The sequence below is a fragment of the Acinetobacter sp. 22512 genome, from assembly GCF_052044755.1.
Lineage (GTDB): Bacteria > Pseudomonadota > Gammaproteobacteria > Pseudomonadales > Moraxellaceae > Acinetobacter > Acinetobacter pittii.
In genome coordinates this window covers 1-50764 of record NZ_JBQENP010000022.1, presented here as the reverse complement: position 1 = coordinate 50764, position 50764 = coordinate 1, and the positions used below count along the sequence as shown (strand labels likewise).

Sequence of the window (50764 nt, the reverse complement as noted above, 5' to 3'; positions counted from 1 at the left end):
GAAAATTATTTCGATTAATCAATCAGTAAAAATCCACACAAGTTGTTCTTCAATTCTCTTAATGATTTTTCTGCTCTTCGTCAGAGACAGAATTCAACGCAATACTAAGCTTTCATCTCAACCCTGTAAGCTAAGATATTCTCGTGTATCGCGTCGGGATGAGTGCATTATAGGGAAAAAAAACTGGTACGCAAGCACTTTTATAAATATGCACATTCGACCGGTTCTTTTTCAGCCAAAAAAAATCTCAAAAACAAACAAGCATATGATTTATATAGTTAATTTATTTTTGAAGAGTTTTAAACTTTATATCTACTATCTTTATAGACTGTTTTGGTACGTTTTGATGCATGCCATAGTTTGATGTAGGGACCTGAACAATACGGTCAACCACATCCATTCCTTTAATTACTTTTCCAAAAACTGCGTAACCCGCATTACCCGCAGAACGATTTAAAAAATTATTATCTGCAACGTTTATGAAAAACTGACTAGTAGCTGAGTTAGGATTTGCAGTACGAGCCATAGCCAACGTTCCGCGTGTGTTAGCAATTCCATTTCCAGCTTCATTTTTGATAGGTGCTCGCGTAGTCTTTTCCTGCATATTTGCAGTAAGTCCACCGCCCTGCACCATAAAACCAGGAATTACGCGGTGAAATATCGTATCTTTATAAAAGCCTGACTTTATATAGTCTTTAAAATTCTTCACACTGTTTGGTGCTTTATCATCATAAAGTTGTATTTCAATATTGCCTAAATTTGTTTGCATTTCAACTAAAGTGTCAGCCCAGACTGAATGGCTGCTTATACCCAAACAACATAACATTAATAATTTTTTCATATCTTCCTACAATAAAATGCAAAACTTAATGAAGGATAAATTTAATCATCTATATAAAAGAATTCTAGTGAGTATTTATTATCTTTTATTTAGTACTTTATATTTTAGATTTGAGTATTAGTCCACGTTCCACGTGAAACATGGACTAAACTTTTATTTAACTATTTTTATCCCAGAACTTTCTGAAGTTCTTACTGATCTCGATAGTATATCTTTTTGCCTTTTTCGAAATAGGTGTCAAGTTTATAAAACCGTGGGTTTGATCTGGATATTCTTCATAATGCATTTTGACGCCATTTTGTCTTAGCTTATAGCTATAAATTTTCGCTTCGTCATGCAGTACGTCATGACCAGCCGTAATCACGAAAGCTGGTGGGTTCTTTTTCAAATTACCATAGGTTGGGGAAATAATCGGATCGTCTAATTCTACATTATGCTGAGTTGCATAATATTGGGTAACATAATTGATATCATTATCTGTTAAAACCAATCCTTCGTTATAGGCATAGAAAGAAGGATGTCGACTTTTAAAATCAACTGTAGGATAAATGAGAAGCTGTGCTTGTGGAGCATAAGGTTTGTTTACTGATCGTTGAGCCACAACCGTACTGATATTGCCGCCTGCACTATCCCCTGCTACAGCAATACGATTTTTTAATATTTTTAGTTGTCTGCGATTTTGATATACCCAAGCTAATGCATCTTCACATGATTGGATTAAATGTTGAGGTGAGACCTCAGGTGCAAGTGGATAATCAATACTGAGTACTTGTACTTTTGCATATTTTGCCAATATACGACAAACCTCATCATGAGTATCTAAACCACCTACAACGAACCCTCCCCCGTGATAGAAAACAATCAGAGGTAATTTTTTATTCGGTGAAGGATGATAGTGTCTTGCGAAAACAGTTCCACTTTGAAGCGGCAAACGAATGTCTTCTACTGAATCAATTTCAGTTGATTTCTGGCGTATAGCCAACATTTGTGTATCAAACTGCCGTCTAGACTCAATAGGATCTGAACCAATGAAACCAATACGTCCCTGTTTAATTTGTACGGCCATCATACATTTAGTAAACGAGTCGAGCTCTGGGTATTGGTAGGCATATCCAAGGATTTTGGCAAGTGACTCTTGAGCTAATCGAGGTAACTTATCAAGAGCTCGAGCAGCAGGCCCTTGGCCCTTATCTAGCAATGTTTGAATTTTTTGATTAAATGCTGTCATGCCTATCTCCATGAATTCCTCTTATCCTTCATATTTTCTACAGAATTCTTTGTTGTTTGACTATATTCGCATACAACTCATGTAATCAAGATACAAAGGTAAAAACCAATCTACGCTAATCTGATTTATAGCAAATGTCATTAACAAATCTGTCGTTTAAAACAGGACTTTTTTGCCAATTATTGTTAACAGACAAAAGGAGATTGTGCTATGTCAGCAAAACTAGTTGTTACTTTATTAGCAACCAGTCTTTTAACTGTAGGTTGTGTTGCTTATACAGATGATCCTTATTATCGCGGTGGTTATGGTTACCATGATCATGATGATGATCGCTATGACCGCAATGATGGACGTCGCTATAGTGACTGGGAACGAAAACGTTGGGAAGAGCGTAAGAGAATATACGAACAACAACGTAAAGATGCTCGCGAACAGGATAGAAATCGTCGTGAGTGGGAAAAAAGACACCGTGAATGGGAGAAGAAAAGATTAGAAGATCGTGATCACAATCATAGAGATTATCATGATGATGACTAAAATCTATGGGAATATGGAAGCCCCAAAGAAAAAATCTCTTGGGGCTTTTTTGTTGAGAAATCCACATTCTCTTGACTATAGAATAATGAGTAGCAGCTCATTTCATATATAAATCGGCATCTTGAATATATGTACTCTATAATCTTTTAACTGTTCTTATCGCTAAGAATTACTGAGCAGTTGCAGAACCTGAAACAGAACCAGAAGCACCAGCATCAACTTGACCTGGTTGTGCTTGACCAGAAACACCTGCATCTACACCAACACCAGCTTGTACGCCAGATGGGCTAGCGCTAGTTTGAGCTGAACCTGATGCATTTAAGCCAGCTTCAGATGCACAACCAACAGCTGTAAAAGCAACACCAGCAAGTACTACAGAGATAAGACCTAATTTTTTCATAATCACTTTCCTTTCATTACGACAAACATTTAAATGCAAAGTTCATCTTCGCGCTGCCTATAATTCACAATTTTTTTTTCTGGCGTGCGTATCATTGGTTGTCTTTTGTAGTAATAGAAGTACAAATTGTGCAATTTTTTATTAAAACCTCTTCCTTAGCCTCACCTCTACCTTTTATATAGAAGCTATAACTTAAGCTTTTGTTTATTTTTATCAATTTCTAATTTTTATCTTAGCCTTTTACTCTCGTTAAAAATTTTCTCTTCATAGAAACGCTATATAAGGTGCGTAGAATGTTACACAGACTTTTTACTTGAAAATGCCTTATTTCATAAAAAAGCCGAGGATAGACCACGGCTTTTTTAAAAATTTATAGTGTTTCGATTCAAATTATGGCCATTGCATCTCGCCTTTTACAACTTTTGCACCTAGCTCTAAGCTATCTACACTCTTTAATGTTGGATATTGTTTCTGCATGAGCTGACTTAGCTCACTCGCGTTTTTACTTACTTTGACCGCTTTCTCATAGCTCTTGAGATAGTCGATAGAGAAGTTAACCGCATCCAAACCTTGTGGAGCTCCCTCAACCATATGAGCTGGAACAACTGTTTGAGGTTGGAGTGATCTAATACTTTCTAAAGCTTGAATCACTTCATTGCGATCTTTAACTTTTGGCGTATCTGCCATCCATAAATGAATACCTGAAGAGACAGGAATACCGCCTACAACAGCTTTCGAAGAAGGAATCCATAAATAAGTAAGTTCTTTCTTACCTTTAATCTCGATTGACTCATTCTCTAGTTTTAAAGTTTTAGCAGCATAAGCTTGAGGCACAATAATTTGGCTAGGCGCATTTGCACCCATTTGTGGGCCCCAGTATTTTACTTTAAGCGCTTGAGTATCTTGGATATGTTTAACAGTTTCTGGTGTTGCAATGATTTGTACATTTGGGAAGTATTGTTTAAATACATCTAAGCCAAAGTAATAGTCCGGATCGCCATAACTTACGAAAATTGTCTTTAGTGTTTTACCGCTATCGAGAATATCGGCAGCAATACGTAATGCTTCAGATTTTGAGAATTGTGCATTCACCAACAGAACTTCTTTATCGCCTTCAATTAAAGTAGAAGTCACGCCGAAATGTTCGGGTTTAGCCAGAAAACTTTGGATCTTCAAATCTTGCGCAAAGGCTGAGGAAGCTACCGTTAAAGCAGTAGCAGTTGCTAGGGCTGAAGCAGTTAATTTAAAAAATTTCATTATGTATCTCCAATTTCATGAGAAATACTTTAAATTGCAATTCTTGTAAGATAAATGCACTAAATTAAGATAAACTGTTGCATATATTGTAATAATGATAAAGCATATGGACACATTAAAAGCCATACACGTCTTTGTTTCTATTGCTCAACATGGCAATTTAACCAAAGCCGCCGAACATCTAAATTATTCCCGTGCGATGGTTTCTCGCTATCTTGAGCACCTAGAGCACACCTTCTCAACTCGACTATTTCAAAGAAATACCCGAAAAATATCTCTCACTCCAGCGGGTGAAAAAGCCCTACTCTACTGCGAGAATATTTTACAACAACAGCAACTTTTACAAGAGTTAGCCGCACCCGAACAACATAACGGTACGATTCGCTTTACTTGTGGTTTATTTTTATTTCAATTAGGGGTTGGGGAATGTATTCGCCAATTTAAACAGCAACATCCACATATTCAATTTGATGTATATCTAACTGAAAATACGATGGACTTAATTGATGCTCAGGTCGATTTAGCCTTACGTATAACGCAAAAAGTTGCCGATGGTTTAATTGCACGACCTGTGTGTCAAATCGAGTCTGTATTCTGTGCTCATCCTGATTATTTAAAGCAACACAGTCCCCTCTCCCATCCAAGGCAACTTATTCAACATGAATGTTTAGCCCACCATAGCCAACATCAATTTTGGACACTTTTTGATACTGAACAGCAACCTCAGAACTATCCTTTAAACGTCACCTTTAAAAGTAATGATGTAAATGCGGTTTATGACATGTGTGTACATGCTCAAGGTGTGGCAATGTTACCGACTTTATTAGTTAAAAAAGATTTAAAAGAAAAACGATTGGTTCCTTTATTTAAAAACTATTCGGCTCCTGAATTAAGTTTGTCGGTGGTATATGCTTCAAGACAACATTTACCCAAAATAACTCAGGAATTTATTGCTTTTATGATCGAAAATTTAGATTTTTACTTAAAACCGCAAAATTAAAAGTTTTAAATTGCCGTGTACGCTTGAATTTTTAGGCAATGCCCATACTTCATCCCTATTAATGAATTACAGCATATGCATGGCAGTTCAGGTTTTACCCAGTAAATGCTGATGCCAAAAGGACTGTACATGTTTAAAAACCCATTTAAACGGAGATCATCAATGGCTAATGAGCAAAATGAGCAAGCTCAAGACATTCAACACGAGCAAGCAGAGCAATCTAATGAGCAAACTCAGGCTGAAGGTGTAGAGCAAGCAAACGACGTTACCGTTGAATCTTTACAAGCGCAAATCACCAAATTAGAAGAAAGCCTAAAACTTGAAAAAGCACGTACTGCAAATGCAGTTTACGAAGCACAAAAAAGTGTAGAGCGTATTCAACGTGAGTCTGACAAGCATAAAGAGACTGTGCTTGAAAAATTTGCAAAAGAATTACTAGATTCTGTTGATAATTTAGAGCGTGCAATTCAAGCAGCTGGCGATGAAGAAACACCAGTACTTGAAGGTATTAAACTAACCTTGAAGTCGCTGTTAACCACACTTGAAAAATTTGGTGTTGTAGAAGCTGATACAAAAAATGGCTTCAATGCGGATTTACATCAAGCTGTAGGTATTGACCCAAATGCTAAAGCGAATGAAATCGGTAGCGTTTTACAAAAGGGCTATACATTAAACGGTCGCTTATTGCGCCCTGCTATGGTTATGGTTGGTCAATAAATAATTTTTTGAGAGTTTTTAGATTTTTTTTTCGCTAAAACGCTTGAAAAAAATAGATTCACTCTCATATCGGATAACAAGCAAAAACATTGCAAAAGAATTTTTGAGGAAAACGTCACATGGCAAAAATTATTGGTATTGACTTAGGTACTACCAACTCATGCGTTGCTGTACTTGAAGGCGATAAAGTAAAAGTAATCGAAAACGCTGAAGGCGCACGTACAACTCCATCGATCATTGCTTATAAAGATGGCGAGATCTTAGTAGGTCAAAGTGCTAAGCGTCAGGCAGTAACTAACCCGAAAAATACATTATTCGCTATCAAGCGTTTAATCGGTCGTCGTTATGAAGATCAAGCGGTACAAAAAGATATCGGTCTTGTACCTTATAAAATCATCAAAGCAGACAATGGCGATGCTTGGGTTGAAGTAAACGATAAAAAATTAGCGCCTCAACAGGTTTCTGCTGAAATCTTGAAAAAGATGAAGAAAACTGCAGAAGACTATTTAGGTGAAACAGTTACTGAAGCAGTTATTACTGTTCCTGCTTACTTTAACGATGCTCAACGTCAAGCAACTAAAGATGCGGGTAAAATCGCTGGTTTAGACGTTAAACGTATTATTAACGAACCAACTGCTGCTGCACTTGCGTTCGGTATGGACAAAAAAGAAGGCGACCGTAAAGTTGCAGTTTACGACTTAGGTGGTGGTACTTTTGACGTATCAATCATTGAAATCGCAGACCTTGATGGCGACCAACAAATCGAAGTGTTATCAACAAACGGTGATACTTTCCTTGGTGGTGAAGACTTTGATAACGCATTAATTGAATTCTTAGTTGAAGAATTTAAGAAAGAACAAAGTGTGAACTTGAAAAATGATCCACTTGCGTTACAACGTTTGAAAGAAGCTGCTGAAAAAGCAAAAATCGAGCTTTCTTCATCTAACGCAACTGAAATCAACCTTCCATACATCACAGCTGATGCAACTGGTCCTAAACACTTAGTGATCAATGTAACACGTGCAAAACTTGAAGGTTTAGTTGCTGATTTGGTTGCTCGTACAATTGAGCCTTGTAAAATCGCACTTAAAGATGCTGGTCTTTCGACTTCAGACATCTCTGATGTGATCTTGGTTGGTGGTCAGTCTCGTATGCCACTTGTACAACAAAAAGTACAAGAATTCTTTGGTAAAGAGCCACGTAAGGACGTGAACCCTGACGAAGCTGTTGCAATCGGTGCTGCGATTCAAGGTGCGGTATTGTCTGGTGACAAAACTGACGTTCTTTTATTAGACGTAACACCATTAACTTTAGGTATTGAAACAATGGGTGGTGTATTAACACCAATCATTGAGAAAAACACGACGATTCCTGCGAAGAAATCACAAGTGTTCTCTACTGCTGCTGACAACCAGCCTGCTGTAGACATTTCAGTTTACCAAGGTGAACGTAAGATGGCTCAACAAAACAAATTGTTGGGTAACTTCCAATTAGGCGATATTCCACCTGCTCCACGTGGTGTGCCACAAATTGAAGTATCTTTCGACATCAATGCTGATGGTATCTTGAAAGTATCTGCTAAAGATAAGAGCACTGGTAAAGAGCAATCGATCCAGATTAAAGCGAACTCAGGTTTGTCTGATGCTGAAATCGAAGCAATGATTAAAGATGCTGAAGCGAATGCTGAAGAAGATCGTAAGTTTGAAGAACTTGCAAAAGCGCGTAACGAAGCTGATGCATTAATTTCAAGCTCGAACAAAGCTGTTAAAGATCTTGGTGATAAAGTTACTGAAGATGAAAAAACAGCTGTAAGCACTGCCGTTTCTGAACTTGAAGCAGCAACAAAAGAAAATGATGTAGAAGATATCAAAGCAAAAACTGAAGCTTTACAAAACATCTTGATGCCTATCACTCAACGTGCTTATGAACAAGCGCAACAAGCTGGTGGTGCTGAAGGCTTTGATCCAAATGCATTCCAAGGTGGTGATGCGGGTCAACAAAAAGCAGATGATGGCGTTGTAGATGCTGAATTCACAGAAGTAAAAGATGACAAAAAATAATTTGTTTCTTTAATAAAAAACCGCGCTTAGGCGCGGTTTTTTATTATTTACAAAAAGTAACAATAAGTTTTTTAATAATATTATTCAAAAATTTCTGTCAGAAAGATCAATGATAAAAACTAAATATTTAATTTTAAATAATATTTTTTTGTTAAAAAACCACTGTTATTTACTACATTAATTATTTGATTATTGCCAAGTCTGAGAACATCTTTTTTAATTTTTCGACCAATATCACAAACCTCACCTAATCTATTGAGATTTTTATCGTTTTGACGAATTAAATTAAGTAGCTAACAATAAGATTTATTTATATTTTTTATTTTGCCATGAAAAAATTTCTATGGTGGGGATTGAGCTTATGCTTATGCATGGGCTTACAAACAACACTTTTTGCTCAAAGCAATCTGCCAATTCATTCATCTCATCAGCCTTTAAAATACCGAATTGCTTTTATTGATCCGCGGTTTCAACTTACTAAAGAACAACTAGTTGAGGTAAGTCGGCAAGCTGCTGAAATCTGGCAAAAAGAAACTGGAAAGACCTATTTTATTTATGATTCACAGGCTCAATTGTCAATTAACTTAATCTATGATGATCATCAAATGCTTAAGGATGAACAACAAAACAATTTGGATGCACTTTTGCAAAAGCAGGAAGCTTGGCGCATTAAAAATGAAGAAATTGTTCTAAACAAACAGCAAGTTACTCAACTATCAAGTGATTTAAACAAGAAAAAGGTCAGTCTAAAAGTTGAGTTTGAACAATATCAACAAGATGTAACGCGCTTTAATCAAGGAGAACATCAATACTCTAATGCCAATAATTTAAAAGAATGGCAAAAACAACTAGAGCAAAAATCGGAAGAGTTACAAAATGAATCCAATAGTCTAAATTTTAAAATTCAATCACTTAACTTAAAAATTAAAGAGCTAAATCGAGAGCAAAGTGATTTAAGCGCTTTAAAAACACAATTCAAACTAAAGCAGAAAACGAGTATTCAACCCTTCCATAAAGGTTTATTCAGTCAAAACCAAATTCAGATTTACGGTTATGCTTCTTTAAATGACTTACGCTTGACCCTTGCTCATGAACTTGGGCATGCTTTAGGGCTAAAACATACGACTGATCCTAAATCTTTAATGTATCCCTATTTAAAAGAGCAAGATATTCATAACTTTAAATTGACAGATTCAGATTTAGATTTATTAGGTTCAATTTATAGACCAAATTAAGGAAAAATCGTTAAAGTTAACTGATTAAAAAAAACTAAATAAAACCCAATATATTAAATTTTTCCTAAAAAATAATTTGGCATTTGGTAAAAAATAATGAGACTAAAGTCTCATTTATTTTCCTATTTTGTACGTTTTTTGATTGATTTTTCATTTTATATTCTTATAATACGTTTTTTTTAAAATCTCCCCCCTTCGATTATGCGTTTAACATCTTTGTTATTAGGCGTAGCCTTTGCTTTTTCTAATTTTCAGGCTAATGCTAATCTTGCCACTCCAACTCATACTCAAATTCAGCAAAAAGCAGGTCAACATTTGACTTACAAAATTGCTGATATTGATCCACGTTTTGGTTTAAGCCAAGACCAATTAATTCAAATTAGTCAACAAGCTGCGGACATTTGGAAGCAAGGTACTGGACAGGATTATTTTACTTATGATCCAAATGCAAAGTTAGAAATTCGTTTAGTTTACGATAATAGTCAAAGCCGTTCTGAACAGCGTCAAAAAATTGCAGCTCAGTTCCAACAAGAACAGCAACGTGTAATTGATGAACAGCAACAAATTAAGCAATTGAAGCAAACCCTTGGTCAAACTCAAGCCGACCTTGAAAATAAGAAGCAGATTTTGAATGGAAAATTGAAAAATCTTGACCAACTAATGATGCAACTTAACCAAGGCAAATTAGCACCTGAATACAGCGCTAAATCTTTGGCTAAAACTCAGAAAGATTTGCAAAAACAAACTGTTGCTTTAAAGAAAGAAATTGCTGCATATAATGAGCAAGCTAAAGATTTAAATGTCAAAGTGACTCATTTTAATCAGATTAACAATGAGTTTAATAATTCATTGAACCAATTTAAGCAAAATGCTCAAGCGGATGTCTTTAAAAAAGGTATCTACAACGGCAAACAAATTGTGATTTATGAGTTTAAGTCTATTGATGATTTACGCTTAACAATTGCTCATGAGTTAGGACATGCACTTGGTTTAAAACATAGTGATCAACCAAATGCATTGATGTACTCAGTACGTAAAGATGGTGACAAAAAAATCACTGGACTTACGGATGCTGACCGCGATCTATTGAGTGCTTTACCTCAATAATTAAAAGCTTGATATAAAATGATGTATCTATTTCTATGTAGATACATCGAAATTGATATCAAAGTCATGTTATTGTGGTCATAAGAGCTAACGAAAATAGAATGGAGATCAAGATGAGTTATTATCATATCCTGATTGAAGTAAATGATCATATCAGCACAATTGAACAGACACGAGATATTGAACTGTTTGATATTATTGAAATTAAACCATACCTCCATTCTATTTTAATCCCCTTTTTCAATGAGCATGAAATCGAGCTTGAGGATGAAAATATCGAATATAAAGATATTCTCCATCTTGAAGTAAAACAGACTCTGTTACCGATTGAACATTTAATTGAAGAAGAGCAAAAGCAATTACCAAGTGATACTGATGTCACGATCACTGCGTATGAAATCTTTAATGATCGTGATTTAAGCCAAGATGTTACGTCAGTTATTTTTGATATTTTGGAAGCAGTTAAATTAGAGTAATCATCTTATATAAGTACCTATAAAAAAGGTCTGCATGAGCAGACCTTTTTTATTATTTCTAGTTTATTGCATCATTTTCTGAGCTTGTTCTTGACGGAATGCACGTAAAATTTGCTGCCCTGCCCGTCCTGTTGGATTTAAACCTAAACGAGTCTGCTCCTGACGAATAGCTACGCGGGTTTTATCTCCAATAAGACCGTCAACTGCACCAATATCATAGCCACGATTAATCAAAAACTGTTGGATTTCACGACGTTCTGCACGTGAAGTTCCCGGATCATCAGTTGGCCAAGACGCAACAAATGGGCCAGCACCTTTTAAACGATCAGATAAATGTGCAATCGCAAGTCCATAGCTTTCCGCAGCGTTATAACTATAGATAGCATCAAAATTCTTAAATACTAAAAATACTGGACCATTTACACCTGCAGGTGCCATTAAACCCGCTGAAGTATTGCCAGATAAAGCCCCTTGAACAAGTGGAGAACCATCAATTCGGGTTACCCCTCGTGCACTCCAGCTACTTAAAGCTTTCTTTGAACGTCGCCCTTCTCCATCAATTGACATACCTTGGGGAACTTTGACTTCAAAACCCCACGGCATTCCTGTTTGCCAACCTGCTTTATTTAAGAAATTAGCTGTTGAAGCCAGCGCATCAGCTGTACTCGACACTAAATCTCGACGACCATCTCCATCAAAATCAACAGCTAATCGTTCATAAGTAGATGGCATAAATTGAGTATGACCAAATGCCCCAGCCCATGAACCTTTCAGTTGGTCTTCGGTTAAATCACCACGTTGTAAAATACGCATAGTGGCAAAAAACTCAGTGCGGAAATAACTTTGTCGACGTCCTTCACAACTTAAAGTCCCGAGTGCTTGTAATAAAGGATATTTTCCAGAAATATCACCAAAATTACTTTCAACACCCCACACTGCTACAATTGTTTCCGGCGGCACACCGTAGGTTTGAGAAGCACGGTTTAAAACATCTCGATGTTGCGCCAGTTTTTGTTTACCAAGCTCAACGCGCTCTTCATCAACTAGACCAGAAAGATAATCCCAAATTGGTGTCGAAAATTCTGGTTGATAGTTTAATTTATCAATAACTGAATAATCTGGGGTCAAGTTTTGGGTATAACGATCATAAGTTGTACCAGATACTCCAGCAGCAATTGCTTGAGAACGTAAATTTGCCAAACAGCTTTGGAAATTATTATTAGGCGTATAATCTTCGCTCGTCACTACTGGAACAATAGCACTGCTAGATATTGTAGAACCATTAATTACGAGCTCTGCTTGAGCCTGAGACATCGCTAAAAATACAGAGCCAACAATACAAGAAAAACGTCGCATATTATCCTAGTTCGATTTTTAAATTTAAATTTGTAAGTACCATACCATTATGAGTCCAAAATTTCAGAGAGAAAACGTAAATTTGAATTCATAATCTCTACTTTAAATTCATTTCCCATGTTTTAAATTCAAATTTTCTACTTTATTTTTGAATTTAAAATTCTCTAGATCCAAATCATTACTTTTGAATTCAAAACCAATACCCAAGTTTAAATTCAAAAGTACCTCTTTAAATTTAAACTACAAACCTCTCTTTATTGTGGATAACTTTATCTACAACAGAGCAAAAAGCACTTCTATTTCTTAATCCTATTCTATATCTCCTTATTATTTATTACAGGCTGTAGCCAATCACCACAAAACCGTATTTTTTAAATTTAAAGATCAGCCAAAATTTTTAAATTCAAAACCTCATACTAATAGACTTCTATTTTTGAATTTAAAAAGGTATACCCAACTCTCTCATTTAAATTTAAAAACACTTTTGTGGATAACTAATTTTAAATTCAAAAACAACCGAGGCTGCCTTTTGTGGTTTTAAATTCAAATTACAGTAGCTTTTTTAAATTCAAAAGTTCCAATTAAAGTTATCCACAACCCTAAAATATGCATGTTCTATTATTTTTTAAATTTAAAAGATAAAAAAAGCGATCCGAAGATCGCTTTTTAGAGAATTAAAAATACTTTTAGAGGGTCATATCTGCTGTTAAAGCGAGTGGTTCTGGCAAAATTTCCGCCAATTGACGGCATAAATTCGTCAATTCATTACTATCCACAGGCATTAAAGTGATATGACCTAATTTGCGGCCAGCACGTTCTGACTTGTTATAAAGATGCAGATGAGCACCATTTAAGGCAAGTACATCCTCAGTTTTAGGATGTTGACCAATAATATTGATCATAACCGTTGGGCGAACAACTTCTGTTGAGCCTAGTGGTAATCCTGCAACAGCTCGAATATGGTTTTCAAACTGAGAACAAACTGCGCCTTCAATTGACCAGTGGCCTGAGTTATGCACACGCGGTGCCATCTCATTTGCACACAAACCTTGTTCTGTTACAAATAGCTCGAGAGTCAACACACCAACATAGTTAAGGTGATTCAACAAACGAGTAATGTAGTCTTGAGCAACGGGTTGCAAAGCTTCACTATTCGGTGCAGGAACAATTGAATGCGATAAAATACCATTATGATGATGGTTTTCAGCCAATGGCCAAGTTTTTACTTCACCATTTTGGCCACGCACCGCAATGATTGAAACTTCGCGAGAGAATTTAACAAAGCTTTCGGCAACTAGACTTTTTGCAGGACCAAGTTCAGCCCAAGCAGTATCAATCTGGTCTTCTGAACGAAGTACAAACTGACCTTTGCCATCATATCCGCCAGTTGCAGTCTTAAGCACGATCGGTAAACCAAGCTCAGCCACAGCCTTTTTCAAGCTTTCTAAGCTATCTACAGCACGATACGGCGCAACAGGAATAGTAAGCTCATCAAACAATGCTTTTTCTGACAAACGATTTTGCGCAGTCGCTAAAGCAACACGGGGAGGATGCAATGTTTTGGTTTGTGTCAAAACATCAACATCTTCAACTGGCGTATTTTCAAACTCAAGACTGAAAACATCAGCACTTTCAATAAACTGCTTTAAACCTTGCTCATCTTGGCTAGAAAAAACCTGGCCTAAAACACCTGCTGGACAATCTGTATTTGCTTCAAAAAAAGTACATTGAATATTTAATGGTAACGCTGCTTGAGCCATCATACGGCCCAGTTGCCCACCACCAAAAATACCGATAGTTTTATCCATCTCAGCCTCTTACACCTGACCCGGAATATTTTTGCTTGCAACTTTATCAGTTTGCGCAGCACGGAAATCAGCAACATTTTTTGCGATTTCAGGACGAGTTAAACCTAAGATTTGTGCAGCCATAATTGCCGCATTCGTTGCACCAGCTGGACCAATCGCTAAAGTACCAACTGCAATACCTGCTGGCATTTGTACAATTGAAAGCAAAGAGTCTACACCATTTAAAATTGATGATTTAACTGGCACACCTAAAACAGGTAAATCAGTTTTTGCGGCACACATTCCAGGTAAATGCGCTGCACCGCCTGCACCGGCAATAATCACTTGAATACCGCGATCACGTGCAGTTTCTGCATATTCAAATAAACGATCTGGAGTACGATGAGCAGATACCACTTCCGCTTCAAATGGGACACCAAGCTGTTTAAGCATATTGGCTGTGTTTTCGAGAGTTGCCCAATCAGATTGAGAACCCATAATAATTCCAACGAGAGGTTGAGCGTCTTGTGCTGCGGCCGCATTCATTGCTAATGTTCCAGAGACAAAAGTAAAAAAAGATAAATCTCGACGAGAGCCAAGTTTTAAATGGTTCGGAAGCCCATTATTATAGACTGATTTTTCATCTCACGAAAATTTAACTGACCAGCTCTGTGAATATTTTTAATTTGATAGAAAAATGTCATGGTTTAACAGTGACACATTCTCAATTTTTATTAATATTAATTAATTAGATATCTGAAAGATAAGCAGGTATTTGAAAAATCAATAGCTTGTATAGAACCAATTATTCAATACAAGCTATCATAGATTATTGGCTTCTAAATACGAAATAAACACAACCAAATAGGCATAACATCGCCCATAAGTAATCGAGTTTAAAGGGTTGCTTAAACAAGAAAATCATAAAAGGTACAAACACGACCAATGTAACCACTTCCTGAGTGATCTTCATTTCACCGAGTAACCAGCCTTGTGCACTTAGCATACGAGTGGCTGGAATCATAAAACTATATTCAAGTAAGGCAATAATCCAACCGAATAGAATCGCTTGCCAAAGTGGAGCATGGTGCAAAAATTTAAGATGCCCATACCATGCAAGTGTCATAAAGCAGTTAGAAATAATTAATAGCGTAAAAGCTAAAACCGTTGGGCTCAAAGGCACATCCTTCATCATCACGATGATTTAAGTATTTTAACGATACAAAACATTATAAAAGATAAAACTGTAATTCAGCTTAAATCTAAAAAATAAAGCTGTAGTTTTATCAGGGCCTCAAACACATAGAACAACAACGATTTTTGACTATCTTTTCGAGTTTAGCCTTGCTATCGTTGCTGGCAAATTTATCAATAATGCACACACAGCAATTCATTTTAATGTTGTGTACAAAAGCAGTGGAGAAGGCGAGCAATGCATCTGCATATCTTGGGTATTTGTGGCACTTTTATGGGCTCTTTAGCACTTTTAGCTCGTGATTTAGGACATAAGGTAACCGGTTCCGATTTAAACGTTTACCCACCGATGTCTACCCAGTTAGAAAATGCAGGCATTACACTCATGCAAGGCTATGACCGTAGCCATTTACAGCCTCATCCGGACTTGGTTATTGTCGGCAATGCCATGAAACGTGGTATTGATGCTGTTGAATATATGCTAAACGAAGGCCTACCATATATTTCTGGTCCACAGTTCCTTGCCGATCATGTTTTACAAGGTAAACATGTACTTGGTGTAGCAGGTACTCACGGGAAAACAACAACTACGACCATGTTGGCTTGGGTACTTGATCAAGCTGGTTTAAATCCGGGCTTTTTAATTGGTGGTGTTCCACTTGGTTTTAGTGAAAGTGCTCGTTTAGGCGGTGGTAAATACTTCTGTGTTGAAGCCGATGAATATGACTCTGCTTTCTTTGATAAACGTTCTAAGTTTGTTCACTATCACCCAAAGACGGCGATTTTAAATAACCTTGAATTTGACCATGCCGATATTTTTGATGACCTAGCAGCGATTCAAAAACAGTTCCATCATCTTGTGCGTACCATTCCAAGTGAAGGCCGTATTATTGCGCCAATTACTGAAACGCATATTGATGAAGTGCTTGAAATGGGTTGCTGGACACCAGTGATTCGTACAAGTTTAGAAGCGAATGAAAAAGCAGCTTTATCTGCCGAACTAATTTCAATTGATGGCAGCCATTTTAAAGTACTCGAAAATGGCAATGTCGTTGGCGAAGTGAAATGGAACATGACAGGGCAACATAGTGTAGCGAATGCTTTGGCAACAATTGCAGCCGCTCAGCATGTGGGTGTGGCTCTTGAACAAGCTTGTGAAGCTTTGTCTAACTTTGGCGGCGTAAAACGCCGTATGGAGTTACTCGGCACAGTTAATGGTATTGAGGTTTATGATGACTTCGCTCACCATCCAACAGCAATTGACACGACTTTAGATGGCGCATGCAAACGCTTAGGTGAACGCCGTTTATGGGCCATTATTGAACCACGTTCAAACACCATGCGCATGGGCAGTCATAAAGATGGCTTAGCACATTCAGCACGCTTAGCAGACGAAGTGATCTGGTATCAGCCAGAAGGCTTAGATTGGGATTTACAACCTGTAATTGAAGCTGCTTCTAACCACGCTCAAGTAAGCCGTTCACTTGATGAAATTATTGAGCGTATTGTCAATGAAGCAGGTGAGGGCGATGCCGTTGTGATTATGTCTAATGGTGGTTTCGGTGGCTTACATCAAAAATTAATGAGCGCATTAAAAGCAAAAGCTGCTTAAATTTCGCTTTAGATGATTCAATAAAAAATGGGTTTCAAATTGAAACCCATTTTTTTATCAGTGACTTTTAAAGCTTTTCTGGCTCTATATTGGCCATAAATTTATTAGAAACCATTAAACGTAAACTATAGACAATGCCCATCGCAAAAACGCTATATCCCACGTTATTACAAATAAACGGAATACATAAAATAATGAGCGCTGTGATTGGATAAAACCATTTCGTGATTCCAGATAAGCATTGAAACTCATAAAGTATCCAAATACAGGTGGTATAAAGCACCACACTCACCGCAACAACTATTCCCATATATAAATCAGAAATATGCGCATGATGGGTTGTAACATCCACGGCAGCAGCAAGCGCAGCACCTACCGCAGCAATACTGACAAAAACAAAATAATGACCGTATCCCCAAACAAATGGGCGCACACCTTTAATATGATGATGTTGTTCACTACGGTCAAAATAAGCCCACCACATTGCGAACATCAACATCAATCCACCGACCATTAAGAAAATAGCAGGGATATTCATTGATTGAGCGGCTAAAGCATCACGTATGGCATTAAAACTACCGACAATCGACTCACCCAACACAATAATTGTGAGTAGGGCATAACGTTCTACAATATGATGAGGATGCCACGGCGTTGGTGAATATTTTTCTGCATAGATTGGAACAAATAATTCCACGACAACCAGAAATAAAAATAGAGGTATTGAAAGTACATGAGCAAAGTTAGCGACAAGCCAGCCAATTTGTACTAAGACTATACCTATTGCATAGCGATAAGCCGTAACTCGCCGTTCAGGATCATGTTTTGCTGCTCTGAGCCACTGAGTCACTAAGGCCATGCGCATGATCACATAACCGATAATGATTACATCAAAATCCTGACTACGAAATACATCAGGGATACCCGCTGCCATCACCAATGACCCTACAATCTGTACAAAGGTAAGGCATCGATACAATGCATCATCGTTATCGTAAGCAGAAGCAAACCATGAAAAATTCATCCATGCCCACCACAGCGCAAAAAATACCATCAAGTAGCTTGGTAATGCATGCCAGAGGTGATTTTCAATAATTGCATGATGTAACTGCTGACCCGCTGTTGCAATCGCGACCACAAAAATTAAATCGAACAATAATTCGAGTGGAGTCGCTGCTCTATGCTGCTGATCAGGATCTCTTGGGGATAGGGGCCTCAAGCTTAATTTTTTCTGTTTTTCTTGAGTAGTCATAAAATAACGTTCTCGAATAAAGTGCCAACACGTTAACACTTTAATATTAACGCCCAGAACACGCATTAAAAAATATCTAGACCTGCTGTTTAATCTTTACTCACAAACAAACTATATTTCATTTTTGTGACAATTCTTTATCAAGATAACAGGCTTAATTCTTTATCATAGCCCACGTTTTTTGTTCTTGTTTGGAATATGAATGTCTTTAGAAACACTCAACCTTAGCTTATTCCATGTGATTAATGGGGCTCAGGATGCGAGTCAATTTATCATTCGTCTTGCTATCTTTTTTGCTAATGATCTCCTCTATATTCTCTTATTCATCCTTACATTTTTATGGTTTTATGGCGATCAAGATTTAAAAAATAGGGTCATTAAATCTGTCTTTTTAACCTGCGTATCGCTTTTAGTCGGTTACGTTATTTCTCTGTTTTACCATCACGCAAGACCGTTTGTCATGGGTGTGGGTACGACTTTTATTGAACATGCACCAACGGCATCTTTTCCAAGTAATCATATGCTGATTTTTAGCACCATTGCTTTATCTTATTTGTTTGCTCAGCGCAAAATAATTGGAATTATCCTTATATTTTTATCATTTGTAGTGGCGTGGTCACGTATTTATTTAGGTGTGCATTTCCCTTTAGACATGTTAGGGGCTTTTATTGTCGCACTACTAGTCAATACAGCAGGTTATTACTTCTGGAATGCTTACGGTACAAGTTTGACCGCATTCTGTATTCACCTTTATCAAATTATATGCAAACCACTTTTAGACCGCGGTTTGATTAAATAACCCATAGATCTTTTTGGCATTCAAACCACGACATTAAGTTCAGTTGCGTAATACAAAAAAATCTGCCATTCTATGTGGACTTGGATATGTTTTATCCAAAAAAGAATTTAGTTTGACAAGGGGAGTAGCCTCCTCCAAACATAACAGCAATGTTATGTGTCAGATATCGTCAATACGCTTTTATTAAAAAGTCGGTATCTGAGCATCGTGAAATTCATGGTGTAGGCAAGACCTTGATCATGTTGATACAGATGTTTAATTCATCTGGCAACTGGTCGAGGTTTTTTTATGCCCAATTGCCGGATGTATGGAGGATTTATGGAATCGATCGGCAATTTATGGCTGTACATAGCATTCTTTGGCATAGTCATTGTGATGCTCCTGATTGACTTTTTAGGCTTTAAGCAAAAGCAAGGTCAGGATGTCTCAATTAAGCAAGCTGCTTACTGGAGTGTGGCGTGGGTAAGCGTCGCAGCCCTATTTGGCGGTGGTTTATGGCTTTACCTACAACAAACAGTTGGGGTGACCTTAGCAAACCAAAAAACTATGGAATACTTTGCGGGTTACTTACTCGAAAAGTCCCTCGCAATTGACAACGTTTTCGTCTGGTTAATGATTTTCGCAGCGTTTGCTATTCCAGCTGCACTACAACGTAAAATTTTGCTCTACGGCGTATTAGGTGCCATCGTACTGCGTACCCTCTTTATTTTTATTGGTGCATGGTTCGTTCAAGAGTTTTCTTGGGTACTTTATATCTTCGGTGCGTTTTTGGTATATACAGGCTTTAAGTTCTTAAAAGGCCAAGATGAAGAAACCAATATTGAAGATATCAAGCTCTTAAAATGGTTACGTAACCATATGCGTATTACACCACAGCTTGAAGGTGACAAATTCTTTGTACGTCAAAACGGTTTATTGTGGGCAACGCCGTTATTTCTAGTTTTGATTTTGGTTGAAGCTTCGGACGTGATTTTCGCAGTAGATTCTATTCCTGCTATTTTCGCGGTAACTAGCGACCCGTTTATTGTTTTAACGGCGAACTTAATGGCAATTTTAGGTTTACGCGCAATGTTCTTTTTACTTGCTGGCGCTGCGACTAAATTGCATTACTTGCCATACGGCTTAGGCATCATTTTATTGTTCATTGGTGCGAAAATGTTGTTGCTTGATGTATTCCACATGCCAATCTGGATCTCGTTAAGCTTTATCGTAATAGTATTAGCAATCACTGCTTACCTTTCTTTACGACACAACAAAAAGCAATTGCAGTCTTAATTCATCACAACAAGGCATCTACACGTGAGATGCCTTGTTATCTAAATTTTAAAAATAGACTGTACTTTAAAAAAACAGATTAATATTATATGCCAACTTAAAATTTATCTTTCCTAATCAGAAACATAATAGATAACAGCTATTCGGTATTTTATGCCGAACATACTTATTAAAATGTGTGGAGTCTCATGCGTTCTAAAAAAATTAATCTTGTCGTTGTCCCTCTATTACTCACGGCATGTAGCCATAATGATGGTCCTTTAGTACAAGACGTATATAACAACCAATATGACTGTGCTCGCGACTGGAATACCCAAACCTGTGAAGAAGAAAATAGCTCCAGTGGACATGGTTCTAGCTATGTTAGTAGTCGCTATTTAGGGCCTGCGTATTATCAAAATAATCGGGAAGTTTCTTACCACGGCAATACCTTACATCCTTACAGCAATTTGAGTGTAGGCCGACCAATTATTTCAAGTACAGCGAAAAGTTCGTCTTTTTCATCCCCAATTCGTGGTGGTTTTGGCCGTAGCGGTTTTTCTTTCGGCGGCTAAGTCTTTAGGCATTCACTGAATATGAAAAGAAAAATATTTACTCCACGACCAGACTGGCAAGTGGAGCATCAAAATATTGGTTTTGATTATTTTAATTTACCTTCTCTTGATGGCTCAATTTACTGGTCTGAAGGAGTTGCTTATGAGTTTACCCTTAAGCAGATTGAACAACTTGAAGATGCAGCAAATGAACTGCATCAGATGTGTTTAGCAGTAGTAGGAGACCTCATTCAACGGGGAAACTATCCTGCTTATTTTCAAATTCCTGAAGTTGCCATAAACCATATTGAACATTCATGGAAACAAAATGCCCCTATGCTGTATGGCCGTTTTGATTTCGCTTACGATGGGCGAAATATCAAAATGCTGGAATATAACGCCGACACGCCGACTGGCTTACTCGAAGCCTCTGTGGCGCAGTGGCTGTGGATAGAACAAGTCTCAGGCATTGCAAACCGAGATCAATTCAATAGCATTCATGAAGACCTGATTAAACGCTGGAAGACAATTTTACCGCGTGGTAGCCATGTGCATTTTGCTGCTTGTCAGGAAGCTGGAAGGGAAGACTGGGGAAATCTCGAGTACTTGATGGATACCGCTTATCAAGCTCATCTACAGGTTTCCGAGCTTTCTATGGAAAACATAGGTTGGAACGGGCAAGACTTTGTCGATCTTCATAATCAGCCCATTCAAAACATATTTAAGCTCTACCCATGGGAATGGATCTGGGAAGAAGCCTTTTCTCAATATATCCATCCACAAACACAGTGGATTGAACCTTGCTGGAAAATGTTACTTTCAAATAAAGCGATTTTGGTTGAGCTTTGGAAGCGTTATCCAAACCATCCAATGTTGGTCGAAACCCATACCTATGACCCGCAACAAGCGTTGTCTGGCAAATGGGTGAAAAAGCCGATTTTGGCAAGGGAAGGGGCCAATATTCGAATTTTACAAGATGGTCATGACCAAGGCTCAGCTTCTGGTAGCTTTCATTTTGATGACTATGACAAATATGGTTATGTCGTACAGAAATGGGTAGATACCCCATTATTTTCAGGGCAACTACCTACACTCGGTTTATGGATGGTTGGACATCAATGTTCAGGCATGTCTATTCGTGAAGATTGCTATGACATTATTGGTAATGATGCTCACTTTGCAGCACATTATTTTGTCGAGTAATAAATGCCTAGAGGTATTTTAAAAAGCACTGTTTAGGTGCCTTTTTATTGTGCCTTCCACGCGGTCAATCAGTGCATTTTACGTATATAGCGAATAATGAACTTTAGTTTCTAAAGCTAAATTAGAACAAAAATTCAAAAACACAATAATATAAATTTATGTATTTTAATAATTTTTCCTTATTTTCTTTGTTAAAAATCAATATTGGCAAGCTCTTTGCATCTCCTAAAAAGAAAAAAGCCTAGATTTTAAGGGCTCGCGAGAGCCCTAATTTTTTTAAGGAGTGATGCCATGAATGCGATTCCAACTTTAACGCCCCTTGCCATGCCGTGTAACAGCAGTTTTGAAGCAAAAGATTGGGAAATTTTATCGAACCACTGGTATCCCGTCGCACGTACACAAGATGTCTCTACTGCACCTCAACGAGTCATGCTACTAGACGTCAATATGGCGTTATATAAAACAGAAAGTGGGGAAATTCATCTGGTTCGAGATATTTGCCCACATCGTGGGGTGCCATTAACCAAAGGTTGGGTGGATGGTGAGGAGATTGTCTGCCCTTATCATGGGCTACGCTATAACAGCGAAGGGAAATGTACTCAAATACCAGCTCAGCCCGAACTAACTAAAATTTCTGATCGTTTTTCTCTGACCAAATTTCCAGTTGTACAAAGATATGGTCTCATTTGGACCAGTATTCATGGTCGTGATATTGTTAAAGCTAATATTCCTATATTAGATACTTGGGACCACGCAGAGCATCAATCAATTTTACCGCCTTTCGTCGATATTGGTGGTTCTAGCGGACGTCAACTTGAAGGGTTTATCGATGTCGCTCATTTTGCGTGGGTACATCACAATGCCTTTGCAAATCGCGATAATCCCATCGTCCCTAAATATCACACTGAACGTACCGACTATGGTTTAAAAACGGTCTATATCAGCAATGTCAGTAATTATCCGCATGAACTAAAACATCTCGAACCAGAAGGTTTTTTATGGAAGCGTACTTTTGAGGTTTATCCACCTTTTTCAGCCGTGCTCACGGTCGATTTTCCAGAAGGCGGGGTCTTAAAAATCTTGAATGCCTGTTGCCCTATTTCAAGCAATAAAACCCGTTTATTTGTTCCACTCACCCGTAACTTTGACCAAACAGGCGATTTAGAAAAAGTATATGCATTTAATGCGCAAATTTTTGCCGAAGACCAAGAGATGGTCGAATCACAAAAACCAGAAGAACTGCCGCTTGATTTAATGATGGAAGCACATTTTGAAGCAGACCGTTCATCAACAACTTATCGACGGATTTTGGCTGAATGGGGACTAAGTAAACGTTATACCGTTTAAATATTGGCTAACTGGGGTACAATCAATCGAAAAAAGTGAAAATATAAAGGCTTTCCATGTCATTGATCGCAAATACCACCGTTGTGCGTGGTCGTTTTTTAGATATCCAGCAAACCGTCTCTGAGCCAACTGATATTCCAAATCAAGTGCGTTATTTAGAAGATGGCGTATTGGTTAGTGAACATGGAAAAATCAAATGGTTTGGTGCATGGGAAGACGCTCAGGCGCATCTACCTGCTGGGGTTGAGATTCAACATTATCCAGAACAATTGATTGTACCTGGCTTTATTGATACCCATATTCATTTCCCGCAAACAGAAATGGTTGGAGCATACGGCGAACAACTTTTAAGCTGGCTCAATACCTATACTTTTCCCACTGAAATCCAGTTTCAGGACAAAGCATATGCAAGTGAAATTGCCCAGTTCTTTGTTCAAGAGCTACTGAAACACGGTACAACCACAGCACTGGTTTTCTGTACAGTTCACCCCGAGTCTGTTGATGCCTTATTTGAAGCCGCAGAACACGTTCAGATGCGTTTAATTGCTGGTAAGGTACTCATGGACCGCCATGCACCTGAAGCGCTTTGTGATACGCCAGAAACGGCTTACAGCGACACCAAAGCACTGATTGAGAAATGGCATGGTAAGGGCCGTGCTCTCTATGCGATTACTCCACGTTTTGCACCAACGTCTACACCTGAACAGTTAGAAAGAGCAGGGCAGTTAAAACAAGAATTTCCAGATGTTTATGTACATACCCATTTAAGTGAAAACAAAGATGAAATCGCTTGGGTGAAATCTTTATTTCCTGAACAAGCTGGCTATTTAGATGTTTATCAACATTATGGCTTGACTGGTAAACGTTCTGTATTTGCGCATTGCGTTCACTTAGAAGATCAAGAATGGCAATGTATGCATGATACGCAATCGGCTATCGCATTTTGTCCAACATCAAACCTGTTCTTAGGCAGTGGTTTATTCCCATTGAAAAAAACATGGGAAAAACAAGTGAAAGTGGGCTTGGGTACAGATATCGGTGCTGGTACATCATTTAGTTTACTGCAAACCGTTAACGAGGCTTATAAGGTTCAGCAGTTACAAGGTGATAAACTTTCAGCTTATGAAGCGCTTTATCATGCAACCCTAGGCGGAGCAAAAGCGCTTGATTTGCAAGATCAGTTAGGCAACTTCAACGTCGGTAAAGAAGCAGACTTTGTGGTACTAAATCTTAAGCCAACAGCATTACAGGAACTTCGCCAGTCTAAATCCAAATCTGTTGAAGATTCACTGTTTGCATTATTCACTTTAGGTGATGACCGTAATATTGAGGCGACTTATATTTATGGAAACCGTGCTTATCAAAAAGAAACAGCCAAATAAAAAAGGCATTGTTAAGTTTTTGTTATTATTTGGAATATGCGCTCTTGCATTAAAGCGTGATCGACATAATCCGCAAAATGATAAAATTTCACAGCCATCAAAGGGTGCATGAAACGTCATTTTGCTTTAAAATTTTACCATTAACTCAGATTTTCGAGGTGTTGCAGGTCAACACCTTTTTTATTTTTTCTTTTATATCTTGTAGGAATCTGCCATGACTGTTGCAATGAGCATCATGATTTCAACCGAAGAAATTCAAGCAAAAGTCAAAGAGCTCGGCGAGCAAATTAACGCTCACTATGCAAATAGTGATAAAGAATTAGTTCTTATTGGACTACTTCGTGGTTCTGTTATTTTCATGGCAGACTTGTGCCGTACAATTACCAAACCGCATGAACTCGACTTCATGACAGTGTCTAGCTACGGCGGCGGTACGACTTCAAGTCGAGATGTTAAAATCTTAAAAGATCTTGACGGTGAAATTCGCGGTAAAGATGTATTGGTGGTTGAAGACATTATCGACTCAGGCAATACCTTAAGCAAAGTCGTTGAAATGTTGCAAACTCGCGAGCCAAATTCAATCCAACTCTGCACATTAGTGAGTAAACCGTCTCGCCGTGAAATTGATCTTGAAGTTAAATTTTTAGGTTTTGAAGTAGAAGACAGATTCATTGTGGGTTACGGCTTAGACTACGACCAAAAATATCGCCACTTACCTTTTATTGGTGAAATTGGTTTATAAATTTCAGAGAAATAGCACCGCAAGGTGCTATTTTTTTATATAAAACCTTAGCTTTGAACAAAAAAGACACAAAAAGTCGCAATCTGCTACAGACAAAATAGACAGCTCTACCGCACGATAGAATATGAAGCAAAATCATTAACTTCATCAAAAAAACAACTGGAGAACAAATATGTGGTCACTTATTATCGCTATTGTAGTTGGTTTCTTTGCTGGCTTAATCGCTCGTGCTTTGCATCCTGGGGATGATAAAGCAGGTTTCATCGTAACTACCTTGATTGGTATTGCAGGTTCACTTCTAGCTACTTATGGTGGTCGTTTACTTGGACTTTACGGCGAAAACTCAGCTGCAGGCTTTATCGCATCCGTGATTGGTGCCATCGTTATTCTTTTTATCTACAACTTGATTGCACGAAAAAGCTAAACCTTAATTCATTTATAAAAAAAGCACCTTATGGTGCTTTTTTTAATTTATTTTAAAGACCTAACTCTTTCCATACGGCCTGAATTTCTTCAGCAGAGCGTGCGCCAACCAGTTTGAAACCATTCGCAAAAATTAGGGTAGGGGTGCCGTTAAAGCCGAGTTTTTTTCCTAATTCTAAATTACGGTCAATTGGGTTTGCACAGCTCGTAACTGTTGGTTTAACACCTTGCTGAATCAGTTTTTTCCATGAGTAAGATTGATTTGGTGCACACCAAACTTGTCTAGAAACCACAATAGACTGAGGTTTTAAAGGATAGATGAACGTATAAATAGTTACATCTTTAAGCTTATCGAGTTCAGGTTCAAGCTGCTTACAATAAGGACAATTTGGATCAGAAAATACTGCTAAAACATGTTGGCCATTACCTTTGACTGTTTTAATCGCATCTTTTAAAGGCAGTTGTTTCCAATCAATTGAGTTCTGTCCTAAAACTAGATCTTTAGTTAAGTTCTTCTGGTCTTTTAACCGAATCATAGAGCCTACAAACATATGTTGCCCATCTTCACCAACATAAATGATTTGCTGATCAAGATTAGCGCTATATAGCCCAGGCATTTCAGTTTTCTGAATATTGCTAATTTTCAAATTAGGATATTGTTTTTTAATATTTTGCCTAACAGTATCTACATTAGCGAAACTCACACTTGTAGTTAGGCTAAATAACGCCAATATTCCTAATTTTTTAAGCATAAAACTGACTCATAGGTAGGAGAGGAGATCATTTTAATCAGTTCAGCTTTTTAAAACAGAACTGATTACCGAGTTATAACCAAACTTCCACTCATTTATGCCAATGTTTCACGTGGAACATAAATACGTTTTAGAGTATTAATTTCTACAGATATATGCACGATTTCATCATGAATGGACAAAGCATGACGAATCTGATCTGCGGTTAAAGAAATATCATCAGTTTCGAGTGCCAAAATACAAGAAAACTTACCTTTCGCGACTTTCCAGACATGAATATCCGTAATTTCAATATATTTAGGAAACTCAGCAATGACTTCACGGATCTCTTCAACTACCGGATGATCCATTTCTGCGTCTAAAAGGGTTTTTCCTGTCTCTTTCATTAATCCCAGAGACCATTTTGCAACCAAAATAGCACCTAAAATTCCTAAAAGTGCATCTAAAAAATCCCATCCGAAATACTTACCTGCGAAAAGCGCAATAATTGCAAAAACAGAAGTTACTGCATCTGCAACCACATGTAAAAATGCAGCTTTTTGGTTTAAATCATGATGATGCCCATGATCATGTTCGTGATGGTGATGGTGATGGTGATGGTGATGGTGATGGTGATGGTGATGGTGCCCATCATCGTGAAGTAACCATGCACAAATCAAGTTAATGACCAAACCTAAAATTGCAATCGGAATCGCTTCATTATAAAAAATTTCAACTGGATTAAATAAACGTTGTATCGACTGAAACGCCATAAAAATGGCGACAACCATCAACAAAATTGCACTGCTATAACCCGCTAAAATCTCGATTTTCCAAGTTCCGAAACTAAACCGACGATCTTTAGAATAATGACGAGCCGCGCGATAGGCAAAATAGGCTAAACCGAGAGCCAACATATGGGAACTCATATGCCAACCATCAGCCAGAAGCGCCATTGAATTGAAAAACCATCCACCGAATATTTCTAAAACCATCATGGATGCCGTTAAAATCGTTGCAATCAAAATACGTTTTTGTGCAAGTGGATTTCCTTCATCAAACTGATGTTGATGATGACGTGATACACTATGATCCTGCATAATATTTAAACCCAATATACTCCCTACCAGTATATTGAATTATACAAGAGAACACAGATGAGTCACATTGGTCAGGATAAAAAAATAGTTAATCGTGTAAAACGACTAAAAGGACAAATCAACAGCATTGAGCATGCTGTTGAACAGCCAGATATTTCATGCATAGAAATACTACAACAAGTTGCTGCAATTAAAGGGGCAATAAACGGTTTGATGAGTGAATTAATGGAACAGCATTTACATCACCACGTGCTCAAAGACGCACAAGTTGATCAAAATGAGCTAGATGAGTTTTTAAAGGTTTTAAAAAGATACGGTTAACAAAATGACTGAATGACACAGCCATGTGCATCATTCAGAATTTTGTAATTATTTTCCAATACAGAATGAACCAAAAATCTTGCCTAATAAGTCATCGGCACTAAAGTCACCAGTAATTTCACCTAAAGCATTTTGGGCAAGACGTAGTGACTCAGCAACCAGTTCACCTGCGTTAAATACAACAAGTTGCTCGCGTGCTTCTGAAAGATAGAGCTGCGTGCGCTTCATTGCGTCTAAATGACGTGTTCTTGCAATAAAGGTGTCTTCCTCAGGGTGGAAGCCTGCATGCGCTGTAATCGCGTCTACGAGGACTTGTACGCCCATCTCTTGTTTTGCAGAAACAGTTATATGACGGAACCCTTGAAAATCGCTTATTTCAGCTAATTGTCCAGTTAAATCGCATTTATTACCAATTAACATTAAACGACGCGGTTCAATATGTTCAGCAAAATACTCTTGAGCGAGTTTTAATGGGTCATCACCTTGATTTAAATCATAAACCAGCAATAACAAATCAGCTTGTTCAATTTCTTTGATTGCACGACGAATCCCTTCTTTTTCAACGATGTCACCTGTTTCACGAAGACCCGCTGTATCTGTTAAGGTGATTGGTAGACCATTTAAGCTAATTTTTTCATGTAAAACATCACGAGTAGTACCTGCAATATCGGTCACAATTGCACGCTCAACACCAGCAAGTGCATTTAACAAGCTCGACTTACCCGCATTTGGTTTACCCGCAATAACGACTTGCAAACCTTCACGTAATAATTGACCTTGTCGTGCAGAGGTTTGAACAGCATGTACCGACTGCTGAACATCTTCAAGTAAAGCTAAAATTTTACCATCTGCCAAGAAATCGATTTCTTCTTCAGGAAAATCAATTGCTGCTTCAACATGCAAGCGTAAATGAATCAGTTTTTCTAAAACAGTATTAATTTTTGTTGAAAAAGCGCCTTGTAAAGAGCGAACCGCAGAGCGTGCCGCAGCTTGCGAAGTCGCATCAATCAAGTCGGCAATCGCTTCCGCTTGTACCAAGTCCATCTTGCCATTTTCAAAAGCACGCATGGAAAATTCGCCGGCTTTTGCAGCAATTGCACCAAGCTCAAATAGACGTCCAAGCAAGGTATTTTGGATGACTGGACCGCCGTGACCTTGTAGCTCTACAACATCTTCACCTGTAAACGAGTGAGGATTGGGAAAGCATAGAACAATCCCTTCATCCATAATACTGCCATCAGCATCATAAAATTTACGGAAACCCGCCATACGCGCTTCTGGCAAGTTTTTTTGTGTCAGGTTTTGAGCAATTTCATAAGCCTTAGGTCCAGATAGGCGAATCACGCCCACACCACCACGCCCAGGTGGCGTTGCAATTGCGGCAATCGTGGTTTGACTTTGCATATTATTCACCTAAAAACCTAAAATCCAGCCAAAGAAAAATCCGCCTAAGATTACCATCTTAAGCGGATTTATTCAGCAAAAGTTCAACGATTAAGAAGCTGATTCAGTCTTATTGATACGACTTTTCTCAACGCTCTTATTAATAAACGACTGCTGTAAAATAGTAATACTGTTGTTCACAATCCAGTACAGTACGAGACCGGCAGGGAAGAACAACATAAATACCGTGAACATAATCGGCATAATGCGGAACACTTTTGCCTGCATTGGATCAGCGGGTTGCGGGTTCAACATTTGCTGTGCAAACATGGTAGCACCCATGATTAACGGCAAGATGAACCAAGGATCCATTGCTGACAAGTCTTGAATCCAACCTAACCATGGTGCGTGACGTAATTCCACACTTTCCATGAGTACCCAGTACAAAGCAAGGAAAATTGGCATTTGTAGCAACAATGGTAAACAACCTGAAAGTGGATTTACTTGTTCACGCTTGTATAAAGCCATCATTTCTTGCGAGAAGCGCATACGGTCTTCACCGAACTCTTCTTTCATGCGTTGCATTTCTGGTGCAATCACACGCATTTTCGCCATAGAACGATAACTTTTTGAAGATAAAGGCCACAAGATCATCTTCACCATAATGGTAAGCAAGATGATTGACCATCCCCAGTTGCCCACAATGCTATGGAAGAATTGAAGACCTAAGAACAAGAGTTTAGCAATCGGCCATAACCAACCATAATCAACAGTCTGATTTAAACCAACAGCTAAATCTTTTAATTCAGATTGTACTTTCGGACCTGAATAAAGTTTTGCATCCACTTCCATTGAAGTGCCTGCCGGAACATTAATCACTGGTGAGGTAAAACCAATGATATTCATGTGATCAGCAGATTGACGAGATTCAAGCTTAGCTACATAAGGCTGACCATTAGCTTGAGTCAGCTTAAGGTTTCCAGGAATCCAAGCACTTACAAAATAATGCTGAACAATCGCAACCCATCCACCTTTAGCTTCAGTATTTACTTTTTCTTCTGAGAAATTAGCAAATTTAAGCTTGTTGTAATGTGCATCAGGCGTTCCCCAAGCTCCACCTAAGAAAGTTCCTAGAGTGAAAATACCTTGAGAAGATTTACCTGGATCTTCAGAATTATCGCGCTTTAATTGTCCAAACATCTGACCTTGCCAGCTTTGTTGGCTACGGTTAATGACTTGATGTTTTACAACAATTGGATATTGACCTTGAGTAAAGGTAAAAGTTTTAATAATTTCAACGCCTTCAGGTGTTTTAAATACCATTGGAACGTTTAAAACTTTTTCAGATTGACCCTTTTGGTCCTGTACACCTTTAGCATCAGCCAAAGTATATGATGTCTTTTCAACAGCATATAATGGACGACCACCACGACTACTATCTGGTCCATTCAAACCAATTAAGCCAGATTGAGCAACATATGTACGCTTGGCATCATTTTCAAGCATAACAAAAGGTTGATCGCTGTCTTTGCTTTTGTCGTGTGAGAGTAATTCAATACGAACAATATCACCACCTTTTGGATTAATCCAAATATGGTAAAGGTCAGTTTGTACTGAAATAAGCTGTTGATTCACAGGTGCAGTTGCATCTGTGGTTTGTGACTGCGCAATATTTGCTTGTGGCACATCGGAAGCCACTGTTGCATTTTTAGCATTTGGCAAATCAGCAGATACTTCATGCGAACTTACAGCTGCCGCTTGTTGTTGCGGAGCAGTTGCAGCATTTCCATAATCTTTTTGCCAAGCCAAAATGAGCAAATATGCGGTGACAAACATGGCCCCGAGAATTGCAAACCTGGCCCATTGTTGCATATCTATTACCCCAAATGGTTAGAGAGATTTTGCTTCAGTAAACGATCACGAAAGGGTACAGCAACATGATGCGTTTGAGAATCTATTTGATGAAACGAAATAAAACGAATTGCTTTTGGCGGTACCGGATCATATCCAGATCCTCCCCACGGATGACAACGACATATCCGTTTAGAAGATAACCAAACGCCTTTTATCGCACCATGAGTTTGCAATGCTTCTATCGCATATTGGGAACAAGTCGGGATATAACGACAACGGGGTCCAAGAAGCGGACTAATCGCAATTTGATACAGTCGAATCAACCAACGTAGAAAACGGACCATTGGCTATCTCTTAATTCTGCGAGGTTGTGCCAACTTTAGAATGTTTTTTTGCTAAGCGCTGTAATTTTTGCCAAGCAAAGTCTAATTGTTGATATAGCTCAGCATTCGTAATCGTTTCTATACCAACTTTCGGCATCACCACAACATCTATGTCTGATCCAAAATTCGGCTGATGTAGACGAAAGCTCTCACGAGCAAGACGTTTTATTCGATTTCTTTCATGCGCTCGGCGCACTTTTTTCTTAGCAACAACAATACCCAAACGGCTTTTAGGCTGTTCGGTTAATTTTGCAAGAAATAAAAAATGGGGTTGATGCACTTTAAAAAGCGCACCATCAAATACACTTTTATAATCTGCAGCACAGCGTATTCGCACGTCTGTGCTAAAACTGTAAAGTGTCATCACACCCAAGTCTGGTCAGCGTAACAGTATTAAACAGTTAAGCTATGACGACCTTTTGCACGACGACGAGCTAATACTTGACGACCAGCTTTAGTTGCCATACGAGCACGGAAACCATGAACGCGTTTACGCTTTAATTCAGATGGTTGGAAAGTACGTTTCATATTGAAACTCCCAAAAATGATCTTTCTATAAAGGTCCGCGATTTTATTGTGCAATGTTTACGCTGTCAATGAAAAACCAAGAAAGTTTTGTATTTAACCCAAATTTTTAATCTCTTCTCTTCTTTTTTATCACGGTCATAATTCAGTGCAATATATAGCTTTAAAAGTTATACACAAAGTAATTGTCTATTTTTATTAGAACTTTTAATATATACACACCTTATATACATATTTATCAACAAAACAAGATACCATCTTGGTTTGGATTTGCTGCATTTGAATTTAAATTCATATTTTGCAGTTATCCACAAAAGATCACCGCCCTATTAAATAAATTCAAATTTAGAAATTTAAATTTATTCTTATTAGGGATAACTTTTTCTGTGGATTTCGCACTTTTAAATTTAAAAAACACATATTTGGGTTGTTGATAACTCTGTTTTTACTATATTTATGGATTGTGGATAAGTTTATGTGTTAATTTATCCACAGGTTGTGCAAAAAGTTATACACAAGCCATTTTGAATTTAAATTTATTCACAAGAGATTTCTTTTTAGACAAAATCAACTGAAATCGTCATGACAGATGTGGATAACTTGGTTAGAATGGCGACCCCTTCTCATCAGGAAGGGTTAATCTTTAGATTATTTGAATTTAAAAACGCAGAAATAGGGGATACACATGCTTTGGACAGACTGCTTAACTCGCTTGCGACAAGAGCTCTCTGATAACGTCTTTGCGATGTGGATTCGCCCATTAGTTGCTGAAGAAGTAGAAGGGACACTGCGTCTTTATGCACCTAATCCTTATTGGACGCGTTACATTCAAGAGAACCATCTAGAATTAATTTCTATATTGGCCGAACAGTTATCAGAAGGGCGAGTACGTCAGGTTGAGATTTTAGTTGATTCTCGTCCTGGTAGTATTTTGTCATCAGGTGAGCAGCCAGCAACTACAACTGCTGCTTTGCAAACTGCGCCCCAACAAAGTATTAAAGTAAAAAAAGAACCAGATTCTATTTCCAGTTCACCTACTACTAATAGTGTAGTGAACCCAAAAACACCGAAAAAGAAACTATTAAACCCCCAATTTACTTTTTCTTTATTTGTTGAAGGCCGTTCGAACCAGATGGCTGCTGAAACATGTAGAAAGGTATTAACACAATTAGGTGCTTCACAGCATAACCCTTTATTCTTATATGGTCCGACAGGATTGGGTAAGACTCACTTGATGCAGGCAGTTGGTAATGCTTTATTGCAAGCCAAGCCTAATGCACGGGTGATGTATATGACCTCTGAGAGCTTCGTTCAGGATTTTGTAAGTTCTTTGCAAAAAGGCAAAGTTGAAGAATTTAAGAAAAATTGCCGTTCTTTAGATTTATTGTTGGTCGATGATATTCATCTTTTAGCAGGTAAAGAAGCAAGTTTGGTTGAATTCTTCTATACATTCAATGCATTACTTGATGAATCTAAACAAATTATTTTAACTTCAGATCGTTATCCAAAAGAATTGACCGAGTTAGACCCGCGTTTGGTTTCTCGCTTTTCTTGGGGTCTTTCAGTAGGCGTTGAACCGCCAGATATTGAAACTCGTATCGAAATTCTATTGAAAAAAGCCGAAAATAGCGGCGTTGATTTACCTCGAAATTGTGCATTATTTATTGCCCAACAAGTAGTTGCCAACGTACGTGAACTTGAAGGCGCACTCAATAAAGTCGTCGCAATTTCTCGTTTTAAAGGTGCACCAATTGATCTTGATGTTGTCCGCGAGTCTTTAAAAGATGTGTTGGCAATCCGTGCACGTACAATTAGTGTAGAAAATATCCAACGTGTGGTTAGTGAATATTTCCGTATTCCTTTAAAAGAATTGGTAGGACCAAAGCGGACTCGAATCTATGCGCGACCACGTCAGTTAGCAATGGGACTTGCTCGTGAGTTGACTGGTGATAGTTTTCCCGAAATTGGAATGGCTTTTGGTGGACGTGACCACAGTACAGTCATGCATGCTTGTGAAAAAGTAGTAAGTCTACGTGAAGAAGATCCGATTTTTGACGAAGATTATAAAAATCTATTACGTCTACTCCAGAGTTAATGAAATGATAAGACGTTGTTGCAAAGTCTACGTAAGTGCAGCATAGTACACAGCTAAAAAATGAAATATTTGCTCCAAGTTGCTAGAGGAATGAATCGTGCGTTTGAAAATCGCTAAAGAAAGCTTACTCAATGTTTTATCGCATGTTGTCGGTGCGGTAGAACGTCGTCATACATTGAATATTCTTTCAAACGTCAAAATTCAGACTAATGCTCAGGCACTCACCATTACCGGTTCTGATTTAGAAGTCGAGCTGGTTGCCAGTACTGTTTTAACAGAAGGGGCATGCATTGAAGCAGGTGAAACAACTGTTCCTGCTCGTAAGTTGATGGAAATTTGTAAATCATTGCCTACAGCTGCATTGATTGACTTACAAATTACAGAAGATCAAAGATGTATTTTAAAATCTGGTAATAGCCGTTTTGTATTAGGTACTTTACCGGCAGAAGATTATCCATTATTGACCACTGAAAATAGTCAAGGTACACAAGTACAGGTCACTCAACGTGAGTTAAAGCGTTTATTTGAAAAAACGGCTTTTGCTATGGCCGTACAAGATGTACGTTTCTATTTAACGGGTACTTTATTAGAAATTGATGAAAATCAATTACGTGCAGTAACAACAGATGGTCACCGTTTAGCACTTTGTGAAATTACTGCTTCTTCTACATCATCTCAATTGGTCCAAGCAATTGTGCCTCGTAAAGCTGTTGGTGAATTACAGCGTTTACTTAGCATTGAAGATGAACAATTAACGTTGCTGATTGGTCGTGAATTGTTAAATGTCACAATTAATACGCCAAGCCGTGACAAAGAGCAGGGCGATATCACTGTTCGCTTTACTACAAAGTTGATTGATGGAAAATTCCCTGATTATCGTCGTGTAATTCCACGTGGTGGCGATAAACATGTATTAATTAGCCATGATGTGTTTAAACAATCATTACAACGCGTCGCAATTTTGAGTAATGAGAAGTTACGTGGTGTTTTCTTGAATTTTAATCAAGATTCTTTACAGCTACGTGCAAATAACCCTGAACAAGACGAAGCGATTGAAGATTTAGCGATTCAGTATCAAAACATACCGCTTGAAATGTCATTTAATGCGCAATATTTGCTGGATGTTTTAGGTGTGCTTGATGGTGATGATGTAAATATGAGCATGACTGAGGCAAACCAATCTGTATTGGTTCAAGATCCGGCACATCCTGATCAAACCTATGTCGTTATGCCGATGCGTGTATAATCTGGCTATCTAATATGCATCTTACGCGTTTAAATATTGAACGTGTGCGTAATTTAAAAACGGTTGCACTCCAAGGGTTGCAACCGTTTAACGTATTTTATGGCGCTAACGGTTCAGGAAAAACTTCAATACTGGAAGCAATCCATTTGCTTGCAACAGGGCGGTCGTTCCGTACCCATATACCTAAAAATTATATTCAATACTCTGCTGAAGATGCGATTGTTTTCGCGCAATCTGCAACTGAAAAAATTGGCATGCAAAAGTTGGCCTCTGGTGAGCAGTTGATGAAGGTCAATGGCGATACAGTGGCTACACAAGGACAACTCGCTAAACTGCTTCCTTTGCAGCATATTGATCCACAAAGTACAGATATTATTGACCATGGGGCGAAACCTCGGCGCCAGCTTTTAGATTGGCTGATGTTCCACGTGGAACCTGAGTTTTATTTTGCTTGGCAATATTATTCTCGTGCATTAAAGCAGCGTAATACTTTACTTAAAACCAGACGGAATATTTCTCTAGCGGATTTAGAGCCGTGGAATAAAATGTTGAGTGATTATGGTGAAATTTTACACTCTCAGCGTTTAAGTATTGTGGAACAATGGAATGTCTTTTTTCAAAATGATTTAAGTCAATTGCTACCTGATCTAGAGATTGAACTGGAATATAGTCCCGGTTTTCATACAGAGCAGGGACTCATGCAAGACTTGCTGAATCAACACCAAAAAGACATCGAACGACGCTATACCGAATATGGTCCACATCGTGCAGATTTGCGCTTAAAAACCCCGTTTGGACATGCTGATGTAGTTTTATCAAGAGGTCAGAAAAAACTCTTGATTATTGCTTTAAAACTGTCACAAATTGCAATGTTACATGCGAGTAATAAGGAAACTGTGGTATTATTAGATGATCTGACAGCAGAATTAGACTTAACCGCACAACAACGTTTAATTGAACGATTAAGCCAACTTGGTAGCCAGGTTTTTATGACAACTTTAGATCATGCATCGGTAAAAAAACACTTACATGATCTGTCTATTTCATATCAATTATTCAATGTTGAATCCGGTCAAGTTAATCTTGCTTCACCATAATTTTTTGATGTTACCCATCTTTGAATAAACCTATATTTGCTAGGGAGAAACCATGAGTTCAGAGTCTCAATCAGCCTCTCAAACAGAACAAACCAATGAAAAGGCTTATGATTCCTCTAGTATTAAAGTATTACGTGGATTAGATGCAGTTCGTAAACGTCCGGGTATGTATATTGGGGATACAGACGACGGTACCGGTTTACACCATATGGTATTCGAGGTTGTCGATAACGCAATCGATGAAGCTTTAGCTGGGCATTGTGACGAAATTATTGTCACAATTCACGAAGATGAATCAGTGAGTGTTTCTGATAATGGCCGTGGTATTCCAACAGATATCCACCCTGAAGAAGGGGTGTCTGCAGCGGAAGTAATTCTTACGATCCTGCACGCAGGCGGTAAGTTTGACGACAACAGCTATAAAGTTTCAGGTGGTTTGCACGGCGTAGGCGTTTCAGTTGTAAATGCGCTTTCAAGTAAATTGCATTTAATTATTAATCGCGCTGGCCAAGTGCACGAACAAGAGTATCACCACGGTGATCCGCAATATCCATTACGTGTGATTGGTGAAACGGATAGCAGTGGTACAACTGTACGTTTTTGGCCAAGTGAACTAACTTTTAGTCAAACTATTTTTAACGTTGAAATTTTAGCGCGTCGTTTAAGAGAGCTTTCATTTTTAAACGCGGGCGTGCGTATTGTTTTACGTGATGAACGTATTAACCTTGAGCACGTATATGACTACGAAGGTGGTTTATCTGAGTTTGTAAAATACATTAACGAAGGTAAAACTCATCTAAACGAGATTTTCCATTTCACTGCTGATACAGAAAACGGTATTGGTGTAGAAGTTGCATTGCAGTGGAATGAAAGTTATCAAGAAAACGTGCGTTGTTTTACCAACAATATTCCTCAAAAGGATGGCGGTACTCATTTAGCAGGTTTCCGTGCGGCTTTAACACGTGGTCTTAACCAATATCTTGAAAATGAAAACATTCTCAAGAAAGAAAAAGTCAATGTGACAGGTGATGATGCCCGTGAAGGTTTAACCGCGATTATTTCGGTCAAAGTACCTGATCCGAAGTTCTCTTCTCAAACTAAAGAAAAACTAGTATCGAGTGAAGTAAAACCAGCGGTTGAGCAAGCAATGAACAAAGAGTTCTCTGCTTACTTACTTGAAAATCCGCAAGCTGCAAAATCGATTGCTGGTAAAATTATTGATGCTGCGCGTGCACGTGATGCTGCACGTAAGGCGCGTGAAATGACACGTCGTAAGAGTGCACTTGATATTGCAGGTTTACCAGGTAAATTGGCAGATTGTCAGGAAAAAGACCCGGCACTTTCTGAATTATATCTAGTCGAGGGTGACTCTGCTGGTGGTAGTGCTAAGCAAGGTCGTAATCGTAAAATGCAGGCTATTTTACCGTTGAAAGGTAAAATCCTGAACGTTGAACGTGCACGCTTTGACAAAATGATTTCTAGTCAGGAAGTCGGTACTTTAATCACTGCACTTGGCTGTGGTATTGGTCGTGAAGAATATAACCCTGATAAGCTCCGCTATCATAAAATCATTATCATGACCGATGCCGACGTCGATGGTTCGCACATCCGTACCTTGTTGTTAACGTTCTTCTTCCGTCAAATGCCAGAATTGGTTGAGCGTGGGCATATTTATATTGCTCAGCCACCTTTGTATAAATTGAAGAAAGGTAAGCAAGAACAATACATCAAAGATAATGATGCGTTAGAAACTTATCTCATCTCAAATGCGATTGATGAGCTATCTTTGCATACCAATGCTGAAGCACCTGCAATTACAGGTGAAGCACTTGCGAAAGTGATTCAGGACTATCAGGTTTCACAAAAGAGCTTACAGCGCTTAACTTTACGTTATCCAGCTAGCTTACTTGATGCTTTACTTGAAGTAGAAGCATTCAAGAGTGATCAAAACCATGATGAAGCTTATGTACAACAATGGGCAGATCAGGTACGCGATATCATTACCAGATTACAGCCAAGTTTACGTCCAGAAATCTCTTTAGAGGCATTTGAGCGTGAAAATGCTCAAGGTGAAAAATCTGCGCATTATTGGCCGCGTATTACTGTCTATGTTCATAATCTGCCGCATGCGTATTTGCTTGATGCAGCTTTACTGAATTCTGCTGAATATGCACGTTTATTGAAAAACTCGAAGAGTTGGTTCACTTTACTTGAAGACGGTGCTTTTTTACAAAAAGGTGATCGCCGTATTCAAGTGGCTAACTTCCATCAAGTTTGGCAACATATTTTACAAGATTCACGCCGTGGTATGATGATCCAACGCTATAAAGGTCTTGGAGAGATGAATGCTGAACAGTTGTGGGAAACAACAATGGACCCTGAAAACCGTAATATGTTGCAGGTGACAATTGATGATGCGATTGAAGCAGATCGTATGTTCTCTTGCTTAATGGGTGATGATGTCGAACCACGTCGTGCATTCATTGAAGAGAATGCTTTAAATGCGGATATTGATGCTTAATTCATAACATGATTCTAAATCAGTCTAGGGAGAGAATGATGAGTCAGAAATTATTAGCTAGTCTTTTAATTTCATGTGCGGTTTTAGGAAGTTCTGCTGTTTGGGCGGTAGACCTAGAAACGAATATGAAAACTTTAGCTAAGAGTACTAAAGCATTTGCCGAAGCGAAAGATACTGATAACGCGAAACAACAGCTTGTTGTAATGCGTGAAGCAGCAGTTTCTTCTAAGCAATATTTGCCGCATAAACTCGAAGGTTTGCCATCAGAAAATGTAAAGGTAAAAGAGTACCAAGCTGGTTTAGATCAGCTTGTTGCCGAAATTGATAAAGTAACTGTTTTAGTTGAGCAAGGACAATTAGATCAAGCCAAAACTGAAGCAATTAATTTAGTCAAAATACGTAATGAAAATCATAAAAAATTTAGATAATTGATTTTTTATGGTAAAGGGCTAATCATCATTAGCCCTTTTTTGTATCCGAAAAAAGTATTTTGTTTAACAAGTAAACTATTCGAAGTTATATTCTCTATGCGGTACTTACTAATAACAATAGGAAATATAATTATGAAAAAAATACAAAAACTCTTATGCATTGGAATCATATTTTTTAATTGTTTATTTCAACTGCATGCTGCGATAGCCCCCACCTTTTATGGAAAATTAGTATTTCATCGTTATAGTAATTATGAGGCATGGGACAGTAAGCTTTATCTTTATAACTTCACAACACAGCAGACCACATTACTCGGCGCAAATTGGAAAATTGACCATATGATGAATGGCCATTTCTCTCCAGATGGAAAATGGTTAACGTTTATGGGAGTGAATTCTGGACAGCATTATGGTGATGCATGGGATGTATATGTGTGGAAGGTCGGAAGCACTGAGTTACCTATTAACTTAACTCAAGGCAATAATAAGCGCGATGAAGACCCTAAATTTATAGATAACCAGCGTATTATTTTTAAACAAAATGGCGATCTAAAAATCATTAAAATGACGGATCGGACGATGACTTCTGTGACTCAAAATGGTTGGGATATAGAAGAATCGATGCCTTATCCGATGGTGAATACCACTCAAATTTTGTATGCAAAAGGTGCTGGAAATAATTCTAGAATTTTTAGTATTGATCAGTCGGGTGCTTATGATACACAGCTGACCAATATCGCTTCATATTATCCAGTATGGTGGCAAGGAAGTCGGTTCTTATATGTGCGCTGGTATAGCCCAACAAATCCTCATGACCAGATCTATATTTATGATATGGCTAATAAACAAACTACACGTTTGCCATTTAACAATATTAATTATGATACTTCCGATCCAGCTCCTTTAGATCAGCGTTACATGGTGGTGTCTCTTGCAGGACAAACAGGAAGTCGAGGCGGATACGATTTATATATCGCTGACAGCTTATCAAGCAATGTGTGGCCTTTACCGATAAATACCAATTTAAATGAATTAGGGGCTTTTTATACGCCTTATTAACAAATAAAAAAGCCGATTAAGAAATCGGCTTTTTTATTTTAGAAAATGGATTAATCAAAAGAAGCTTCCATTTCTTCTAATTCCATCATGAGTTCCAAAAGCTGCTCTTCGTGTTGCTCAAGTTTAGCCTTCAGCTCAGTCTGTTCATTCATAAGTTTGAGTAAATCGTCTTTACGTGCAGCCTCATATAAAGATGTGTCTGCTAAGGATTCTTCAATTTTGGCAAGCTGCGGTTGTAGCTTTTCAATTTGAGACTCAACTTTTTCAATATTTTTACGAATAGGTCGAGTCTGTTCACGACGACGAGCTGCTTCTTTACGCTGTGCTTCTTTATCAACTTTAGCAGGCGCTGGAGCGGCAGAGGACGAATTGTTCTGTGCCACAGCAGTCTGAGCATTGATTTGTTGCTGACGTGCTTCACGTAGCCATTTAGCATAGTCCTGTAAATCACCCTCGAACTCAGTACATTTACCGCCGTGTACTAAAAGAAGCTCATCACATACACTTGCAATAAGTTGACGTTCGTGGGAAACCAGAACAACGGCACCTTCAAAATCTTGTAATGCCATGCTCAGTGCATGACGCATATCAAGATCTAAATGGTTTGTTGGTTCATCGAGAATTAAAACATTTGGACGCTGCCATACAATGAGTGCTAGGGCTAAACGAGCGCGTTCTCCACCAGAAAAGCTTTCACATGGTGTATCCATGCGTTCACCACTAAAGCCAAAACTCCCTAAGAACGAACGTAGAGTGGCTTCACTAATTTGTTTATCTGCTATACGTGCAAGCTGTAGCATTGGGCTAGCATTGCCATCTAAAGCATCCATCTGGTGCTGCGCAAAGTAACCAATATTAAGCAGCTCGGAAGCTTTACGTTCACCTGCCAAGAGTGGTAAATCACCTACCAAGCTCTTAATCAATGTTGACTTACCTGCGCCGTTCATACCCAGTAAACCAATACGTGAGTTTGGCGTAATTTGTAATCTGATTTTTTCGGCTATTTGCTTATCACCATAACCAATGCTGGCGTTGTCTAAAGTCAGCAAAGGTGAACTCATTTTAGTTGGTTCACGGAAACTAAAAGTAAACGGCGTATCTATATGGGCTGGTGCAAGTTGCTGCATGCGCTCAAGTTGTTTAATACGACTTTGTGCCTGACGAGCTTTAGTCGCTTTTGCTTTAAAACGGTCAATAAACTTTTGTAGATGAGCACGTGTTTCTTGCTGCTTCTCAAAAGCTTGCTGTTGCTGGGCAAGACGTTCACTACGTGTGGTTTCAAACGTAGAGTAGTTTCCGGTGTAAAGCGTGAGTTCTTGATTTTCAATGTGAAGAATATGATCTGTAATCGCATCTAAAAAGTCGCGGTCATGCGAAATTAGAATGAGTGTACCTTCATAGGCTTTAAGCCAATCTTCTAACCACAGAATTGCATCCAAATCTAAGTGGTTTGTTGGTTCATCCAGTAAGAGTAGATCAGAACGACTCATCAATGTACGCGCCAAATTTAAACGCATACGCCATCCACCTGAGAAGCTCTCAACGTTCAAACGTAATTGATTTTCTAGAAAGCCAAGACCTGCCATGAGCTGCGCAGCTTTAGAGGGCGCTGAATAACCATGAATTTCATCAAAGCGGCCATGCAATTTAGCCAGTTCAAAATCAGTCAGTTGATCTGGTTGAGCAAGCTTATTTTGAATATCCCAAAACTCTTCATCACCTGAAAGAACAAAATCAATTGCAGGCATATCTAGGGCTTTCACTTCTTGGGCCATATGCGCCACGGTCCAGCCTGTCGGACGAGTAAGTGAACCTTCATCTGCACCTAAACTTCCAAGTAGTGCAGCAAATAAGGTCGATTTACCCGCGCCATTTACACCAGTTAGACCAATCTTCCAACCTGGGTGTAATTGCATAGACGCTTTTTGAAATAAAACACGTCCACCGCGGCGTAAAGAAACTTGGTCAAATTGAATCATCTTATTGTATCGAGGTGAGTTAGGGATGCTGTATTTTAAAGAGAACTGCCGATGAAAACAAAACTTTCCGGATTTTAGTGAGCAGGTATTAATAATTAGATATATCAAGACATCCTAAATTTCGCTATTCATCCGAAATTTTCAAAATATTGAATAAGATAGAATACTTTTAAAAAAATATGGCTAAAATAAAAACAGTTTGAAATTTGGTTGATTAATGAGCTACTAATAAAACTAGACTAAGGAAAGTCAAATGAAAAAAAGATTGGGGATAATTGGTGCAGTATTTTGCTGTGCTGTGGGGACAGTACATGCTGGGCAAAGTGTCTGTGTGTTTGATTTATTAGGAAAGTCAGGTGAGTCCTATAAAATGATGGAAGAGTGGGCGCTTGCAGCGAAAGAATGGCAAGCAGATATCACTTTAATTCCATTTCAAGATGAAGGCTTAGTTGACCGGAGACTGCGTGAAGGAAAATGTGACGCCGCTTATATGACCTCCATGCGGGCGCGAAATTATAATAAATTTGCAGGTTCAATTGATGCGATTGGAGGGGTAACCAGTAATGCAATTGCTCAAAAAGCTATTAGTTATGTTTTAGATAAGCGTAATAAACATCGCATGGTGACTGCACAAAATGGAACCAATTACGAGGTCGTTGGTATTGTCCAGATTGGATTGGCTTATTTATTTGTGAGAGATAAAAATCTTAATTCAATTGAAAAAGTACGTGGAACTAAGTTTGCTATTTTGCAATATGACGCAGCACAAAAAATTATGGTGGAAAGCGTTGGCGCTCAGCCCATTCCTTCAGAAATTACCGATTTTGTGAAAAAGTTTAATAGTGGCCAAGTCGATGCAATTGCGGCACCAGCCTATGCTTATAAACCTTTAGAGATTGGTAAAGGGGTTGGCGTGAAAGGGGCAATGTTTACTTTCCCCGTAGTTAACGTTACGGGTGATTTAATTGCCCGAAGTGATAAGTTCCCCACAGATTTCGGTATAAAGTCACGTACTTGGTTTATACAAAAATTACCTCAGAATTTTGCCATGATAAAACGGCTAGAAATGGGCGTACCCTCAAAAATTAAAATTAATTTTTCAGCAGAAGACAAAACTAAATATCAAAAAATTTTACGTGAAGGTCGCCTCAGCTTAACAAAACAAGGTGTATACGATGCAACAATGATGAGTGTGCTAAAGCGCGCCCGCTGTACAGTTGAACGGACAAATTTTGAATGTACGCTTAATGGAGAGTAGTTTATTTTTTAAACACAAAAACGCTACATATATTTCAAAGCTGAATATGGGTATGAAAATTGTGAATATAAAAAGTAACTTACGGAAAATTAGCGATTTTTCCTTTTAATAAATAATTTAAAACCAACAAACAATGGTTCAATGAGATAAAAATATTTGAGTAAAAGCTCTATTTTTTTCTAAAAAACATGATTAATATCTGTGTTTGAAAGGAAACTTCAAACAAAAAATCTGTTCCGTGGAAGGATGAAGAAAATGAAAAAAATCGTACTTGCTATGGCTGCCGCTTCTGTTGTTGGTTTTTCTGCTTCAGCGCAAGCAGCGAGTACCGTATGTGTATTCGACCTCTTAGGAAAAGCAGGCGACTCATATAAAATGATGGAAGAATGGGCTCTTGCTGCAAAAGGCTGGGGTACTGAAATTAACTTAGTTCCTCGTCAGGACGAGGCTGTTGCCGATAATGATTTTAAAGCGGGTAAATGTGATGCTGTGGCAATGACAGCAATGCGTGCACGCCAATATAACAAATTCGCAGGATCTATCGACTCACTTGGTGGTGTTCCAAATAACCAAATCGCTCAACGTGCAATTACTTATGTATTAGATGCACGTAATGCAGCAAAAATGACCACAAATATGGGTGGTAAAAAATACGAAGTTGCTGGTATTTCTCCGCTAGGTTCAGCTTTCATTTTCGTACGCGACAAAAACATCAATTCTGTTGAAAAAGCTGCGGGTAAAAAATTCGCTGTACTTGGCTATGACGATGCACAAAAAATTATGGTGCAACGTGTAGGTGCTCAAGCAGTTCTTTCTGATATCTCAAACTTTGCTGCTAAATTTAACAATGGTCAGGTAGATATGGTAGGTGCGCCTGCTTATGCTTACAAACCATTAGAATTAAATAAAGGTTTAGGCGCAAACGGTGTAATGTGGAACTTCCCTGTATTACACGTTACAGCAGATCTAGTATTACGTTCTGATAAATTCCCAGCTGGTTTTGGTCAAAAATCTCGTGACTGGTTTGTTAAACAGTTACCTAAGAGCTTTGCAATGATCAACCGTTTAGAAGCGCAAATTCCTGGCAAATACAAAATGAACTTAAGTGCAGAAGATAAACTTAAGTATCAAAAAATGTTGCGTGATGGCCGTATGGACTTAACTAAACGCGGTGTTTACGATGCTGGAATGATGTCTGTACTCAAAAAAGCACGTTGTTCTGTAGACAAGGCGAACTTTGAATGTTCAATGCCTGGTGAATAATCCTAATTTCTTTCAAAAAGCCTAGACTGAGTTCTAGGCTTTTTGTTTTATATGCGCTGTCAGTTCTGCCATTGTGGATAAATAGAAAGACGTTAAGCTAAATTTAGATAAAAACTTCATAAGGAAACATGAAGGTATAAAAATGGATCAAGGACTTGAGTGATTAAAATAATTGCTAATAGATAGATCAATCGCTATCTATTTTTCAGGGAAATAAAATCATAAAAGCAAATACGGTCTATACAAATATTCCAACATGATTTTTATATGAAGCCTATCCGATTCATACCTGATGGTGTGAAATTTCTTGGTATCGAAAAACAAAAACTCCACAAGGAAAGGAAAAAGAATATGCAATTTTCCAAAACGCTATTACTTGCGATGGGACTTACTACAGTTTCTTTTGCAGCCGAGGCTAAACAAACAGTATGTGTTTTTGACTTCGTTGGAAAAAATGGCGATGTTTATGCGCTGATGAAGGATTATCAACTTGCCGCTAAAAACTGGGGAGCTGATATCGAGCTTAAAGTAAACCAGAATGAAGCCGTGATTGCTGAAGATTTTAAAGCGGGTAAATGTGATGGTATTAGCGTGTCAGGGATGCGTGGTCGCCAATTTAACTCATTTACAGGGTCATTAGACGCAATTGGAGCGATTCCTGACCTCAAGCTTGCTGTAAAAGTGATGCAAGGTTTAGCGAGTCCGACTTTTAGTAAATATATGGTTAATGGTCGCTATGAGGTTGTGGGTGTTATTCCAGTTGGTGATGCTTACCTTTTAGTAAATGATCGCAGCATCAATACGGTAGCGAAAGCCGCCGGTAAGAAAATTGCTGTTCTTGACTATGATGAAGCTCAAAAAATTATGGTTCAGCAGGTAGGTGCACAGGCTGTGAGTGCTGACGTAACAAATTTTGGTGCGAAATTTAATAACCATCAAGTTGATATTATTGGTGCGCCAGCAGCAGCATTTAAGCCTTTAGAACTACAAAAAGGTTTAGGAACAAAAGGTGCGATCGTGAATTATCCAATCTTACAGGTCACAGGAAATATTATTATCCGACCTGATAAGTTCCCAGCTGGTTTTGGCCAGAAATCTAGGGAATGGGTTTCGGGTCAGCTACCACGTGCTTTTACCATCTTGGGTAAGATGAAAGCTGATATTCCACAAAAATACTGGATGGATGTCCCAGCAGCCGATAAACCGGGTTACCAAAAGCTTATGCGTGAGTCTCGAATTAACCTTACACAACGCGGTGTCTACGATAAACGCATGATGAAATTACTATGGCAATTCCGTTGTAAGCAAGATGCTAAAAACTTCGAATGTGGCTTACAGGATGAGAATTACAAATAATCTTGATAAAAATACTCAAGATTCGCTTTAAACTTCGAAGACAGACCCTATATTGATTATGCTATACTCAATATAGGGTCTTTTTTATTTTGAAAGGCACAGCAAAATCCGAGGAACAATCATCATGAATGCCCAAGCTCTAGTTTTGACAGATAATGCTGCCAATAAGGTACGCCAACTCCGTGATAGTGAAGGGAATGACGATCTCATGTTACGTGTGTATGTAACAGGAGGCGGGTGTTCAGGGTTTTCGTATGGCTTTAATTTTGCTGAAAGCGTAAATGAAGATGATGCAGAATTCGTAAATGGCGATGTAAAAATGCTGGTTGACTCACTTAGTTACCAATACCTTATTGGTTCAGTAGTTGACTATGTAGAAGGTCTTGAAGGTTCGCGTTTTATCGTACAAAACCCGAATGCAACAACAACATGTGGTTGTGGTTCTTCATTCTCGATTTAAAAGAATTTTAAAATTTAAAAAACCTCTCTATTTTGAGAGGTTTTTTTATTGATCAAATCATTATTTTTTACGGACAGATTCTAAAAAGTATTGTACCAGTTCAGGTGCATTCTGATATGGAATCCAGTGCGACGCATTCATAAAAACTGCTTCATAACTATTTTTAAAATAATGTGAGTTTAGCTCGGCGCTTTTTTCTGTAACGGCAATATCATGTTTACCCCAAATAAAAAGAGTGGGGACATCTATGGCTTTAAACGGATTTTGAGGTTTGTCCCAAAAAAAGCCACGATACCAATTCAACGCCGTGGTTAATCTATTTTCCTTTATAAACTCAGCCTCAAATATCGCAATTTGCTGTTCAGTCATGCCTGATGACTTTAGAAACTTACGACCCAATTTAGGTATCTTTTTAAATAAAAGTTCGGGCAGAATCGGTAACTGAAAAATTGCAAAATAATAAGATTTAAAAAGTTGTCTACTGCTTAAACAAGCTTTTAAAAATGCAGCTTGGTGGGGCACAGAAACTAAAGTGAGATGTTGAATATATTGTGGATACTTCATAGCAACGCCTGACGCAATTGCCGAGCCCCAGTCGTGCCCCATTAAATAAACTGGCTGGCCAAGCTGTTTAATTAAACTTGCTACGTCTTCTACAAGTTCACTCAAGGAATATTGAAATCGGCTTTGAGGTCTAGCATTTAAACTATAACCACGTTGATGAATCGCAAGTGTTCTAAATTGATACTCATGCAATAATTCCGAAGTCTGCTCCCAACTATGAGCAGTTTCTGGAAAACCATGCAATAAAACAACGAGAGGACCATCTATAGGGCCTGAATCAATCACATCGAATGTCCAAGCCCCACGTGTGTATTGATGAATACGTTTAGTTAGATCCATACAAACATGCCTTAAATTATTTTTATCGGCATTTATCATGAGTTTTTATGCTCATTTAAATAACAGCATTTCGGGTCAGTAAATGTGCTATGAGGTCGAATCTAACCAAACAAATCAATAAATAGTTTTATACTGCCGTGATCGTACCTAGGATTCTGAAATCCGAAGCGCCTGTGACTGCTGGCAAATTTCCACTTAAACCATCTACAAAGCGCATTGCTAACCATGCAAATGCTGTAGCCTCGACCCAAGTAGGGGAAAGTCCTAACACATCGGTAGGTTGAACAGACCAATTATGTTTACGTAAACGCCAACGTAACTGTTCTAGTAAATAAGAGTTATAAGCTCCACCACCGCAAACATACACTTCGCCTGTTTCCATCTCAGAACGATAAATCGCTTTTTGAATAGCACGCACAGTAAGTTTTAATAGGGTAGCTTGGATGTTTTCAGGTGTATCTTCTAACTCGTCATAAGTTAAATCATTTCGCCAATCGATTAACTGATCATCTAACCAATCAATATTAAAGTCTTCACGTCCTGTGCTCTTAGGTGGTTCTTTAGAAAAATACTCATGCGCATGAAGACGGTCGAGTAAAGAGCGAATAGGGTGACCATAGGCAGCCCAATCACCATTTTCATCATATGGATGACCTGTATGGCGATGGCACCAAGCATCCATCAAAATATTTGCAGGACCTGTATCAAAACCAAATACGCCGTCACTGTTATTGGCAGGCAGCATACTCACATTAGCAATACCACCCAAATTCAAAATTACACGATGAATACTTGGATGTTGAAATAATGCTTGATGGAAAGCCGGAACCAATGGCGCGCCTTGACCACCTGCTGCCATATCTCTACGACGGAAATCTGAAACAACCGGAATCTGAGTAATTTCAGTAATAATGTTTGGATCACCAATTTGTAACGTAAAGCCATGTTCTGGACGGTGACGAATGGTTTGCCCATGCGACCCAATTGCTTTAATTTGGCTACGGTCTAATTGGTGCTTCTCAATAAGAGTATTAATCCCATCACCAATCATTTTGGCCAGAGCAACATCAGCTTTACCCATGCGGTCAATTTCATTGTCATCGGGCAAAGTCAATGCCATAAGCTCATCACGTAACTCGGGTTCGAATGGAGCTGTAAGAGTGGCATGAAGCTGTAGTGGCTCAAATGAAGCCGCTACAATATCCACACCATCCATACTAGTGCCAGTCATTACGCCGATATAGATTGCGCTCATATGCAACTTCCCCTGCAAGACGCTGAAAAAATGTTAGTATATCGCACAAATTGAATAACTGATGTGTTTAGGTTTTGTGATGTCAAATTTCTTGCCCGCCGAAGAACAGCTTGCCCTCATCCAACGAGGCACGCACGAAATTATTTCAGAAGAAGATTTACTGAAAAAGCTTAAAGAGAATCGCCCTCTTAAAATTAAAGCTGGTTTTGATCCTACAGCACCAGATTTACATTTAGGACATACGGTTCTTATTAATAAACTAAAAACTTTCCAAGACTTGGGCCATGAAGTTACCTTCTTGATCGGTGACTATACAGCGATGATCGGTGACCCAACTGGCAAAAGCGCAACTCGTCCGCCGTTGTCACGTGAACAAGTAGAAGCCAACGCTAAAACTTATCAAGAGCAAGTATTCAAGATATTAGACCCGAATAAAACAAAAGTACGTTTTAACTCAGAATGGTTTAATCAAAAGTCTGCTGCTGACCTTATTCAATTAGCAAGCCAGCAAACTGTATCACGTATGTTAGAGCGTGATGACTTTACTAAGCGTTATAGCAATCATCAGCCGATTGCAATTCATGAGTTTTTATATCCTTTAGTTCAAGGTTATGACTCAATTGCGCTTGAAGCTGACGTTGAGTTAGGCGGTACAGACCAGACCTTTAACTTACTTATGGGTCGTACTTTACAAAGCCGTTATGGCCAAGAATCTCAAGTGTGTATCACCGTGCCGATTCTAGAAGGTCTAGATGGCGTAAATAAAATGTCTAAATCTTTAGGTAACTATATTGGTGTATTTGATACACCAGGGGCAATGTACCAAAAAGTTTTATCAATGCCAGACTCTTTAATTGAACGCTATTTCGATTTATTAAGCTTCAAATCTCTTGATGAGATCAAAGCTCTATTAGATGAAATTGCTGCTGGTCGTAATCCGCAAGAAGTAAAACGTATTCTTGCGCTTGAGCTAGTTGAACGCTTCCATGATGCAGAAGCTGCTGCTAATGCCCATAAGAGTGCTGGTAACCGTATTACAGAAGGTGAAGTACCTGAAGACACACCAGAAGTGACTATTTCACTTGGTGAGTTTGGAGGAGAAATCTTTATTGCTACGATTTTACGTGTAGCAGGCTTAAATCCGAATGCAGCTGCGGCAAAAGATGCGGTAGCTCGTGGTGCGGTAAAAGTTGACTGGAATGCTGTTGATGCAAGCTTCTCTGTAAAAGAAAACGGAAGCTTTATTATTCAATCAGGTAAAAAAGCAATTGCACGTGTAACTTTCACTGACTAATAAAAAATTTATAGATTAAAAAAGCAGGAGTAATCCTGCTTTTTTTATTTCTGGATCACAAAACCAATTAAGCGTTCCACGTGGAACCATCTAAACATAATTAATAATAAATGAAGTAAGTTAAAAGCAAGAAGAAATATAGCTGGGAATAGAGTGTTTACTCTATTATTTCTTTGGAATCTTTGGAATCTTTGGAATCTTTGGAATCTTTGGAATCTTTGGAATCTTTAGATTTAAGGGACTATATATGTCTATAACCGTCTATTAAAGACATAGGAAATTAAAAATTTCCCAAATTCTTAAATATAAAACTAATAAAAGGCAGTAAAAATGCCCAAAAAAAAGCCATATATATGACTTTTTTCGCAAAATAGTAGAAAAAAACGGCACTCAAGTGAAAAAGGCTGAAATACCCCTTGCAAAGGGAATGTAATGGTCTATAATGCACATCCATCGGCGGTGATGCAGATAGAAACTTGTTGAAAAA

The 50764-nt window shown here is 38.3% G+C and carries 46 protein-coding genes and 1 pseudogene; 28 read left to right on the top strand and 19 right to left on the bottom strand.

The window, feature by feature from the left end; genetic code table 11:
• Positions 1–283: 283 nt before the first annotated feature.
• A complete protein-coding gene (locus ACTJJG_RS16765) occupies positions 284–841 on the bottom strand; it encodes a peptidylprolyl isomerase (RefSeq protein ID WP_032057536.1) in 558 nt (185 codons plus the stop codon).
• Positions 842–998: 157 nt separating this feature from the next.
• Positions 999–2069: an alpha/beta hydrolase gene (locus ACTJJG_RS16760; RefSeq protein WP_032057538.1), complete on the bottom strand. Its 1071-nt coding sequence runs from the start codon at positions 2067–2069 to the stop codon at positions 999–1001.
• Between the two features lie 210 nt (positions 2070–2279).
• On the opposite strand from ACTJJG_RS16760, the gene ACTJJG_RS16755 reads away from it, so the two are divergent.
• On the top strand, positions 2280–2606 hold the full coding sequence (locus tag ACTJJG_RS16755; protein ID WP_017399657.1) for a hypothetical protein: 327 nt from the start codon (positions 2280–2282) through the stop codon (positions 2604–2606).
• Between the two features lie 169 nt (positions 2607–2775).
• Here the strand turns inward: ACTJJG_RS16755 and ACTJJG_RS16750 are convergent, their stop codons facing one another.
• Entirely contained in the window at positions 2776–3006 is a 231-nt protein-coding gene (locus ACTJJG_RS16750; protein ID WP_000733015.1) for a hypothetical protein, read from the bottom strand.
• A gap of 390 nt (positions 3007–3396) precedes the next feature.
• Positions 3397–4263 (bottom strand): MBL fold metallo-hydrolase, encoded by an 867-nt coding sequence (locus ACTJJG_RS16745; protein ID WP_032057541.1) that lies wholly within the window; start codon positions 4261–4263, stop codon positions 3397–3399.
• Between the two features lie 106 nt (positions 4264–4369).
• On the opposite strand from ACTJJG_RS16745, the gene ACTJJG_RS16740 reads away from it, so the two are divergent.
• From ACTJJG_RS16740 to ACTJJG_RS16715, 6 genes and pseudogenes are all read left to right on the top strand, one after another.
• Positions 4370–5263 (top strand): LysR family transcriptional regulator, encoded by an 894-nt coding sequence (locus tag ACTJJG_RS16740; RefSeq protein ID WP_032006002.1) that lies wholly within the window; start codon positions 4370–4372, stop codon positions 5261–5263.
• A 162-nt stretch (positions 5264–5425) separates the two neighbouring features.
• Entirely contained in the window at positions 5426–5980 is a 555-nt protein-coding gene (grpE, locus tag ACTJJG_RS16735; protein ID WP_002115470.1) for a nucleotide exchange factor GrpE, read from the top strand.
• A 119-nt stretch (positions 5981–6099) separates the two neighbouring features.
• Complete coding sequence (gene dnaK, locus ACTJJG_RS16730; RefSeq protein WP_002115449.1) at positions 6100–8040, top strand: molecular chaperone DnaK; 1941 nt, start codon at positions 6100–6102, stop codon at positions 8038–8040.
• A 329-nt stretch (positions 8041–8369) separates the two neighbouring features.
• Positions 8370–9275, top strand: coding sequence for a matrixin family metalloprotease (locus ACTJJG_RS16725; RefSeq protein WP_005072548.1), 906 nt, complete (start codon positions 8370–8372; stop codon positions 9273–9275).
• Between the two features lie 96 nt (positions 9276–9371).
• A pseudogene (locus ACTJJG_RS16720) lies at positions 9372–10382 on the top strand (M57 family metalloprotease).
• A gap of 101 nt (positions 10383–10483) precedes the next feature.
• Complete coding sequence (locus ACTJJG_RS16715; RefSeq protein ID WP_014207668.1) at positions 10484–10858, top strand: hypothetical protein; 375 nt, start codon at positions 10484–10486, stop codon at positions 10856–10858.
• A gap of 63 nt (positions 10859–10921) precedes the next feature.
• On the opposite strand, the gene ACTJJG_RS16710 is transcribed toward ACTJJG_RS16715, so the two are convergent.
• The 4 genes from ACTJJG_RS16710 to ACTJJG_RS16695 all read right to left on the bottom strand — a co-directional run bounded on the left by ACTJJG_RS16710 (position 10922) and on the right by ACTJJG_RS16695 (position 15193).
• The gene (locus tag ACTJJG_RS16710; RefSeq protein ID WP_032057542.1) at positions 10922–12214 is read right to left on the bottom strand and encodes a lytic murein transglycosylase; all 1293 of its coding nucleotides are present in this window, start codon (positions 12212–12214) and stop codon (positions 10922–10924) included.
• A 686-nt stretch (positions 12215–12900) separates the two neighbouring features.
• On the bottom strand, positions 12901–14022 hold the full coding sequence (locus ACTJJG_RS16705) for a 5-(carboxyamino)imidazole ribonucleotide synthase (RefSeq protein WP_002115409.1): 1122 nt from the start codon (positions 14020–14022) through the stop codon (positions 12901–12903).
• A gap of 9 nt (positions 14023–14031) precedes the next feature.
• Complete coding sequence (gene purE, locus ACTJJG_RS16700; RefSeq protein WP_002115451.1) at positions 14032–14547, bottom strand: 5-(carboxyamino)imidazole ribonucleotide mutase; 516 nt, start codon at positions 14545–14547, stop codon at positions 14032–14034.
• 283 nt (positions 14548–14830) lie between these two features.
• A complete protein-coding gene (locus ACTJJG_RS16695; RefSeq protein WP_075384089.1) occupies positions 14831–15193 on the bottom strand; it encodes a DMT family protein in 363 nt (120 codons plus the stop codon).
• A 240-nt stretch (positions 15194–15433) separates the two neighbouring features.
• On the opposite strand from ACTJJG_RS16695, the gene mpl reads away from it, so the two are divergent.
• Entirely contained in the window at positions 15434–16807 is a 1374-nt protein-coding gene (mpl, locus tag ACTJJG_RS16690) for a UDP-N-acetylmuramate:L-alanyl-gamma-D-glutamyl-meso-diaminopimelate ligase (RefSeq protein WP_372552790.1), read from the top strand.
• Between the two features lie 67 nt (positions 16808–16874).
• Here the strand turns inward: mpl and ACTJJG_RS16685 are convergent, their stop codons facing one another.
• A complete protein-coding gene (locus ACTJJG_RS16685; RefSeq protein WP_032057544.1) occupies positions 16875–18125 on the bottom strand; it encodes a low temperature requirement protein A in 1251 nt (416 codons plus the stop codon).
• 136 nt (positions 18126–18261) lie between these two features.
• Between ACTJJG_RS16685 and ACTJJG_RS16680 the strand changes: the two genes are divergently transcribed.
• The 8 genes from ACTJJG_RS16680 (at position 18262) to ACTJJG_RS16645 (ending at position 25764) form a co-directional block, all read left to right on the top strand.
• On the top strand, positions 18262–18858 hold the full coding sequence (locus ACTJJG_RS16680; protein WP_032012819.1) for an undecaprenyl-diphosphatase: 597 nt from the start codon (positions 18262–18264) through the stop codon (positions 18856–18858).
• A 318-nt stretch (positions 18859–19176) separates the two neighbouring features.
• Positions 19177–20133 (top strand): TerC family protein, encoded by a 957-nt coding sequence (locus ACTJJG_RS16675; RefSeq protein ID WP_017386224.1) that lies wholly within the window; start codon positions 19177–19179, stop codon positions 20131–20133.
• A 188-nt stretch (positions 20134–20321) separates the two neighbouring features.
• Complete coding sequence (locus ACTJJG_RS16670; RefSeq protein WP_032012817.1) at positions 20322–20687, top strand: hypothetical protein; 366 nt, start codon at positions 20322–20324, stop codon at positions 20685–20687.
• Positions 20688–20708: 21 nt separating this feature from the next.
• Positions 20709–21869, top strand: coding sequence for a glutathionylspermidine synthase family protein (locus ACTJJG_RS16665; protein ID WP_032012816.1), 1161 nt, complete (start codon positions 20709–20711; stop codon positions 21867–21869).
• A gap of 291 nt (positions 21870–22160) precedes the next feature.
• Positions 22161–23216, top strand: coding sequence for an aromatic ring-hydroxylating oxygenase subunit alpha (locus ACTJJG_RS16660; RefSeq protein ID WP_032057545.1), 1056 nt, complete (start codon positions 22161–22163; stop codon positions 23214–23216).
• Between the two features lie 56 nt (positions 23217–23272).
• Positions 23273–24598, top strand: coding sequence for a guanine deaminase (gene guaD / locus ACTJJG_RS16655; protein WP_032057547.1), 1326 nt, complete (start codon positions 23273–23275; stop codon positions 24596–24598).
• 214 nt (positions 24599–24812) lie between these two features.
• Positions 24813–25340, top strand: a complete 528-nt coding sequence (gene hpt, locus ACTJJG_RS16650; RefSeq protein WP_002115408.1) for a hypoxanthine phosphoribosyltransferase — start codon at positions 24813–24815, stop codon at positions 25338–25340.
• A 172-nt stretch (positions 25341–25512) separates the two neighbouring features.
• On the top strand, positions 25513–25764 hold the full coding sequence (locus tag ACTJJG_RS16645) for a GlsB/YeaQ/YmgE family stress response membrane protein (RefSeq protein WP_372552789.1): 252 nt from the start codon (positions 25513–25515) through the stop codon (positions 25762–25764).
• A 52-nt stretch (positions 25765–25816) separates the two neighbouring features.
• Here ACTJJG_RS16645 and ACTJJG_RS16640 read toward each other — a convergent pair whose 3' ends face one another.
• Entirely contained in the window at positions 25817–26515 is a 699-nt protein-coding gene (locus ACTJJG_RS16640) for a DsbC family protein (protein WP_440608986.1), read from the bottom strand.
• 95 nt (positions 26516–26610) lie between these two features.
• Positions 26611–27609 carry a CDF family Co(II)/Ni(II) efflux transporter DmeF gene (gene dmeF / locus ACTJJG_RS16635; protein WP_081404167.1) on the bottom strand — a complete coding sequence of 333 codons (999 nt, stop codon included), beginning with the start codon at positions 27607–27609 and terminating at the stop codon, positions 26611–26613.
• A 42-nt stretch (positions 27610–27651) separates the two neighbouring features.
• Here dmeF and ACTJJG_RS16630 point away from each other — a divergent pair, with 42 nt between their 5' ends.
• Positions 27652–27915 carry a metal/formaldehyde-sensitive transcriptional repressor gene (locus ACTJJG_RS16630; RefSeq protein ID WP_009392876.1) on the top strand — a complete coding sequence of 88 codons (264 nt, stop codon included), beginning with the start codon at positions 27652–27654 and terminating at the stop codon, positions 27913–27915.
• A gap of 48 nt (positions 27916–27963) precedes the next feature.
• On the opposite strand, the gene mnmE is transcribed toward ACTJJG_RS16630, so the two are convergent.
• The 5 genes from mnmE to rpmH all read right to left on the bottom strand — a co-directional run bounded on the left by mnmE (position 27964) and on the right by rpmH (position 32063).
• Positions 27964–29319 (bottom strand): tRNA uridine-5-carboxymethylaminomethyl(34) synthesis GTPase MnmE, encoded by a 1356-nt coding sequence (gene mnmE / locus ACTJJG_RS16625; RefSeq protein ID WP_032012812.1) that lies wholly within the window; start codon positions 29317–29319, stop codon positions 27964–27966.
• A gap of 90 nt (positions 29320–29409) precedes the next feature.
• On the bottom strand, positions 29410–31170 hold the full coding sequence (gene yidC, locus ACTJJG_RS16620) for a membrane protein insertase YidC (protein ID WP_002115440.1): 1761 nt from the start codon (positions 31168–31170) through the stop codon (positions 29410–29412).
• 5 nt (positions 31171–31175) lie between these two features.
• Positions 31176–31496: a membrane protein insertion efficiency factor YidD gene (yidD, locus tag ACTJJG_RS16615; RefSeq protein ID WP_003656027.1), complete on the bottom strand. Its 321-nt coding sequence runs from the start codon at positions 31494–31496 to the stop codon at positions 31176–31178.
• Between the two features lie 10 nt (positions 31497–31506).
• Positions 31507–31899: a ribonuclease P protein component gene (gene rnpA, locus ACTJJG_RS16610; RefSeq protein ID WP_005063921.1), complete on the bottom strand. Its 393-nt coding sequence runs from the start codon at positions 31897–31899 to the stop codon at positions 31507–31509.
• A 29-nt stretch (positions 31900–31928) separates the two neighbouring features.
• Positions 31929–32063, bottom strand: a complete 135-nt coding sequence (rpmH, locus tag ACTJJG_RS16605; protein WP_000831329.1) for a 50S ribosomal protein L34 — start codon at positions 32061–32063, stop codon at positions 31929–31931.
• A 682-nt stretch (positions 32064–32745) separates the two neighbouring features.
• Between rpmH and dnaA the strand changes: the two genes are divergently transcribed.
• From dnaA to ACTJJG_RS16575, 6 genes are all read left to right on the top strand, one after another.
• Positions 32746–34155, top strand: a complete 1410-nt coding sequence (gene dnaA, locus ACTJJG_RS16600; protein WP_002115442.1) for a chromosomal replication initiator protein DnaA — start codon at positions 32746–32748, stop codon at positions 34153–34155.
• A gap of 97 nt (positions 34156–34252) precedes the next feature.
• Positions 34253–35401 carry a DNA polymerase III subunit beta gene (gene dnaN / locus ACTJJG_RS16595; protein ID WP_002115478.1) on the top strand — a complete coding sequence of 383 codons (1149 nt, stop codon included), beginning with the start codon at positions 34253–34255 and terminating at the stop codon, positions 35399–35401.
• 14 nt (positions 35402–35415) lie between these two features.
• Complete coding sequence (gene recF / locus ACTJJG_RS16590) at positions 35416–36498, top strand: DNA replication/repair protein RecF (RefSeq protein ID WP_069120555.1); 1083 nt, start codon at positions 35416–35418, stop codon at positions 36496–36498.
• Between the two features lie 52 nt (positions 36499–36550).
• Positions 36551–39019, top strand: coding sequence for a DNA topoisomerase (ATP-hydrolyzing) subunit B (gene gyrB, locus ACTJJG_RS16585; protein ID WP_002115497.1), 2469 nt, complete (start codon positions 36551–36553; stop codon positions 39017–39019).
• Positions 39020–39054: 35 nt separating this feature from the next.
• Positions 39055–39447 (top strand): cytochrome b562, encoded by a 393-nt coding sequence (gene cybC / locus ACTJJG_RS16580; protein WP_057070379.1) that lies wholly within the window; start codon positions 39055–39057, stop codon positions 39445–39447.
• Between the two features lie 135 nt (positions 39448–39582).
• On the top strand, positions 39583–40509 hold the full coding sequence (locus ACTJJG_RS16575) for a hypothetical protein (protein WP_032012808.1): 927 nt from the start codon (positions 39583–39585) through the stop codon (positions 40507–40509).
• Between the two features lie 50 nt (positions 40510–40559).
• Here the strand turns inward: ACTJJG_RS16575 and ACTJJG_RS16570 are convergent, their stop codons facing one another.
• A complete protein-coding gene (locus ACTJJG_RS16570) occupies positions 40560–42488 on the bottom strand; it encodes an ATP-binding cassette domain-containing protein (protein ID WP_069120558.1) in 1929 nt (642 codons plus the stop codon).
• A gap of 253 nt (positions 42489–42741) precedes the next feature.
• On the opposite strand from ACTJJG_RS16570, the gene ACTJJG_RS16565 reads away from it, so the two are divergent.
• From ACTJJG_RS16565 to erpA, 4 genes are all read left to right on the top strand, one after another.
• Positions 42742–43746, top strand: coding sequence for a putative solute-binding protein (locus ACTJJG_RS16565; RefSeq protein WP_069120560.1), 1005 nt, complete (start codon positions 42742–42744; stop codon positions 43744–43746).
• Positions 43747–44001: 255 nt separating this feature from the next.
• Complete coding sequence (locus ACTJJG_RS16560; RefSeq protein ID WP_002115480.1) at positions 44002–45009, top strand: putative solute-binding protein; 1008 nt, start codon at positions 44002–44004, stop codon at positions 45007–45009.
• A 351-nt stretch (positions 45010–45360) separates the two neighbouring features.
• Positions 45361–46365: a putative solute-binding protein gene (locus ACTJJG_RS16555; RefSeq protein WP_005804873.1), complete on the top strand. Its 1005-nt coding sequence runs from the start codon at positions 45361–45363 to the stop codon at positions 46363–46365.
• A 124-nt stretch (positions 46366–46489) separates the two neighbouring features.
• The gene (gene erpA, locus ACTJJG_RS16550; protein WP_002115421.1) at positions 46490–46825 is read left to right on the top strand and encodes an iron-sulfur cluster insertion protein ErpA; all 336 of its coding nucleotides are present in this window, start codon (positions 46490–46492) and stop codon (positions 46823–46825) included.
• Between the two features lie 60 nt (positions 46826–46885).
• Here erpA and ACTJJG_RS16545 read toward each other — a convergent pair whose 3' ends face one another.
• The gene (locus ACTJJG_RS16545; protein ID WP_032012805.1) at positions 46886–47728 is read right to left on the bottom strand and encodes an alpha/beta fold hydrolase; all 843 of its coding nucleotides are present in this window, start codon (positions 47726–47728) and stop codon (positions 46886–46888) included.
• 127 nt (positions 47729–47855) lie between these two features.
• On the bottom strand, positions 47856–48983 hold the full coding sequence (locus ACTJJG_RS16540) for an anhydro-N-acetylmuramic acid kinase (protein WP_032057554.1): 1128 nt from the start codon (positions 48981–48983) through the stop codon (positions 47856–47858).
• Positions 48984–49044: 61 nt separating this feature from the next.
• On the opposite strand from ACTJJG_RS16540, the gene tyrS reads away from it, so the two are divergent.
• The gene (gene tyrS / locus ACTJJG_RS16535) at positions 49045–50277 is read left to right on the top strand and encodes a tyrosine--tRNA ligase (protein ID WP_025469049.1); all 1233 of its coding nucleotides are present in this window, start codon (positions 49045–49047) and stop codon (positions 50275–50277) included.
• Positions 50278–50764 lie beyond the last annotated feature (487 nt).

Bases quoted from the DNA above. Each gene is read 5' to 3' on its own strand.
- ACTJJG_RS16750 (WP_000733015.1), bottom strand. From the start codon at position 3,006: ATGAAAAAATTAGGTCTTATCTCTGTAGTACTTGCTGGTGTTGCTTTT.
- mpl (WP_372552790.1), top strand. From the start codon at position 15,434: ATGCATCTGCATATCTTGGGTATTTGTGGCACTTTTATGGGCTCTTTA.
- ACTJJG_RS16570 (WP_069120558.1), bottom strand. From the start codon at position 42,488: ATGATTCAATTTGACCAAGTTTCTTTACGCCGCGGTGGACGTGTTTTA.
- ACTJJG_RS16665 (WP_032012816.1), top strand. From the start codon at position 20,709: ATGAAAAGAAAAATATTTACTCCACGACCAGACTGGCAAGTGGAGCAT.
- guaD (WP_032057547.1), top strand. From the start codon at position 23,273: ATGTCATTGATCGCAAATACCACCGTTGTGCGTGGTCGTTTTTTAGAT.
- rnpA (WP_005063921.1), bottom strand. From the start codon at position 31,899: ATGACACTTTACAGTTTTAGCACAGACGTGCGAATACGCTGTGCTGCA.
- ACTJJG_RS16685 (WP_032057544.1), bottom strand. From the start codon at position 18,125: ATGCGTGTTCTGGGCGTTAATATTAAAGTGTTAACGTGTTGGCACTTT.
- rpmH (WP_000831329.1), bottom strand. From the start codon at position 32,063: ATGAAACGTACTTTCCAACCATCTGAATTAAAGCGTAAACGCGTTCAT.
- ACTJJG_RS16575 (WP_032012808.1), top strand. From the start codon at position 39,583: ATGAAAAAAATACAAAAACTCTTATGCATTGGAATCATATTTTTTAAT.
- ACTJJG_RS16630 (WP_009392876.1), top strand. From the start codon at position 27,652: ATGAGTCACATTGGTCAGGATAAAAAAATAGTTAATCGTGTAAAACGA.
- ACTJJG_RS16540 (WP_032057554.1), bottom strand. From the start codon at position 48,983: ATGAGCGCAATCTATATCGGCGTAATGACTGGCACTAGTATGGATGGT.
- cybC (WP_057070379.1), top strand. From the start codon at position 39,055: ATGATGAGTCAGAAATTATTAGCTAGTCTTTTAATTTCATGTGCGGTT.
- grpE (WP_002115470.1), top strand. From the start codon at position 5,426: ATGGCTAATGAGCAAAATGAGCAAGCTCAAGACATTCAACACGAGCAA.
- ACTJJG_RS16680 (WP_032012819.1), top strand. From the start codon at position 18,262: ATGTCTTTAGAAACACTCAACCTTAGCTTATTCCATGTGATTAATGGG.
- ACTJJG_RS16705 (WP_002115409.1), bottom strand. From the start codon at position 14,022: ATGGATAAAACTATCGGTATTTTTGGTGGTGGGCAACTGGGCCGTATG.
- recF (WP_069120555.1), top strand. From the start codon at position 35,416: ATGCATCTTACGCGTTTAAATATTGAACGTGTGCGTAATTTAAAAACG.
- tyrS (WP_025469049.1), top strand. From the start codon at position 49,045: ATGTGTTTAGGTTTTGTGATGTCAAATTTCTTGCCCGCCGAAGAACAG.
- ACTJJG_RS16645 (WP_372552789.1), top strand. From the start codon at position 25,513: ATGTGGTCACTTATTATCGCTATTGTAGTTGGTTTCTTTGCTGGCTTA.
- yidD (WP_003656027.1), bottom strand. From the start codon at position 31,496: ATGGTCCGTTTTCTACGTTGGTTGATTCGACTGTATCAAATTGCGATT.
- mnmE (WP_032012812.1), bottom strand. From the start codon at position 29,319: ATGCAAAGTCAAACCACGATTGCCGCAATTGCAACGCCACCTGGGCGT.
- erpA (WP_002115421.1), top strand. From the start codon at position 46,490: ATGAATGCCCAAGCTCTAGTTTTGACAGATAATGCTGCCAATAAGGTA.
- ACTJJG_RS16745 (WP_032057541.1), bottom strand. From the start codon at position 4,263: ATGAAATTTTTTAAATTAACTGCTTCAGCCCTAGCAACTGCTACTGCT.
- ACTJJG_RS16715 (WP_014207668.1), top strand. From the start codon at position 10,484: ATGGAGATCAAGATGAGTTATTATCATATCCTGATTGAAGTAAATGAT.
- ACTJJG_RS16640 (WP_440608986.1), bottom strand. From the start codon at position 26,515: ATGCTTAAAAAATTAGGAATATTGGCGTTATTTAGCCTAACTACAAGT.
- ACTJJG_RS16740 (WP_032006002.1), top strand. From the start codon at position 4,370: ATGGACACATTAAAAGCCATACACGTCTTTGTTTCTATTGCTCAACAT.
- dnaA (WP_002115442.1), top strand. From the start codon at position 32,746: ATGCTTTGGACAGACTGCTTAACTCGCTTGCGACAAGAGCTCTCTGAT.
- purE (WP_002115451.1), bottom strand. From the start codon at position 14,547: ATGAATGCGGCCGCAGCACAAGACGCTCAACCTCTCGTTGGAATTATT.
- ACTJJG_RS16565 (WP_069120560.1), top strand. From the start codon at position 42,742: ATGAAAAAAAGATTGGGGATAATTGGTGCAGTATTTTGCTGTGCTGTG.
- ACTJJG_RS16660 (WP_032057545.1), top strand. From the start codon at position 22,161: ATGAATGCGATTCCAACTTTAACGCCCCTTGCCATGCCGTGTAACAGC.
- ACTJJG_RS16765 (WP_032057536.1), bottom strand. From the start codon at position 841: ATGAAAAAATTATTAATGTTATGTTGTTTGGGTATAAGCAGCCATTCA.
- ACTJJG_RS16560 (WP_002115480.1), top strand. From the start codon at position 44,002: ATGAAAAAAATCGTACTTGCTATGGCTGCCGCTTCTGTTGTTGGTTTT.
- dnaK (WP_002115449.1), top strand. From the start codon at position 6,100: ATGGCAAAAATTATTGGTATTGACTTAGGTACTACCAACTCATGCGTT.
- ACTJJG_RS16725 (WP_005072548.1), top strand. From the start codon at position 8,370: ATGAAAAAATTTCTATGGTGGGGATTGAGCTTATGCTTATGCATGGGC.
- gyrB (WP_002115497.1), top strand. From the start codon at position 36,551: ATGAGTTCAGAGTCTCAATCAGCCTCTCAAACAGAACAAACCAATGAA.
- ACTJJG_RS16555 (WP_005804873.1), top strand. From the start codon at position 45,361: ATGCAATTTTCCAAAACGCTATTACTTGCGATGGGACTTACTACAGTT.
- hpt (WP_002115408.1), top strand. From the start codon at position 24,813: ATGACTGTTGCAATGAGCATCATGATTTCAACCGAAGAAATTCAAGCA.
- ACTJJG_RS16670 (WP_032012817.1), top strand. From the start codon at position 20,322: ATGCGTTCTAAAAAAATTAATCTTGTCGTTGTCCCTCTATTACTCACG.
- yidC (WP_002115440.1), bottom strand. From the start codon at position 31,170: ATGCAACAATGGGCCAGGTTTGCAATTCTCGGGGCCATGTTTGTCACC.
- ACTJJG_RS16695 (WP_075384089.1), bottom strand. From the start codon at position 15,193: ATGAAGGATGTGCCTTTGAGCCCAACGGTTTTAGCTTTTACGCTATTA.
- ACTJJG_RS16545 (WP_032012805.1), bottom strand. From the start codon at position 47,728: ATGGATCTAACTAAACGTATTCATCAATACACACGTGGGGCTTGGACA.
- ACTJJG_RS16755 (WP_017399657.1), top strand. From the start codon at position 2,280: ATGTCAGCAAAACTAGTTGTTACTTTATTAGCAACCAGTCTTTTAACT.
- ACTJJG_RS16675 (WP_017386224.1), top strand. From the start codon at position 19,177: ATGGAATCGATCGGCAATTTATGGCTGTACATAGCATTCTTTGGCATA.
- ACTJJG_RS16710 (WP_032057542.1), bottom strand. From the start codon at position 12,214: ATGCGACGTTTTTCTTGTATTGTTGGCTCTGTATTTTTAGCGATGTCT.
- ACTJJG_RS16760 (WP_032057538.1), bottom strand. From the start codon at position 2,069: ATGACAGCATTTAATCAAAAAATTCAAACATTGCTAGATAAGGGCCAA.